The organism is Streptomyces sp. NRRL B-3229 (assembly GCF_000719505.1).
Lineage (GTDB): Bacteria > Actinomycetota > Actinomycetes > Streptomycetales > Streptomycetaceae > Streptomyces > Streptomyces griseorubiginosus.
In genome coordinates, this window is record NZ_JOGP01000012.1 from 109,750 (window position 1) to 165,516 (window position 55,767).

54 protein-coding genes and 1 tRNA gene (2 of these 55 cut by a window edge) are annotated in these 55,767 nt (G+C 71.7%); 15 read left to right on the plus strand and 40 right to left on the minus strand.

Annotated features, from left to right (window positions below; translation table 11 throughout):
* Nucleotides 1-124, plus strand: the 3' end of a protein-coding gene (locus IF54_RS0121380) for a hypothetical protein (protein WP_030321062.1). Its footprint begins 137 nt before the window's first position; 124 of the gene's 261 nt are visible here — the last part of the coding sequence; its start codon lies beyond the left edge, outside the window; the stop codon is at nucleotides 122-124.
* 145 nt (nucleotides 125-269) lie between these two features.
* Here IF54_RS0121380 and IF54_RS0121385 read toward each other — a convergent pair whose 3' ends face one another.
* The gene (locus IF54_RS0121385; protein WP_030321063.1) at nucleotides 270-956 is read right to left on the minus strand and encodes an RDD family protein; all 687 of its coding nucleotides are present in this window, start codon (nucleotides 954-956) and stop codon (nucleotides 270-272) included.
* 89 nt (nucleotides 957-1,045) lie between these two features.
* Nucleotides 1,046-2,707, minus strand: a complete 1,662-nt coding sequence (locus tag IF54_RS0121390; protein WP_078852066.1) for an RDD family protein — start codon at nucleotides 2,705-2,707, stop codon at nucleotides 1,046-1,048.
* Nucleotides 2,708-2,968: 261 nt separating this feature from the next.
* Here IF54_RS0121390 and IF54_RS0121395 point away from each other — a divergent pair, with 261 nt between their 5' ends.
* Complete coding sequence (locus IF54_RS0121395; RefSeq protein ID WP_030321066.1) at nucleotides 2,969-3,445, plus strand: SsgA family sporulation/cell division regulator; 477 nt, start codon at nucleotides 2,969-2,971, stop codon at nucleotides 3,443-3,445.
* 16 nt (nucleotides 3,446-3,461) lie between these two features.
* Here IF54_RS0121395 and IF54_RS0121400 read toward each other — a convergent pair whose 3' ends face one another.
* A complete protein-coding gene (locus IF54_RS0121400) occupies nucleotides 3,462-4,877 on the minus strand; it encodes an FAD-binding oxidoreductase (RefSeq protein ID WP_030321068.1) in 1,416 nt (471 codons plus the stop codon).
* Nucleotides 4,878-4,969: 92 nt separating this feature from the next.
* Here IF54_RS0121400 and IF54_RS0121405 point away from each other — a divergent pair, with 92 nt between their 5' ends.
* A complete protein-coding gene (locus IF54_RS0121405) occupies nucleotides 4,970-6,421 on the plus strand; it encodes a tetratricopeptide repeat protein (protein WP_030321070.1) in 1,452 nt (483 codons plus the stop codon).
* Nucleotides 6,422-6,428: 7 nt separating this feature from the next.
* Here IF54_RS0121405 and nthA read toward each other — a convergent pair whose 3' ends face one another.
* The 4 genes from nthA to hppD are packed head-to-tail and all read right to left on the minus strand — an operon-like array spanning nucleotide 6,429 to nucleotide 8,808.
* A complete protein-coding gene (gene nthA, locus IF54_RS0121410; RefSeq protein WP_030321071.1) occupies nucleotides 6,429-7,016 on the minus strand; it encodes a nitrile hydratase subunit alpha in 588 nt (195 codons plus the stop codon).
* On the minus strand, nucleotides 7,003-7,341 hold the full coding sequence (locus IF54_RS43925; RefSeq protein ID WP_030321073.1) for an SH3-like domain-containing protein: 339 nt from the start codon (nucleotides 7,339-7,341) through the stop codon (nucleotides 7,003-7,005). The genes nthA and IF54_RS43925 overlap by 14 nt, the downstream gene beginning before the upstream one ends.
* On the minus strand, nucleotides 7,334-7,615 hold the full coding sequence (locus IF54_RS43930) for an SH3-like domain-containing protein (protein ID WP_030321074.1): 282 nt from the start codon (nucleotides 7,613-7,615) through the stop codon (nucleotides 7,334-7,336). Before IF54_RS43930 ends, IF54_RS43925 begins: the two co-directional genes overlap by 8 nt.
* Nucleotides 7,616-7,662: 47 nt before the next feature.
* Nucleotides 7,663-8,808 (minus strand): 4-hydroxyphenylpyruvate dioxygenase, encoded by a 1,146-nt coding sequence (gene hppD, locus IF54_RS0121425; RefSeq protein WP_030321075.1) that lies wholly within the window; start codon nucleotides 8,806-8,808, stop codon nucleotides 7,663-7,665.
* 126 nt (nucleotides 8,809-8,934) lie between these two features.
* On the opposite strand from hppD, the gene IF54_RS0121430 reads away from it, so the two are divergent.
* Genes IF54_RS0121430 through IF54_RS0121450 form a run of 5 tightly spaced genes read left to right on the plus strand, consistent with a single transcriptional unit; the run spans nucleotide 8,935 to nucleotide 11,734 of the window.
* Nucleotides 8,935-9,414, plus strand: coding sequence for an Lrp/AsnC family transcriptional regulator (locus IF54_RS0121430; RefSeq protein WP_030321076.1), 480 nt, complete (start codon nucleotides 8,935-8,937; stop codon nucleotides 9,412-9,414).
* A 21-nt stretch (nucleotides 9,415-9,435) separates the two neighbouring features.
* The gene (locus tag IF54_RS0121435; RefSeq protein WP_037820347.1) at nucleotides 9,436-10,137 is read left to right on the plus strand and encodes an ABC transporter permease; all 702 of its coding nucleotides are present in this window, start codon (nucleotides 9,436-9,438) and stop codon (nucleotides 10,135-10,137) included.
* Nucleotides 10,134-10,949 (plus strand): permease, encoded by an 816-nt coding sequence (locus IF54_RS0121440; RefSeq protein ID WP_037820349.1) that lies wholly within the window; start codon nucleotides 10,134-10,136, stop codon nucleotides 10,947-10,949. Before IF54_RS0121435 ends, IF54_RS0121440 begins: the two co-directional genes overlap by 4 nt.
* A gap of 14 nt (nucleotides 10,950-10,963) precedes the next feature.
* Nucleotides 10,964-11,539 carry an ArsR/SmtB family transcription factor gene (locus IF54_RS0121445; protein WP_030321082.1) on the plus strand — a complete coding sequence of 192 codons (576 nt, stop codon included), beginning with the start codon at nucleotides 10,964-10,966 and terminating at the stop codon, nucleotides 11,537-11,539.
* A 12-nt stretch (nucleotides 11,540-11,551) separates the two neighbouring features.
* Entirely contained in the window at nucleotides 11,552-11,734 is a 183-nt protein-coding gene (locus IF54_RS0121450; RefSeq protein WP_030321083.1) for a hypothetical protein, read from the plus strand.
* A 12-nt stretch (nucleotides 11,735-11,746) separates the two neighbouring features.
* Here the strand turns inward: IF54_RS0121450 and IF54_RS0121455 are convergent, their stop codons facing one another.
* The 3 genes from IF54_RS0121455 to IF54_RS0121465 are packed head-to-tail and all read right to left on the minus strand — an operon-like array spanning nucleotide 11,747 to nucleotide 14,538.
* Nucleotides 11,747-12,538, minus strand: coding sequence for a S16 family serine protease (locus IF54_RS0121455; protein ID WP_030321084.1), 792 nt, complete (start codon nucleotides 12,536-12,538; stop codon nucleotides 11,747-11,749).
* A gap of 42 nt (nucleotides 12,539-12,580) precedes the next feature.
* On the minus strand, nucleotides 12,581-13,690 hold the full coding sequence (gene menC / locus IF54_RS0121460) for an o-succinylbenzoate synthase (RefSeq protein WP_030321089.1): 1,110 nt from the start codon (nucleotides 13,688-13,690) through the stop codon (nucleotides 12,581-12,583).
* Nucleotides 13,687-14,538, minus strand: coding sequence for a chorismate synthase (locus tag IF54_RS0121465; RefSeq protein ID WP_030321091.1), 852 nt, complete (start codon nucleotides 14,536-14,538; stop codon nucleotides 13,687-13,689). The genes menC and IF54_RS0121465 overlap by 4 nt, the downstream gene beginning before the upstream one ends.
* A 156-nt stretch (nucleotides 14,539-14,694) precedes the next feature.
* On the opposite strand from IF54_RS0121465, the gene IF54_RS43935 reads away from it, so the two are divergent.
* Nucleotides 14,695-16,269, plus strand: a complete 1,575-nt coding sequence (locus IF54_RS43935; protein ID WP_030321093.1) for a PucR family transcriptional regulator — start codon at nucleotides 14,695-14,697, stop codon at nucleotides 16,267-16,269.
* 108 nt (nucleotides 16,270-16,377) lie between these two features.
* Here IF54_RS43935 and IF54_RS0121475 read toward each other — a convergent pair whose 3' ends face one another.
* The 5 genes from IF54_RS0121475 to IF54_RS0121495 all read right to left on the minus strand — a co-directional run bounded on the left by IF54_RS0121475 (nucleotide 16,378) and on the right by IF54_RS0121495 (nucleotide 21,491).
* Nucleotides 16,378-17,019, minus strand: coding sequence for an IclR family transcriptional regulator (locus tag IF54_RS0121475; RefSeq protein WP_020139008.1), 642 nt, complete (start codon nucleotides 17,017-17,019; stop codon nucleotides 16,378-16,380).
* Nucleotides 17,020-17,400: 381 nt separating this feature from the next.
* Nucleotides 17,401-19,191, minus strand: a complete 1,791-nt coding sequence (locus IF54_RS0121480; protein ID WP_030321095.1) for a DEAD/DEAH box helicase — start codon at nucleotides 19,189-19,191, stop codon at nucleotides 17,401-17,403.
* 152 nt (nucleotides 19,192-19,343) lie between these two features.
* Nucleotides 19,344-19,724 carry a type II toxin-antitoxin system death-on-curing family toxin gene (locus IF54_RS0121485; protein ID WP_030321097.1) on the minus strand — a complete coding sequence of 127 codons (381 nt, stop codon included), beginning with the start codon at nucleotides 19,722-19,724 and terminating at the stop codon, nucleotides 19,344-19,346.
* Nucleotides 19,721-19,921 (minus strand): hypothetical protein, encoded by a 201-nt coding sequence (locus IF54_RS41330; RefSeq protein ID WP_078852068.1) that lies wholly within the window; start codon nucleotides 19,919-19,921, stop codon nucleotides 19,721-19,723. Before IF54_RS41330 ends, IF54_RS0121485 begins: the two co-directional genes overlap by 4 nt.
* Before the next feature lie 118 nt (nucleotides 19,922-20,039).
* Entirely contained in the window at nucleotides 20,040-21,491 is a 1,452-nt protein-coding gene (locus IF54_RS0121495; protein WP_030321100.1) for an MFS transporter, read from the minus strand.
* 219 nt (nucleotides 21,492-21,710) lie between these two features.
* Between IF54_RS0121495 and IF54_RS0121500 the strand changes: the two genes are divergently transcribed.
* A tRNA-Cys gene (locus IF54_RS0121500) sits at nucleotides 21,711-21,782 on the plus strand.
* A 113-nt stretch (nucleotides 21,783-21,895) separates the two neighbouring features.
* Here IF54_RS0121500 and IF54_RS0121505 read toward each other — a convergent pair.
* From IF54_RS0121505 to IF54_RS0121515, 3 genes are all read right to left on the minus strand, one after another.
* On the minus strand, nucleotides 21,896-22,435 hold the full coding sequence (locus tag IF54_RS0121505; protein ID WP_051735495.1) for a DUF4760 domain-containing protein: 540 nt from the start codon (nucleotides 22,433-22,435) through the stop codon (nucleotides 21,896-21,898).
* Between the two features lie 113 nt (nucleotides 22,436-22,548).
* On the minus strand, nucleotides 22,549-23,235 hold the full coding sequence (locus IF54_RS0121510) for a hypothetical protein (protein WP_030321104.1): 687 nt from the start codon (nucleotides 23,233-23,235) through the stop codon (nucleotides 22,549-22,551).
* Between the two features lie 89 nt (nucleotides 23,236-23,324).
* Nucleotides 23,325-23,834: a SigE family RNA polymerase sigma factor gene (locus IF54_RS0121515; RefSeq protein ID WP_020139014.1), complete on the minus strand. Its 510-nt coding sequence runs from the start codon at nucleotides 23,832-23,834 to the stop codon at nucleotides 23,325-23,327.
* 110 nt (nucleotides 23,835-23,944) lie between these two features.
* Between IF54_RS0121515 and IF54_RS0121520 the strand changes: the two genes are divergently transcribed.
* On the plus strand, nucleotides 23,945-24,574 hold the full coding sequence (locus IF54_RS0121520) for an FABP family protein (RefSeq protein ID WP_030321107.1): 630 nt from the start codon (nucleotides 23,945-23,947) through the stop codon (nucleotides 24,572-24,574).
* On the opposite strand, the gene IF54_RS0121525 is transcribed toward IF54_RS0121520, so the two are convergent.
* The 8 genes from IF54_RS0121525 to IF54_RS0121560 form a co-directional block, all read right to left on the minus strand.
* Nucleotides 24,529-25,686, minus strand: coding sequence for an SUKH-4 family immunity protein (locus IF54_RS0121525; RefSeq protein WP_030321110.1), 1,158 nt, complete (start codon nucleotides 25,684-25,686; stop codon nucleotides 24,529-24,531). The genes IF54_RS0121520 and IF54_RS0121525 overlap by 46 nt on opposite strands.
* Nucleotides 25,687-25,819: 133 nt before the next feature.
* A complete protein-coding gene (locus tag IF54_RS0121530) occupies nucleotides 25,820-26,353 on the minus strand; it encodes an AAA family ATPase (RefSeq protein WP_030321112.1) in 534 nt (177 codons plus the stop codon).
* Between the two features lie 136 nt (nucleotides 26,354-26,489).
* Nucleotides 26,490-28,799 (minus strand): xanthine dehydrogenase family protein molybdopterin-binding subunit, encoded by a 2,310-nt coding sequence (locus tag IF54_RS0121535; RefSeq protein WP_030321115.1) that lies wholly within the window; start codon nucleotides 28,797-28,799, stop codon nucleotides 26,490-26,492.
* Nucleotides 28,796-30,547: a 2Fe-2S iron-sulfur cluster-binding protein gene (locus IF54_RS0121540; RefSeq protein WP_030321117.1), complete on the minus strand. Its 1,752-nt coding sequence runs from the start codon at nucleotides 30,545-30,547 to the stop codon at nucleotides 28,796-28,798. The genes IF54_RS0121535 and IF54_RS0121540 overlap by 4 nt, the downstream gene beginning before the upstream one ends.
* Complete coding sequence (locus IF54_RS0121545; protein WP_020139020.1) at nucleotides 30,544-31,437, minus strand: FAD binding domain-containing protein; 894 nt, start codon at nucleotides 31,435-31,437, stop codon at nucleotides 30,544-30,546. Before IF54_RS0121545 ends, IF54_RS0121540 begins: the two co-directional genes overlap by 4 nt.
* A gap of 236 nt (nucleotides 31,438-31,673) precedes the next feature.
* The gene (locus IF54_RS0121550; RefSeq protein WP_030321119.1) at nucleotides 31,674-33,305 is read right to left on the minus strand and encodes a beta-N-acetylhexosaminidase; all 1,632 of its coding nucleotides are present in this window, start codon (nucleotides 33,303-33,305) and stop codon (nucleotides 31,674-31,676) included.
* Nucleotides 33,306-33,753: 448 nt separating this feature from the next.
* Nucleotides 33,754-34,029 carry a DUF3039 domain-containing protein gene (locus IF54_RS0121555; RefSeq protein ID WP_028809870.1) on the minus strand — a complete coding sequence of 92 codons (276 nt, stop codon included), beginning with the start codon at nucleotides 34,027-34,029 and terminating at the stop codon, nucleotides 33,754-33,756.
* A gap of 29 nt (nucleotides 34,030-34,058) precedes the next feature.
* Nucleotides 34,059-34,631: a YqgE/AlgH family protein gene (locus IF54_RS0121560; protein WP_020139023.1), complete on the minus strand. Its 573-nt coding sequence runs from the start codon at nucleotides 34,629-34,631 to the stop codon at nucleotides 34,059-34,061.
* A 253-nt stretch (nucleotides 34,632-34,884) separates the two neighbouring features.
* Here IF54_RS0121560 and murA point away from each other — a divergent pair, with 253 nt between their 5' ends.
* A complete protein-coding gene (gene murA / locus IF54_RS0121565) occupies nucleotides 34,885-36,231 on the plus strand; it encodes a UDP-N-acetylglucosamine 1-carboxyvinyltransferase (protein ID WP_020139024.1) in 1,347 nt (448 codons plus the stop codon).
* A 169-nt stretch (nucleotides 36,232-36,400) separates the two neighbouring features.
* Here murA and IF54_RS0121570 read toward each other — a convergent pair whose 3' ends face one another.
* From IF54_RS0121570 to IF54_RS0121595, 6 genes are all read right to left on the minus strand, one after another.
* Complete coding sequence (locus IF54_RS0121570; protein WP_007382399.1) at nucleotides 36,401-36,682, minus strand: HU family DNA-binding protein; 282 nt, start codon at nucleotides 36,680-36,682, stop codon at nucleotides 36,401-36,403.
* Between the two features lie 349 nt (nucleotides 36,683-37,031).
* On the minus strand, nucleotides 37,032-38,447 hold the full coding sequence (locus IF54_RS0121575; RefSeq protein WP_030321122.1) for an NAD-dependent malic enzyme: 1,416 nt from the start codon (nucleotides 38,445-38,447) through the stop codon (nucleotides 37,032-37,034).
* 302 nt (nucleotides 38,448-38,749) lie between these two features.
* Nucleotides 38,750-41,173 carry a HelD family protein gene (locus IF54_RS0121580; protein ID WP_030321131.1) on the minus strand — a complete coding sequence of 808 codons (2,424 nt, stop codon included), beginning with the start codon at nucleotides 41,171-41,173 and terminating at the stop codon, nucleotides 38,750-38,752.
* 63 nt (nucleotides 41,174-41,236) lie between these two features.
* The gene (locus tag IF54_RS0121585; protein ID WP_279389315.1) at nucleotides 41,237-42,019 is read right to left on the minus strand and encodes an anti-sigma factor family protein; all 783 of its coding nucleotides are present in this window, start codon (nucleotides 42,017-42,019) and stop codon (nucleotides 41,237-41,239) included.
* 47 nt (nucleotides 42,020-42,066) lie between these two features.
* Nucleotides 42,067-42,588 carry a sigma-70 family RNA polymerase sigma factor gene (locus IF54_RS0121590; protein WP_010039908.1) on the minus strand — a complete coding sequence of 174 codons (522 nt, stop codon included), beginning with the start codon at nucleotides 42,586-42,588 and terminating at the stop codon, nucleotides 42,067-42,069.
* Between the two features lie 319 nt (nucleotides 42,589-42,907).
* Nucleotides 42,908-43,492 carry a CGNR zinc finger domain-containing protein gene (locus tag IF54_RS0121595; RefSeq protein ID WP_030321137.1) on the minus strand — a complete coding sequence of 195 codons (585 nt, stop codon included), beginning with the start codon at nucleotides 43,490-43,492 and terminating at the stop codon, nucleotides 42,908-42,910.
* Between the two features lie 212 nt (nucleotides 43,493-43,704).
* On the opposite strand from IF54_RS0121595, the gene IF54_RS0121600 reads away from it, so the two are divergent.
* Nucleotides 43,705-44,211 (plus strand): DUF1772 domain-containing protein, encoded by a 507-nt coding sequence (locus tag IF54_RS0121600; protein WP_037820354.1) that lies wholly within the window; start codon nucleotides 43,705-43,707, stop codon nucleotides 44,209-44,211.
* On the opposite strand, the gene IF54_RS0121605 is transcribed toward IF54_RS0121600, so the two are convergent.
* From IF54_RS0121605 to IF54_RS0121640, 8 genes are all read right to left on the minus strand, one after another.
* On the minus strand, nucleotides 44,208-45,362 hold the full coding sequence (locus tag IF54_RS0121605; RefSeq protein WP_030321140.1) for a uroporphyrinogen-III synthase: 1,155 nt from the start codon (nucleotides 45,360-45,362) through the stop codon (nucleotides 44,208-44,210). The two genes, IF54_RS0121600 and IF54_RS0121605, sit on opposite strands and share 4 nt — an antisense overlap.
* Before the next feature lie 118 nt (nucleotides 45,363-45,480).
* On the minus strand, nucleotides 45,481-46,863 hold the full coding sequence (locus IF54_RS0121610; RefSeq protein WP_030321142.1) for a nitrate/nitrite transporter: 1,383 nt from the start codon (nucleotides 46,861-46,863) through the stop codon (nucleotides 45,481-45,483).
* A 173-nt stretch (nucleotides 46,864-47,036) separates the two neighbouring features.
* On the minus strand, nucleotides 47,037-47,396 hold the full coding sequence (locus IF54_RS0121615) for a hypothetical protein (RefSeq protein WP_051735496.1): 360 nt from the start codon (nucleotides 47,394-47,396) through the stop codon (nucleotides 47,037-47,039).
* A complete protein-coding gene (locus tag IF54_RS0121620; RefSeq protein ID WP_030321144.1) occupies nucleotides 47,386-47,844 on the minus strand; it encodes a hypothetical protein in 459 nt (152 codons plus the stop codon). The genes IF54_RS0121615 and IF54_RS0121620 overlap by 11 nt, the downstream gene beginning before the upstream one ends.
* Before the next feature lie 31 nt (nucleotides 47,845-47,875).
* Nucleotides 47,876-49,093 (minus strand): acyltransferase family protein, encoded by a 1,218-nt coding sequence (locus IF54_RS0121625; protein WP_030321145.1) that lies wholly within the window; start codon nucleotides 49,091-49,093, stop codon nucleotides 47,876-47,878.
* Nucleotides 49,090-51,291 (minus strand): glycosyltransferase, encoded by a 2,202-nt coding sequence (locus tag IF54_RS0121630; protein ID WP_030321146.1) that lies wholly within the window; start codon nucleotides 51,289-51,291, stop codon nucleotides 49,090-49,092. Before IF54_RS0121630 ends, IF54_RS0121625 begins: the two co-directional genes overlap by 4 nt.
* Nucleotides 51,291-52,409: a hypothetical protein gene (locus tag IF54_RS0121635; RefSeq protein WP_234439026.1), complete on the minus strand. Its 1,119-nt coding sequence runs from the start codon at nucleotides 52,407-52,409 to the stop codon at nucleotides 51,291-51,293. The genes IF54_RS0121630 and IF54_RS0121635 overlap by 1 nt, the downstream gene beginning before the upstream one ends.
* Nucleotides 52,410-52,638: 229 nt before the next feature.
* Nucleotides 52,639-53,628: a LysR family transcriptional regulator gene (locus IF54_RS0121640; protein WP_030321153.1), complete on the minus strand. Its 990-nt coding sequence runs from the start codon at nucleotides 53,626-53,628 to the stop codon at nucleotides 52,639-52,641.
* 84 nt (nucleotides 53,629-53,712) lie between these two features.
* On the opposite strand from IF54_RS0121640, the gene IF54_RS0121645 reads away from it, so the two are divergent.
* Nucleotides 53,713-55,086, plus strand: a complete 1,374-nt coding sequence (locus IF54_RS0121645) for an MFS transporter (protein ID WP_030321154.1) — start codon at nucleotides 53,713-53,715, stop codon at nucleotides 55,084-55,086.
* Nucleotides 55,087-55,233: 147 nt separating this feature from the next.
* A protein-coding gene (locus IF54_RS0121650) for an ABC transporter substrate-binding protein (RefSeq protein ID WP_030321155.1) crosses the window boundary here: on the plus strand, nucleotides 55,234-55,767 show its 5' portion. Its footprint extends 759 nt past the window's final position; 534 of the gene's 1,293 nt are visible here — the first part of the coding sequence; the start codon lies at nucleotides 55,234-55,236; its stop codon lies off the right edge, out of view.

The window sequence follows — 55,767 nt, forward strand, 5'->3', positions numbered from 1 at the left end:
CCTGCTGGTGGCCCTGACGGTGCCCCGGCCCAAGTCCCGCGTGGTCGCGCTCCGCAAGCCCGCCGAGCAGCGGGCCGAGGAGCCCGTACCGGCCGGGGCCACGAGCTCCAAGACCGCGGCCTGAACACCCCTTCGACCGGGGCCTGAACGCCCTGTCACCGCACCGCGCGCTCCGGTCCGACCCCCGGGTAGGTGGGGTCGGACCGGAGCGCGCGGTCGGGTGAGCACCGGGTGCCGCCGGCCCGGCAGGACGACCGGCACCCGCCGGGTCAGGTCGTGACCACCACCGTCTTGGCCGCCTTGTCGTGCAGGCCCTGCTTGTAGGGCTTGTCGAAGTAGCTCCAGCCACCCGAGATCGCGGTCCAGACGCAGGCGCAGCAGAACGCGAACGGGATCCACAGCACCGCCGAGCGGGTCAGCGTGCTCTGCACGGAGGGCGTGGAGCCGTTGTCGAGGTTCGCCACCCGCATCCCGAGCCACTTCTTGCCGAGCGTCTGCCCGGACCGGGTGATCAGGACGGTGTCGTAGGCGATGTAGAGCACCGCCGCGAGCGCCGACTGGGCGAGCGACTTGCCGACCTGCATGTTGTCGCTGCTGACGTCGTACTCGCTCACCCCGAAGCCCCACGTGATCAGCCAGACGACGATGCCCACCAGGATCATGTCGATGATGCGGGCGAGCGTGCGCCGGCCGCTGGGGGCCAGCGGGGGCATGCCGGCCAGCGGGTCGGCCGGACCGCCGCCGTACGGGTCACCGGCGCCGTACGGGCCACCGCCCCCGGAGGGGCTTCCGCCGCCGTACGGGCCACCGCCGGAGGGGTTTCCGCTTCCGCCGTACGACGGTGGCGGCGGGGCGTTGTACGGCGATCCCGAGCCCTCGGCAGGCGGGGGCTGCTTCCTGAACGGGTCGTCGTCCGGCGGCTGCTGGCCGGAGCCGGGAGGCGGTTCACTGCTCATGGCCCGAGTGGACCGCGAACCCCCCGGCTCCGCATCCGGCGAGCGGCCGTCCGGAGTACCGAATCCGGTACGCCGTTCGCGGTACCCCCTCAGCCCGCCACGAACGTATGCGCCGCCTTGTCGTGCCAGCACTGGTGCCACGGCCGGTCGAACAGGCACCACAGGACACCCACGAGACCGACGCCGAGCAGGCCCGGCACGCTGTACACGAGCCAGCGGCGCAGCGACGTGCCGAAGGACGGCGGCTCGTGGGCCTCGATGTCCCGCACCTCCAGGCCGAACAGCTTCTTGCCGAGCGTGCGGCCCCACTTGGCGGTGGGCAGTGCTTCGTAGAGGGTGCCGGCGACCAGGAGGACGGCGACCACGATCGCGAGGTAGACCGACGTGGTGCCGTCCAGCAGCCAGACCGTCACGGTCTCGCCGGAGAGCTTGGCCGCGTCCACCTTGTCGCTGATGTGGTCGGCGGCCCTGGTGCCGAGCGGGACGGCGGCCACGGCGGTCACCGCGCCGACCACCAGGGTGTCGAGGAGACGGGCGGCCAGGCGCTTGCCCAGGGCCGCGGGGCGCGCGGCGGCCTGACGCCGGGCGGCCGCCTGGAAGATGTCCTCCACCGGCGGCTTCCAGGGCGCCGGCTGCTCCTCGTCGGGTCCGGCGAGCCGGTGCACCTGCTGGGCCCAGGAGGGCTGACCGCCACCGGGTCCTGCGCTCATGGGCGTGGCGCTCACGGGACCGGCGGCCTGCGGCGGGAGTCCCTGCGGTGCCGCACCCTGCTGCACGGCCCCCGGCTGCACGGCCCCCTGCTGCACGGCCCCCGGCTGGACGGCTCCCTGCTGGACGGCCCCCTGCGGCTGTCCTCCTTGCAGGGGCACGCCCGGAGGCGCCGTCCGGGGGCCGGCGGCGGGGGCGGACTGCTGGGGGCCGGAGAGGGCCGTGGCCGCGGCGGAGGCGGCCCGCTCGGCGGCGGCCTTGCCGGCCCCGAAACCGGGGGCGTCGGGGTCGGGGGCCGGGGTGCCGTGGGCGCCGCCCTGGGCCGTGGGGCCGGAATACGCGGGTCCGGGCGTGCTTCCGCTCTGCGCCCCGGGACCCCCGCCCTGCTGCGGTGTGCGCGGGGAGAGCGCGCGGAACGTCATGGTGCCGTCGTCGGCGTCGGGCGCAGGCGCGGTGGGCCTGCGGAAGACCCGGGTGCCGCCGTCCTCGTCCGGCTCGGCGGGCGGGATCGTCGCGGTGCCGTCGGTACGGGTGGCGTGACCGTCGGGCTGGGCGGGCGTGGACCCGTCACCGGGCCGACCGGGACCGGCCACCACCCTCGGGTCGACCCCCTGCGGGCCGCCCTGCGGACCACCCTGCTGGGGTACGCCCTGCCGGCCGCCTTGCTGAGCCGGTGCGGCCGCCTGCGGGGACCCCCACGACACCCGGCGGTCCTGGTCGCCGCCGAAGCCCGCCTGGTGGGCCCGGTCGGCGGTCCACGCGGACGCGGGTTCGGGCCGGTCGGCGCGCTGGGCGCCGGCGTGGCCGGTGTCCTCCGCCGGGTCCTCGTCGAAGAAGTGCGGGCCGGTCTCCTCGACCGGAGCGGGGGCCGGGCCGGAACCCTGCGGGGGTGCGAGCGGTTCGCCTGCCGCCGGGGCGGGACGGCTGGTGCCCGGCACCCAGGAAGCGCCGTTCCAGTAACGGACATATCCAGGAATGGACGGGTCCGGGTAGTAGCCCTCACGGGGCCTGTCGTCACCGGGTGCCGGGGTTGGGGCGCTCATGTCCGTCGTCCCGTATCTGCTCGGAGGTCAATGGAGGGGGGTCCACATCTATCAGACCGGCGCAGGACCCACCGCCAGTCCCACCGGACCCACCCCTTTTGCGCACGACCGGAGACCGCACGTGCTACCGGTCGCGGCACCGGGCCGCGGCTGCCGGAAAAAAGTTCGCCGAACCCGCGTAATGATCCCCGCCCCTGCCCCCTCTCCCTCGTACGGGCCCACCGCAGGACCCGCGTCAGAGCCGAGAGAGGAACGAACGACATGCACCACACCGTGGTGGAGCGCGAACTGGAGCTCAACCTGATCCTGTCGCCCGAGCGCAGCATCCCGGTCCCGGCCCGGCTGAGCTACCGCAGCGACGACCCCTTCGCCGTCCACGTCACCTTCCACATCGGCTCGGACCATCCCGTGCACTGGACCTTCGCCCGCGAACTCCTCGTGGAGGGGGTCTTCCGCCCGTGCGGGCACGGGGACGTACGGGTGTGGCCGACGAAGAGCGCCGGCCGCGGCCTGGTGCTGATGGCGCTGAGCTCCCCCGACGGCGACGCCCTCCTGGAGGCCCCGGCCGCGCAGGTCTCGGCCTGGCTGGAGCGCACGCTGAGGGCGGTCCCGCCGGGCACCGAGGGGGAGCAGCTCGGGCTCGACGACGCCCTGGCCGAGCTGCTGACCCCCACCCCGGCCGACGACCTCTGGCTCTGCGACCCCTGGCCGGGCGACGAGTCCAAGGACGGGGAGTGAGCCGGGGCGCGCGGCCTCAGAACAGCTTGCCGGGGTTCAGGATGCCCAGCGGGTCGAAGACACCCTTCACCGCCCGCTGCATCTCCACCCCCACCGGGCCGATCTCGCGCGCGAGCCACTCCTTCTTCAGGACGCCCACCCCGTGCTCCCCGGTGATCGTGCCGCCGAGTTCCAGGCCGAGGGCCATGATCTCGTCGAAGGACTCCCGGGCCCGCCGGGACTCGTCCGCGTCGGCGGCGTCGAAGCAGACCGTGGGGTGGGTGTTGCCGTCCCCCGCGTGGGCGACGACACCGATGGTGAGCCGGTACTTCTCGGCGATCCGCTCGGTCCCTTCGAGCATCTCGGCGAGCCGGGAGCGCGGCACGCACACGTCGTCGATCATCGTGGTGCCCTTGACGGCCTCGAGCGCGGTGAGGGACAGCCTGCGGGCCTGGAGCAGCAGTTCGGACTCGGCGGAGTCCTCGGCCGGGACGACCTGGGTGGCGCCCGCCGCCTCGCACAGCGCGCCGAGGGCGGCGAGGTCGGCCGCCGGGTCCGTGGTGTCGAAGGCGGCCAGCAGCAGGGCTTCGGTGGACTCCGGGAGTCCCATGTGCGCGAGGTCGTTGACGGCCCTGACCGTCGTCCGGTCCATCAGTTCGAGGAGGGACGGCACGTGCCCGCCCTCCATGATCCGGCACACCGCGTCGCAGGCGGCGGCCCCCGAGGCGAACTCCGCGGCCAGCACCAGCTGCTCGGGCGGCTGCGGCTTCAGTGCCAGGGTCGCCTTGACGACGATCCCGAGCGAGCCCTCGGAGCCGACGAAGAGGCGGGTCAGGTCGTATCCGGCGACCCCCTTCGCGGTACGGCGGCCCGTGGACATGAGCCGTCCGTCGGCGAGGACGACGTCCAGGCCGAGGACGTACTCCGCCGTCACCCCGTACTTCACGCAGCACAGTCCGCCGGAGGCGGTGCCGATGTTGCCGCCGATCGTGCACATCTCCCAGCTGGAGGGGTCCGGCGGGTAGTGGAGGCCGAGTTCGTCGACCGCGCGGGAGAGGGCCGCGTTGACGACTCCCGGTTCGACGACGGCGATCCGGTCGACCGGGTTGATCTCCAGGATCCGGTCCATCTTCGTCAGGGACAGCACGATGCAGCCGTCGGAGGCGTTGGCCCCGCCCGACAGGCCCGTGCGGGCGCCCTGCGGGACGACCGGGACGCGCAGCTCGGTGGCGACGCGCATGACGTGCTGAACCTGCTCGACGGTGCGCGGCAGTACGACCACGGCCGGGGTGCCGGCCGGGCAGAAGCTCGCCATGTCGTGGGCGTAGGAGGCCGTGACGTCCGTGTCGACCAGAACGGTCTCGGCGGGCAGACCACTCAGCAGACGGTCGACGAGGTTGCCGGTGACCGCTGTGTCTTCATCGCGACGCGCTTCGATACGGCTCATGATCACAGCGTCGCACCGGGGGCCATCGGTGTGAACCCCGTCCGGGGCAGCTGCCGCGTGCCGGGGCGGGATCGTCGTACTGACGCACAGTGAGCGCCATGGAGAACAGCGCCACGGAGAAAACGGTGACCGAGGACCGCCCGGGTGAGTCGCGGCAGGCGCGGCGGGTCCGGCTGCACGGACGTCTTCTGATCGCCGCGGTCGCCGGGTGCGCGGTGCTCGGTACGGCCCTGATGCTGCTGCCGCCCTCGGGGCACCCGGCACCGCGCGCTGCCGCTCCGGCCCCCGGCGCCCAGGCGCTGACGGCGGTCACCGGCGGGGCGCCGGCCGCGCTGCCCGATCTGGCGGTCCTGATCCGTGAGCGGGAGAGCCAGGTGCGCCGGCATCCGCGGGACGCGGCGTCATGGGCGGTGCTCGGGACCGCGTACGCCGAACAGGGGAGGCGGACGGCCGACACGGCGTTCTATCCGAAGGCCGAGGACGCGCTGCGGACGTCCCTGAAGGTACGGCGGAACGCGGAGGCGCTCGCCGGTCTGGCCGCCCTCGCCGACGCCCGCCGGGACTTCCGTACGGCGAAGTCCTGGGGCGAGGAGGCCCGGCAGCTGGAGCCGGGGCGGTGGACGGCGTATCCGGCGCTGCTGGACGCGTACGAGGGGCTCGGTGACTACAAGGCGGTCGGCAGGACGCTGGAGCGGCTGACGGAGCTGCGGTCGGGGCCGGCGGTGCTGGCCCGGGCGGCGGCCGTGTACCGGGACCGGGGCCGGCGTGAGGACGCTGCGGCTGCCCTCTCCGATGCGGCGGCCGGCGCCCGGGCACCGGCCGAGCAGGCCGCGTATCTGGAGCGGGCCGGGCAGCTGGCCTTCGAGCGCGGCGACCGCGAGGAGGCGCTGCGGTACTTCCGGAAGGCGGTCCGTGCCGACCCCGACCAGCGGGCCGCCCAGGCCGGCCGGGGCCGTGCGCTGGCGGCGCTGGGCCGCCCGCAGCAGGCCGTGCACGCCTACCGGACCGCCCTCGCGAAGCAACCGCTGCCGCAGTACGCCCTGGAACTGGGCGAGTTGTACGAATCCCTGGGGCAGGCGCAGGCGGCCCGGGCGCAGTACGGCCTGCTGCGGGCGGCGGTGGCCAGGGCGGCGGTCGGCGGTGTCGACGGGGAGCTGGTGCTGGGGCGGTTCGAGGCGGACCACGGTGACCCGGCCTCAGCGGTGACGCGGTTGCGGACCGAGTGGCACCGGCAGCCGGGGATCGAGGTGGCGGACGCGCTGGGCTGGGCGCTGCACCGGGCGGGCCAGGACGAGGAGGCCCTGCGGTACGCCCGGATCGCGACGGACCGGGTGCACGGCGGCGGGGTGCGCAGCGCGCCGTACATGTATCACCTGGGCATGATCGAGCGGGACTCGGGACGGAGCGCGTCCGCCCGCCGGCACCTTCAGGAGGCCCTGCGGACCAACCCCTGGTTCTCGCCCCTGTGGGCCCCGGCGGCGGGGCAGGCGCTGGCGGACCTGGGCGAGGTGCCGGAGGAGGGTCTGCCGGAGCAGGAGCGGCGGATGTGAAGGGGGGTCACACCGCGGCCGTACCGATGAGGGCGTTCCTCGTCACCAGAGCCGCGAGTTCCTCCTCGCCCAGTCCTTCGGTGCCCTCGGGTCTGCGGGGCAGGACCAGGTAGCGGGTCTCGGCGCTGGAGTCCCACACCGTGATGTCCGTGCCGGGCGGCAGTTCCAGGCCGAACTCCCGCAGCACCTCGCGGGGTTCGCGCACCACCCGGGAGCGGTAGGCCTCGGACTTGTACCAGCTGGGTGACGGCCCGAGCAGGCGCAGCGGGTAGCAGGAGCACAGGGTGCAGACGACGACGTTGTGGCGGGAGGCGGTGTTCTCGACCACCCTCAGACGCTGGAACGAGCCCTCCATGTACCCGAGTTCACGGACGGCGGCCGTGCCGTCCGCGAGCAGCCGGGCCCGGTAGGCGTCGTCGGTCCAGGCCCGGGCCACGACCCGGGCGCCGTTGGCCGGGGAGGACTCCGCGAGGAACGCGTCGATCGCCTCGTCCAGCCGCTCCCCGGTGATCAGCCCCTTCTCCTCCAGGAGGGTCTCCAGGCGCCTGACCCGCCGGGCGATCGTGGCGTCGGTGTGGTGCTCACCGCTCGTCATCGGGGTCCTCCTCCAGGTAGCTCTCCCACAGGTCCAGGACGACGTGGTGGTCGCCCTCGCCCCACAGGTCGCGGGCCTCGAAGCGGACCGCGTAGATCTGCTCGACCGGCGCGTCCCCGCGTCCCCGCGCGCTGATGTCGGCCAGTTCCTCCGGGCCCTCCGGCTCCACGACCACGCCCCGCTTGCCGCGGGCGTACCGCGGCAGGCGGGTGTGGTGCGGCGGGTCGTGGCGGTAGGTGCGGACCCTGGTGCCGGGCGGGAAACGGTCCGGGGCGGCCGGGTCCGGGGCCGTGAGGTCCGGGGCCGCCGGGTGCGCGTCAGTCATCGAGCGCCCCCGGTTCGAGCACGCCCTTGCGCTCCAGCAGCGCGCAGATCGCCGTGAACCAGCGCTCGTAGTACGAGGCCGCCAGGTACTCGCCCGGCGGCATCGACTCGATGGCGTCCCGGAACTCGTTGGTGTTGAAGACCCCTTGCGCGCGCAGGGTGTTGTAGAGCCCGACGACCCGGGCCTCCCAGTCCGCGTGGAAGGGCTCGGTGTCGTCGGTGGTGTCGATCGCGCCGAACCCCTGCGTGCCGCCCACGTCGTTGATCCTGGCCATGGGGCCAGCGTACGAGCAGGCGGCCGCGACGGGACCGGATGTGGGCCTCAGAGGTTGCCGCGCTTCTCCTGCTCCCGCTCGATGGCCTCGAACAGTGCCTTGAAGTTGCCCTTGCCGAAGCCCATCGAGCCGTGCCGCTCGATGATCTCGAAGAAGACGGTCGGCCTGTCCTGGACCGGCTTGGTGAAGATCTGGAGCAGATAGCCGTCCTCGTCGCGGTCGGCGAGGATCTTCAGCTCGCGGAGCGTGTCGACGGGGACGCGGGTGTCGCCGACCCACTCGCCGAGGGTGTCGTAGTAGGAGTCGGGGGTGTCGAGGAACTGGACCCCGGCCGCGCGCATGGTCCGTACGGTCTGCACGATGTCGTTGGTGTTCAGCGCGATGTGCTGGACGCCGGCGCCGCCGTAGAACTCCAGGTACTCGTCGATCTGGGACTTCTTCTTGGCGATGGCGGGCTCGTTGATCGGGAACTTCACCTTGAGGGTGCCGTCGGCCACGACCTTCGACATCAGGGCGCTGTACTCGGTCGCGATGTCGTCGCCCACGAACTCCTTCATGTTCGTGAAGCCCATGACCTTGTTGTAGAAGCCGACCCACTCGTTCATCCGGCCGAGCTCGACGTTGCCGACGCAGTGGTCGATCGCCTGGAAGGTGCGGTGGGCGGGCGGCTCGACGATCGGGGCGGCCGCGGTGAAGCCCGGGAGGTAGGGGCCGTCGTAGCCGGTGCGCTCGACCAGGGTGTGGCGGGTCTCGCCGTAGGTGGCGATCGCGGCGAGGACGACGGTGCCGTGCTCGTCCTTCAGCTCGTACGGCTCGGCCACCGAGCGGGCGCCGTGCGCGAGGGCGTAGTCGTAGGCGCGGCGGGCGTCCGGGACCTCGATGGCGAGGTCGACGACGCCGTCGCCGTGCTCGGCAACGTGCTGGGCCAGGAAGTGGCCCCACGGGGTTGCTGCCTTGATGACCGACGTGAACACGAAACGGGCCGAGCCGTTCTCGAGCACGTACGACGCGGTCTCACGGCTGCCGTTCTCCGGTCCGGAGTACGCGACGAGCCGCATGCCGAAGGCGGTCGAGTAGTAGTGCGCCGCCTGCTTGGCGTTGCCGACGGCGAAGACGACCGCGTCCATTCCCTTGACCGGGAAGGGATCGGCCTGCCGGGCGGTGTCGGGAGCGTGGTGTGTGGTCTGCGTCATGCGGGAAGACTGGACCCGCCCTGCAAGGTGCGCAATAGTTCGCGTCTTCGCTGAACAATGTGTTCAGTCGTACGGCCGCTTCGGCGGCCTTTCTGTACAGGATGACCATCGGATCGGGAGGCTCCCGTGGGGATCGACGAGCTGGACGGGCGGATCATCGTGCTGCTCGCGCGCGAGCCGCGGATCGGGGTCCTGGAGATGTCCCGGCGGCTGGGAGTGGCCCGCGGGACCGCGCAGGCCCGGCTCGACCGGCTTCAGTCGAACGGAGTCATCCGCGGATTCGGGCCGCAGGTCGATCCGGCGGCGCTCGGCTACCCGGTGACCGCGTTCGCCACGCTCCAGATCCGGCAGGGGCAAGGACCGGACGTACGGGCCCACTTGGCGACCGTGCCGGAGGTGCTGGAGCTGCACACCACCACCGGCGGCGGGGACATGCTGTGCCGGCTCGTGGCCCGTTCCAACGCCGATCTCCAGCGGGTGATCGACCGGGTTGTCGGTTTCGATGGGATCGTCCGGGCCTCCACCGCGATCGTCATGGAGAACCCCGTTCCGCTGCGGATCATCCCGCTGGTGGAGCAGGCGGCGGAGGACTCGGTGCGCTCCTGACCGCGACCCGAGGTGAGCCGTGTGAACTTCTGGGAGTACCTCGGCAGCCACCACCGGCAGCTGCTCACGGACGCCTGCCAGCACGCGAGCGCCGTCTTCGGGTGCATGGTCCTTTCGACCGTGATCGGGGTGCTGACCGGGCTCGCGACCTGTCGCAGCGCACGGGTGGCCGGCCTCGCCACGACGGCCGGACCTTCGATCCTTGCGGTCCCGCCGCTCGCCGTGCTCGGTCTGCTGATTCCCGTGGTGGGCCTGGGTGTCGCGGCCACGATGACCGCCCTGACGCTGTACGGGCTGCTGCCGGTGGTGCGCCACACGATCGCGGGCCTGCGCGCGGTCGACCCCTCGACGGCGGACGCGGCCCAATGCGTCGGGAGGTCCCGGGTGGCACGGCTGGTCCGTGTCGGACTGCCGCTCGCCTGGCCGTCGATCCTGACCGGGATCCGGGGCTCCACGCGGATGCTGATGGGCATCACGGCGATCGCCGCCTGCGCCTCCGGACCGGGGCTCGGCAAGGAGATCTTCCGGGGGCTCGCCTCGCCGGACAGCGAGAACGCGCTCAACGAGGTGCTCGCGGGCACGCTCGGGATCGTCGTCCTGACGCTGCTGTTCGACGCGGCGTACGTACTGCTCGGACGGCTGACGTCCGTCGAGCGAGCGGGACTCCGGGGCGCCCGGGCGCCTGCGGAGCGGGAGGGCGGCGGAGAGGGGGTACGGGTGTGAGCGTCCGTGGGCTGGAGGAGCGGGAGAATTTCGAGGGTCGGGACGAGGACTCCGGGGCCGGGGCGGCTGAGAGTTCGCCGGTGCCGAGTCGGCCGGGGCCGCGGGTCACCTGGCGGAAGCTGACCTTTCTGCCCGCGTTCCTGGTGGCGGTGCTGCTCGCGACCTGGCTGTGGTTCGCGCGGGCCGACCCGGACCCGGTCTCCGCGAAGGCGCTGTCGAACGGGCGGGTGTCCGAGGCCTTGTGGCAGCACGTACGGCTGACGGTGATCTCGACGTTCCTCGTGCTGGTCATCGCGATCCCACTGGGGATCCTGCTCGCCCGGCGGGCCTTCCGCGGGGGCCCGATGGCGACGGCCGTGGTCCTGGCAGCTCGGGCGGTTCCGGCGATCGGTCTGCCGGCGCTGCTGGTCATCCGGCTGGGCACCGGCACGACGGCGGCCCTGGTCGGCATCACCGCCTACGCCGTCCTGCCGGTCCTGTCGCACACGGTCGCGGGCCTGAAGGCGCACAGCCCTCCGGTCGCCCCGGGGATCCTCGCGGGCGTCCGTGCGGCCCTGGTCCTCAACGTCGGTACGGCCACCCTGGCGGCCTTCGGCGGAGGCGGCGGCCTGGGTGTCCTGATCGCCTCCGGCATCACCACCCGGAGCCTGCCGGTCCTGGTCCTGGGCTCGGTCCTCACGGTGACCCTGGCCCTCCTGGTCGACTGGCTGGCCTGTCTGGCGCTGCTGCTGCTCTCACCACCCCTTGTGTTCCCACCACCCCTTGCAAAGAAGTCAATGCAAAAAAGGTGTTGCAAAGGACCCTTTGCATAGCTACCTTTGTACTCATGCCGGAAGAGCCCAACACACGGAAACTCGACGCCCGTTCACTGCGCGGACTGGCCCATCCCCTGCGGATGGAACTGCTCAACGCACTGCGCCGCCGAGGCCCCGCCACCGCGTCCATGCTCGCCGAGCGGCTGGGCGAGTCCAGCGGCGCGACCAGCTACCACCTGCGCCAGCTCGCCGAACACGGCTTCATCGTGGACGCCCCCGAGCACGGCAAGGGCCGCGAGCGGTGGTGGAAGGCCGTCGATCAGGGACTGACCTTCGACACCACCGAGTTCGAGGGCGCGGGACCTGAAGTGCGCGGGATGGCCGAGATCTATCTGCACGAGGTCGCGGCCGGCCATGCACGCGAGCTGTCCGGCTGGCTCAGCACCCGGCACAACTGGTCGCCCGAGTGGGCCCAGAGCTCGGACATGAGCGACATGACCCTCCAGCTCACCCCCGAGCTGGCCGCCGAACTCGTCGGCAGGATGCACACCCTGATCAACGACTACCGCGGCCGGGTCACCGACGAGGACCCCGGCACGGAGCAAGTCCGCGTCCACACGCACCTGTTCCCCACCGAGACGAACTGAAGGAGCCCCGCCATGCACTACGACACGTACCTCGCCCAGCACCGCACCCGCGCCGCCGACCTGCGTGCCGAGGCCGACGCGTACCGCCTGGCGACCGCGGCCAAGCAGCCGTACGCCATGCGGACCCGGCTCGGCTGGACCCTCGTGGAGGTCGGGCTCCGGCTCGCCGCTCCGAAGCCGGTCCTCGCGCACTAGAACATCGGCGCCCTAGCAGGCGGGAACCGACCCCTTACCGCTCTCCAGTGCCGTCAGCGCACTCACCGCCCCCGTCAGCGACGTCACCGGGATCAGCCGCAGTCCCTTCGGCAGCTCCCCCTTCGCGTCGGCGCACTCCGCCTTCGGGACCAGGAAGACCGTCGCCCCGTCCCGCTTCGCGGCCTGCGTCTTCAGCGCCACGCCACCCACCGCGCCGACCGCCCCGTCCGCGTCGATCGTGCCCGTACCGGCGATGGTGCGGCCCCCGGTCAGATCGCCCCCGGCCCCGTTGCCGTCGAGCTTGTCGATGATCCCCAGGGTGAACAGCAGCCCCGCGCTCGGCCCGCCGACGTCCGCGAGCCGCAAGGTCACCTTGACCTTCTCGTCGCTCAGCTTCAGGTAGTTCAGCGCCGCCTCGGTCGCCGCGTCCTGGGACTGACGCATCTGGTCGGTGTTGTGCTGCTCGATCTCCTTGACGCTCTGCCCGCTCGGGTAGACGGCGTCGTGGGGCATGACGGCACGGTCCTTGCGGAACCAGCTGTCGAAGACGTCCCCGAGGGTGACGTGGGTGTCCGGGCCGGTCGCCTCGATGGTCGTCATCCGCAACTGCCCGCTCGTCGCCCGCGCCGGTGCGCCGGAGATCGTGATCACCGGCGTGCCCTGGTTGTCGCCGAGGACGTTCGCCGTCATGCCGGGCTGCGCCAGCGAGAACGGCAGCGGCGCGAACAGGGCCGTGGCGATCAGCGCCACGACGGGCAGGGCACAGACGGCGACGGCCTGGGGGCGCGTGAGGCGAGAGAGCACGGGGTCAATCTAACGCGACGGTCACTTCCGGCCACGATCCGGTCAGCCCCCGTACAGATCCCGTCGCGCGCGCGTGAAGCGCCGTAGGACCTCGGGCAGGGGTGCCACCCCGATCCCCGGGGTGCTCGGGACCGGCAGGTGGCCGTTGTCCAGGACGAACGGCTCAGTGATGTCCTCGGCGAAGTAGCGGGAGGAGGCGGAGGTGTCGCCGGGGAGAGTGAAGCCGGGCAGGGCGGCCAGGGCGAGGTTGGGGGCGCGGCCGATCCCCGTCTCCAGCATGCCGCCGCACCACACCGGCACGCCGTGCGCGCGGGCCACGTCGTGGACGCGGCGGGCCTCCAGATAGCCCCCTACGCGCGCGGGCTTCACGTTGACCACCCGGCAGGCGTCCAGCGCGATCGCCGAGGCGGTGTCGCGGGCGTTGTGCAGGGACTCGTCGAGGCAGACCGGGGTCGACAGCCGCGCCTGCAACCGTGCGTGCCCGTGCAGGTTGTTCTCGTCCAGCGGCTCCTCGATCAGCAGCAGCCCGAACTCGTCCAGCCGCCGCAGGTGTTCCGCGTCGGCGAGCGTGTACGCCGTGTTGGCGTCGACCTGGAGCGGCAACTCGGCGCCGAAACGCTCCCGCACGGCCCGTACCGGTTCGACGTCCCAGCCGGGCTCGATCTTCAGCTTGATCCGGACGTACCCCTCGTCGAGGTACCCCGCCACGGCGTCCAACAGCTCCGGCACGGACTCCTTGATCCCCACCGACACCCCCGCCGGCACCCGGTCGCGGACCGCGCCCAGATACAGCGCCAGCGGCATGCCGTACGACCGCAGTTCCGCGTCCAGGACCGCCGTCTCCAGGGCCGCCTTCGCCAGCTCGTGGCCCTTGATTCCCGCGAGGGCCGGCCCGACCGCGGCCGCGGTGAGCGCGGGCAGCGCCGCCACCCGCGGCACCAGGAAGTCCCGCAGCACCAGTTCCGCCCCCGCCACGAACTCCGCGCAGTACAACGGCCGCGGATCGCCGGCGAACTCCGACCAGCCCTCGGCGGTGTCCGTCACGACCCGCAGCAGGAAGGTGTCCTTGGTCGTCATCGTGCCGAAGGAGGTCCGGAACGGGCTGACCAGCGGGATCTCCACATGGACGACCTCCACGCGTTCGAGCTTCATGCCGTGCCCTCCCCTGCGTCCGTCGTGTTCCCCGTGTTCCTCGTGAGCGTGTACCAACCGTCGCGGGACATCCCGGTCGCCCTGAACCCCTGCGCGAAGGCCTCCGTGAACACCTCGCGCACGGCCCGCCGCCAGCGCAGCGCGAGCTCCGGGTCGGCGGCCCGCAGCTTGACCACGTCGTCCGGGACCCGGCACCAGATCCGCAGGTCGGCGAGGTCGCGACGGGCGAGGCTCGCACCGTCGGGACCACGGTGCGTGGCGGGCGCGGCATCACGCTCTCCGCTGTCGAAGTCCCGATCACTGCTGTCGCGGTCCCGATCCCCGCCGCCGTACGGCCGCGCACCGCCGTCGTACGGCGTCCCCCGCGCCGTCAGATCCCACGTCACCGTCAGCCGGTCGCTCTCGTCGCCGCCGTTCACGCCGTCCGTCATGGGGCCGTAGAAGTCGACGACATACTCGGTGCCCGTCGCCCCCAGCTTGACCAGGTTGAAGCGGGCGTTGCGGGCGACCAGCGGGTCGAAGGTCCAGCGCATGGTGCGGGCGCCGAGGCCCAGCGCCCACGCCCGCTGGGCCTGCTTGACCAGCTGCCCGCGCCCCGGCTCGGCGGCGGCGATCAGCGAGTACGCCTCCTTGGCTGCGGGTGCCCCGAACACGGCGACGGCGGCCCCGGTCAGCCGGTCCCCCTCGTGGGCGGCATGCACCGCGCCGCCCGTGTGGACCAGGCTGCGCAGCACCTCGGCCGGGTAGGGCGGGGCTGTCGGCGGGGTCCGCCACACCTCGCCGAAGTACGCGCTGACGGCGTCGAGGCCGGCGACCTCCTGGACGGTACGGATGCTCACTGCGGTCATGTGCCGAGTCTCGGAGCCGGCCGCGCGCCCGGGGTTGTGCGGTCGGACAACAGATGCGTACGTTCGTTTGGAGATCGGCCAAATGATCGTTGGAGACCGGCCGAACGACCATGCGTCCGGCGTCCGGCCGGGCCGGAACACCTGCTGGGGGCACCCATGGACGCCTGCACCCTCGGCGACCTCCTCGACATGGTCGGCGGCACCTCGGTGCGCCTGCACACGGCCCCCGCCGGCCTCGGCGCCCCGGTCACCGAGGTCCTGCTGTACGACGCCGAGGGACCCCTCCCCCGGGCCCCGGGCGCGCTGCTGCTGGCGGTCGGCACGCGGGCGGCGGCGGCCGGGCCGCTGGCGCGGGCGGTCGCGGAGGCCGGGATGACCGGTCTGGTGGTGCGCGGGCCGGACGGCCCGGTGACCGCCGCGGACGCGCACGGGGTGGCCCTGCTGTCCGTCCCCGAGGACACCGCCTGGCACGAGGCCCATCTGCTGCTTGCCTCGGCGATCGGCGCCCGCCCGGTGTCCTCTGCGAGTGGCCACGGCGACCTGTTCGCGCTCGCCGACGCCATCGCGGTGGCGACCGGTGGGGCCACCGCGGTGGAGGACCCGCGCCGGCGCATCCTCGCCTACTCGACGGTCCCCGGCCAGCCGGTCGACGAGGACCGCCGCCAGGGCATCCTGGGCCTCCAGGTGCCGACCGGCGCGGGCGACAGCGCGCAGTACCGGACGCTGTTCGCGGCCCCCGCCCCACTCCGGCTGCCCGCGCTGCGGGAGGGCGCCCTGCCCCGCCTCGCGATGGCCGTCCGGGCCGGCGGGGAGACCCTCGGCTCGGTGTGGGTCGTGGACGGCGGCACGCTCGCGGCGGACGCGGCCGAGACGCTCGTACAGGGGGCATCGACGGCCGCGCTGTTGCTGCTGCGGGCGCGCGCGGCCCAGGAACTGGCCCGGCACCGGACCGGCGATCTGCTGCGGCGGGTGCTGGACGGGACGGCGGACCCGGCCGGGGCGGCCGTGCGGCTGGGCATGGAGGGGCCGCTCCGGGTGGCCGCGTTCGCCCTGGACCCGTCCGGCCGACCGGACGCCGTGGCCGGTCCGCAGGACGCCGAACAGACCGGGCTGCGGCTGCTGGACGTCGTACGGCTGCAATGCGAGGCCCGCTACGGGCGGCACGCCTGTGTGCTGGTCGACGGGGTGGTGTACGCGGTGCTGCCCGCGGTCGGGGAGCACGGCGGGGACCGGCACCGACGGCTCGCGGAGCACATCGTGGCGCGGGCCGGACAGGCGCTCAGGGTCCCGGTGCGGGCGGGGCTCGGGGAGGTCGTGGCGGGGCTCGGGGAGGTGACGGGGTCGCGGGCCGACGCCGACCTGGTGCTGCGGCTGCCGGGCCCCTCGCTGCCGGTCGCCACGATCGACGAGGTCCGGGCCCGGGTCACGCTGGCACGTCTCGCCGAAGTGTTCGGTGAGCGGCGGGAGTTGAGCGCGGGTTCGTGGCAGCGGGTGCTGGCCCACGACGAACGGCACGGGAGCGACCTCGCGCGCACGCTGGTGTGCTGGTTCGACGCGGGGTGCGACATGGCGGGGGCGGCGCAGCTGCTCGCCGTGCATCCCAACACGTGCCGTTACCGGTTGAGACAGGTGCGGCGACTCGTCGGAATCGACCTGGACGATCCCGACGAACGGCTGGTGCTGTGGTTGCAGTTGCGGGTGCTGGCGGGGTTGGGGCCGGTGCGGATGTGATCCAGGGGGGTGGGGGCCGGCCCGGTGAGGGCGTGATCAGGCGGGGCTGGCGCGGGCCGGTGCGGAGGTGATCCGGCGGGGCAGCGCAAGGGCGTGATCAGGCGGGGGTCAGCGCAGCGCCTCCGCGACCTCCCGGGCCGCGTCCACCACCCGCGGGCCCACCCGTTCCGGCACCGCGTCGGCCAGCATCACCACGCCGACGCTGCCCTCGACGCCGGTGACGCCGAGCAGGGGGGCCGCCGCGCCGCTCGCGCCCGCCTCCAGCTCACCGTGGGTCAGTGTGTACCCGGGGTCCCCGAAGCCCTGCTGCCGGGCGGCGAGGATCGCCCGGCCCGCGGCACCGCGGTCCAGGGGATGCCGGAACCCGGCGCGGTAGGCCACGTGGTAGTCCGTCCACGTGGGCTCCACCACGGCCACGGCGAGCGCCTCCGCACCGTCCACCAGCGTGAGATGGGCCGTCGCCCCGATGTCCTCGGCCAGCGACCGCAGCGCCGGCAGGGCGGCCTCCCGTACCAGCGGATGCACCTGGCGCCCGAGCCGCAGCACCCCGAGCCCGACCCGGGCACGGCCGCCCAGGTCCCGTCGTACAAGGGCGTGCTGCTCCAGCGTGGCCAGCAACCGGTAGACCACGGTGCGGTTCACGCCCAGCTTGTTGGACAGTTCGGTGACGGTGAGCCCGTGGTCCGTGTCGGCCAGGAGCTTGAGGACACGCAGTCCCCGGTCCAGCGTCTGAGAGGTCTCCGCGGTCACGACGCCCACTCCTCCAAGTGGTGAGGTCGACGGCCCCTCGCGGCGGATGCGTCACCGAGTCCCGTCGGCGACGCGCTTCAGAGGCCGCCGATCGGTCGGCGGCCCGGTCTGTTCCGGACCGCGTCGCTTCACGGCTGCGCTCCGCGGCGGCGCTGCCACGGGGCGTGTGCGTAGCGGGACAGTAGCGAAGGGGGTTCGCTCAGCGGAAGCCTCCGTCCAGAATCCGGGCAGCGGCCGACGCGGACGACTCCTTTTGCCCAGGTACGTGCGGTGCCTGCGGTGCGGTGCGGTGCGTGCGGTACGTGGTGCGTGCGGTGCGACAGACGGCGGGCGGGCGACGGGCCGGGGGCGGCGGGCCGGGGGCGGCGGGCGGACGCCGCGTCACCGCATCCGGGTGGCCCACTCCTGCACCTTGGCGATCCGCTGCCGCAGTTGCCCCGCCGTCGCCTCCGCGCTCGGCGGTCCTCCGCACACGCGGCGCAGTTCGGTGTGGATCACGCCGTGCGGCTTGCCGCTCTGGTGGACGTAGGCGCTGACCATGGTGTTGAGCTGCTTGCGCAGCTCCATCATCTCCTTGTGCGAGACGACGGGCCGCCGCTCGGCGGGCAGCTCCAGGAGGTCGGCCTCGGCGTCCGGCTTCTTGCGGCTGTGCGCGATCTGCCGGGCCTGCCGCTTCTGGAGCAGGAGCTGCACCTGGTCGGGTTCGAGGAGGCCCGGGATGCCGAGGTAGTCCTGCTCCTCCTCGCTCCCCGGGTGCGCCTGCATGCCGAACTCGGCGCCGTCGTAGAGGACGCGGTCGAAGACGGCCTCGGACTCCAGCGCCTCGAACGAGAACTGCTCCTGCTCGCCGGTGTCCTCGTCCTGCTCCTTGTTCGCCTCGTCCATCTCCTTCTCGGACTCGGCGTACGGGTCCTCCTCGCCCTCCTTCTTCGGCTTGTCGAGGGCGTGGTCCCGCTCCACCTCCATCTCATTGGCGAAGGTGAGGAGGTCGGGGACGGTCGGCAGGAACACGGAGGCGGTCTCCCCGCGCCGCCGGGACCGCACGAAACGCCCGACGGCCTGGGCGAAGAAGAGGGGCGTGGAGATGGTGGTGGCGTACACCCCCACCGCGAGCCGCGGCACGTCGACGCCCTCGGACACCATCCGCACGGCGACCATCCACCGGTCGTTGCTCTCGCTGAAGTCGTCGATCCTCTTCGAGGCCCCGGCGTCGTCGGACAGCACGAGGGTCGCCTTGGAGCCGGTGATCTCGCGGATCAGCTTGGCGTACGCCCGGGCCGAATCCTGATCGGAGGCGATGACGAGGGCGCCGGCGTCCGGGATGGCCTTCCTGACCTCGGTGAGCCGCTGGTCGGCGGCGCGCAGCACGCTCGGCATCCACTCACCGCGCGGGTCGAGCGCGGTACGCCAGGCCTGGCTGATCGCGTCCTTGGTCATGGGCTCGCCGAGCCGGGCGGCGATCTCGTCACCGGCCTTGGTCCGCCACCGCATCTGCCCGCTGTAGGACAGGAAGATGACCGGCCGCACGACGTGGTCGGCGAGCGCGTTGCCGTAGCCGTAGGTGTAGTCGGCGGCCGACCTGCGGATCCCGTCGTTGCCCTCCTCGTACGTCACGAAGGGGATCGGGTTGGTGTCGGACCGGAAGGGCGTACCGGTGAGCGCGAGCCGCCGCGTGGCCGGCTCGAAGGCTTCGAGGCAGGCCTCGCCCCAGGACTTGGAGTCGCCGGCGTGGTGGATCTCGTCGAGGATGACGAGGGTCTTGCGCTGCTCGACGCGGTTGCGGTGCAGCATGGGCCGTACGCCGACACCCGCGTAGGTGACGGCGACCCCGTGGTAGTCCTTGCCGAGCGGCCCCGCGCTGTACTCCGGGTCCAGCTTGATCCCTATCCGCGCCGCCGCCTCGGCCCACTGCTTCTTCAGATGCTCGGTCGGCGCGACGACGGTCACCTGCTGCACGACATGGTGGTGCAGCAGCCAGGAGGCGAGGGTGAGGGCGAAGGTCGTCTTGCCGGCGCCGGGGGTCGCGACGGCCAGGAAGTCACGCGGCTGCTCCTGGACGTACTTCTCCATCGCCCCTTGCTGCCAGGCACGCAGCTTGTTGGCGGTCCCCCAGGGAGCGCGGCCCGGGAAGGCCGGGGAAAGGTGATGGGAGGAGGCGGCGGTGGTAGTCACGGTCTCCGTCGGGGTCGAGCGGCTGGGCGGTGTCTTGTTCGGCGGTGTCTGCTACGCCTGTGTATGACGACCGGGTCACCTTACCGGCGGCCCGTCGCCGTCAACGCTCGGACGGGGCCGGGTCGCCGGTGGGTGGGACCGAGGTCACATCTCTACTCGGCCAGCGTCCTCAGCCGCCCCGCGATCGTCCGTACGTCGCCCTCGGCGCCCGACGCGACGTCGATGACCAGCGCGTACGCCACGTCCTGGGCACAGCCGCCGAGGTCCACGCCGTTGACGCCGAGGAAGGTCGCGGCGGCGAGCCAGGCGGTGCGCTTGTTCCCGTCGACGAGGGGGTGGTTGGCGGCGAGGCCGTGGAGCAGGGCCGCCGCCTGCTCGTACAGGTCGCCGTAGGCCTCCGTGCCGAACATCCGGGCCCTCGGCCGCCGTACGGCGGAAGCGAACAGCCCGGCGTCCCGCGCCTCGGGTGCCTGGCCGCCGAAGGCGGTCCGAGCGATGTCCTCGACCTCCGCGACCGTGAGATGTCTGGTCATTCGCCGAGCCTTCGCAACAGGTCGGCATGGCGCCGGGCGAGTTCCTCGGCGACGGCACGCACCGGTACCTCCTCTTCGCGCAGATACCGGCGTACGGCCTCCCTGGCGAGGTCCTCCGGTCGGCGGCCGCAGGCATCGGCGAGATCGGCGAGGGCCTGTCCGGTGTCCGGGTCGAGGTGAAGCGTGCTGTCCTGCATGTCGCGAGAGGCTAGTCGCTGTCGTCACAAGCCGCCGAGCGGTTTACGGCTCCCGCACGGCTTTCGACTCCCGCACGGTTACGGCTCCCGAACCGTGCACGCGGCACCCGAACACGGTTTACGGCTCCCGCTCCCGCAACCGCGTGGTCACCCACGCCCCCACCAACGCCACCCCCGCCATCGGCAGGAACACCACGGCGAACGCGGCCGGATGCGCACCCGCCGCCCCCGTCGCCGTATGACTCACCGCTCCCCCGCCCAGCGCAGCGAACGCCGCCCCGCCCGCCGCGAGCAGCAGCGCGTTCGAGAGGCCGTCGGAGATCTGGAGGGCGGCGGAGTTGGAGCCGGCCTCCTCGGGGGCGGAGAGGTGGAGCAGCAGGACGCTGGTGGAGGAGATCACCAGCCCCATCCCGAAGCAGCCGAACCCCCACGCGACGGCGACCGTCCAGACCGGCACGGAGTGGATCAGCACACTCGGCGCGGTGGCGATCGCGGCGGCCGTCAGCACCATCCCCACCGTCATCAGCCGTTCCCGGTACGGCTCCACGCGCGCCCGCGACTGCACCCACGACCCCAGCGCCCACGTCCCCCCGCCGGCCGCCAGCGAGAACCCGGCGAGCGTAGGCGACAGTCCCCGCTGGGTGACCAGCATCAGCGGCACGAAGGATTCGGCGGCGATGAAGGACCCCGCGGCGAGCCCGCGCAGCAGGACGACGGAGGGCAGCCCGCGCGCCGCCCGGCAGGTGCCGCGGGGCAGCAGTCCGAGCACGGCCGGCACGAGCAGCGCGGCACCGGCGAGGCCGGGGAGCAGGGAGAGGGGGCGCAGGTCCTGGGCTGCGTACTGGAGGAGCCCGGCGCCGAGGGAGATCCCGAGGGCGAGCCGGATGCGCCGCCGGTCGACGCCGCCGGGGGCCCTGCCGTCCACGGGTCCCGCGGCCCGCCGCCTTATCTGGGGCAGGGCAAGGGCCAGCGGGAAGACGACGAGGACCGGGATCCCGACGAACACCCACCGCCAGCCGAGCTGTTCGGTCACGGCGCCGGCCGCGAGCGGTCCCACGACGGACGGCACGACCCACCCCGCCGCGAACGCGGCCATGATCGCGGGCCGCAACCGCTCGGGGTAGGCCCGCCCGACGACGACGTACAGCGCGACGATGACCAGCCCGCCCCCGAACCCCTGCACGGCCCGCCCGAGGATGAACAGCCACATCGCCCCGGCCGTCCCGGACACCAGCAGCCCGGCCCCGAACGCGGCGATCCCGGCGGTCAACGCCCCGACCGGCCCGCGCCGATCGGCCCACTGCCCGCTGACGACCATCCCGAAGAGGCTGGTGGTGAAGTACCCGGAGAAGGCGAAGGCGTACAGCCCGACCCCGTCCAACTCCCGTGCCGCGACGGGCATGGCGGTCCCCACGGCGGTCGCCTCGAAGGCGACCAGCACGACGACGGACACGATCCCGACACTGAGCGCCCGGTAGGAACGCCCCAGCACCCCGTCCGCCCTCTCCCGACCAGAGGGAGCTCCAACTTCATCGTCGACGCCGACGCCACGCGGTTCCAGGGTTGCCATGCGGGTCAGCGTAAGGCGCACGCTCCGGTTTGACCCCTGTCAAAAGCCCACCCACGCCTGCGCCTTTGGTCGTACGACCACCCACCCCCCGCCCCCCGTTCATGAACGGCGTATGGCAGTCCCGTTGCAGCCCCCAGGCCACCCTTGAACCCGCCCGCACCCCCGCCATACGGTCATCCCACCGAGCTCGACAGGAAGCCTCACCGCTCCCTTCGACCCGGCCGTGTGCCCGAGTGGTTCAGGGACTCGCCTGCAAAGCGAGTTACGCGGGTTCGATTCCCGCCACGGCCTCAAGTGCCTTACCAGGCAGAGGGAAAGGGCGGCACCCTGTGAGGGGTGGCGCCCTTCCGGTCGTCCAGCCGGCTTGCGGACCGGTTGCCGACGCAGCCGCATCCGGTCCGCATCTAGCCCGGCAGCCCGTTCCCCCTCCAGCGACCCCGACGCGCTCTGAGCAAATCGGCGCTGGGCGGACCCACGAAGTGTTCGGCGTCGGCCGCAAAGCTCTCGAGGATCGAGAGGAGATGGTCATCCACTACGGGCGACTCCCGCTCCTTCACTACGAACGGCTCGACTGCGCGCCATACCGTATTCACTCGGCCTCGGACCATGACCATCGCCACGTCTTCCCCGATTATTCCCAGCGCATACATTCCAGCGAGAGTCTGAAAGAAATAAGCAACGCTGTACACACTCTCTTTGACCGCAGGCGGCAGCCCGCTCAGACCCAGCTCAGGGGAATACTCCTCGCGCAGCCGCGAGCAGACAAAATTGTACTGCTCGTGAAACTCGACTTTCCTGAACTCAGCGAGCAGGTCGAGCAGAGCAGGTATGTAGTTGGCATGCCGCGCAATGGCCAACTGCCGCATCCCGAAGATCAACGACGCGGCAACCGCGCAGATGGAGATCAGAAGAGCCAAGAGATTGAGCAGAAGGCTTCCATCCATGGAGGGATGTTAGGGGAACCCTCAGTGGCCGAAAAGGCTTCCTCCGATTTAAAAGGAAGCGAATATCGATCAACTCTCACTCCGGCCCCACCACTTCTCAACTTCCGCGGGGCTCACTGCCACTTCGGGCTGGTCGCCATCGTGCGCAGTTGGGTCAGGGGCAGGATCGGTGCGGTGCGGGTCGAGGGGCCGTTCTGGGCGGGGGACTGCCAGGTCATGAGGGTGACGTAGAGGCCGTCGGGGCGCAGTACGTTCACCGTCTGGTGGCCCTCGGGTGACTGCCGGGACTGGATCAGGGTGCCCTGCGGTGACGGCTTCACGTCGGCGAAGACGTGCTTGCGGAGTTCGGTCGTCGAGGTCTGCCTGGAGACGTGCACCTCGATCAGCGACTTGCCGTGGCCGTCGTCCACCCACAGCTGGCCCGACTGGCCGCTGCCCGGTGGAGTCGACGAGGTCAGGCCGGTCGGCAGCAGTGCGGTCAGTCGGGCGAGGGCCTGGTCGGCGGGGAGTGCGCCGGTGAAGGTCGGCCTGGGGGTGGCGGCTGGGCTTGTCGGGGCTGAGGCGCCGGGGGTCGCGCGGTCCGCCCCTCGGACGTCCGACAGCAGGCCGGTGAGGGCATTCGCGCCCAGGCCGACCAGCGCGAGCACGGCCGCTCCGCTCACGCCGAGCGCCACGGCACGGCGGCGGCGCCTGCGCCGGCCGTCGCGGATTCCCGCGCGCAGAAGTGACGGTGTGTCGGGCGGGGAGATGGTCAGGAGGCTGCTGCGCAAGGCTTCGGTGAAGTCTTCTTCTTGAGGCATGGCGGGTCACCGCGTTTCGGGTGTCGTCGGTGCGGAGGGCGAAGGCGGAGAGGGAAGGCGGGAGCGAAGTGGTGCCTGCGCAGCGGAGTTCAGGGGCTCACGAGCTCGGACAGGTCGTGGCCCAGAAGGTCCCGGATCCGGGCGAGCGCGCGCATGCTCTGGTTGCGCACCGCGCCCGGCCTGACCTGGAGGATCGCCGCGGTCTGCTCGACACTGCGGTCCTCCCAGTAGCGCAGGAGCAGCACGGCCCGGTCCCGGGCGGAGAGCCGGCCGAGCGCGTCGAGCAAGGTGACCCGCAGCGTGGCGTCGTGCTCGGGGGCGGCGCCGGAGTCCGGCAGGGTGTCGGTGGGCTGTTCGGAGTTGCTGCGCCGACGGCGGTAGGACAGGTAGGTCCGTACGAGGACGGTGTGGGTGTACGCCGCCGGGTCGTCCACCTGCGCGATCTTTCGCCAGTTGGCGTACATCCGGCCCAGCGTGTCCTGGACCAAGTCCTCCGCGAGGTGAGCGTCACCGCTGGTGAGCACACACGCGGAGCGGAACAGAGGGGCGGTTCGCGCAGCGGCGAACGCCATGAATTCCTCTTCGTGCCGGCGCTTCATCGGAGATCCTGTTCGTCGTCCACACTCTGAAGACGCGGTGGCGGCGGCGTTACGTCCCACCCTGAGAAGCAGCGATCGAGAGTGGGGAGACGAGAGTGAGGAGAGTCGACGTGTCAGAGGGCGTGGCAGGGCAGCCGTTCCCGGATGGCTTCGGGGAGGGTGGGACGCCTGCTCCGCACCCGCTCCTCGGGCCGGTGCTTGGCTTTCTCGGGCGGTGGCGGGGGCTTGGACAAGGCGGGTATCCGACGCTCGACGGCGACTTCTCCTACGCGCAGGAGGTCAGCTTCGGTCACGACGGGCGGCCCTTTCTCCGGTACGAGGCCCGCGCCTGGCTGCTCGACGCGGACGGGGCGCCGCTGCGTCCGGCGGCCCGGGAGAGCGGCTGGTGGCGGCTCCAGGACGACGGGCGGGTGGAGGCGGTGATCACCCAGCCGACCGGGATCACGGAGATCCTGACCGGGCGGGCGGAGGACGGCTTCGTGGACCTCGCCACGCACACCGTGGCCCTCACCCCCACCGCCAAGGAAGTGACCGCGACCCGCCGCCGGTACACCCTGGCCGACGCCGACGCCGACGCGGACTCAGCCGTCGACCAGGGCCCGCACGGCGACACCTTCACCTTCGTCCACGACCTCGCCGCGGTCGGGCAGCCCTTGCAGCACCACCTCTCCGCGACCCTGCGGCGTGCGGCCGGTCAGAGCACCCGGCCCGCCTCGTCCTGGAACAGCTCCGTCCAGTAGTGCCAGTCCTCATCCGTCGTGGTGCCCGTCGGGTCGATGGTGGACAGGGCTCTGATCATCGTCTTGGCGACCTGGGCGTAGAGGGTGTTGGTGAGTTCGTGGGCCAGGGACTCGTCTATCCGGCGCTCGCGGTGCAGCAGCCAGAGCGTGAAGGCGAGGGTGGAGATGTCGGTGTTCAGCGGGTGCAGGGTCGCTTCGCGCTCGCTCCAGTTCAGGACCGCGCCCGTCTCCCCGTCGACCACCAGGGTGTTGTCCTCGATCAGGTGGCCGAGGACGATCAGGCGGTCGGCCCTGGGCGGGAGGGCGGACAGCCGGTCGGCGTGGTGCTCCGCGAGCGTCGGCAGCGGGGCGTCCGGGTCGGTGTGGAAGAGGACGCCGTCCTCGGGCAGGCCGGTCACCGCCAGGAAGCGGCGGGTCGGGGCGTGCGTGAGCGTGGACGGGAAGTCGATGTCCTCGAAGCGGACGACCTGGCCGCGGCCGAACTCCTGGTCCAGGAGGCGCGGCGGCAGGTCCAGCGCCAGGCCGGACTCCGTGCCCGGGCCCGCCACCAGCGCCAGGGGGCGGATCAGGGCCGCGATCTTCCAGAACGTCGGCACATCGCCCGCCGTGCCCTCCTCGAACACCGTCAGCAGCTGGCGCGTCGCGTCCTCCACCGCCGTAGGGCCGAAGCGGCCGGCGTAGGAGGCGAACTGGCCGCGCACCTCGGTGAGTTCGTCCGTCGCCGTCGCGAAGCGGACCAGGGTGGGCAGGGAGGGGGCCAGCGGGGTGCGGTCCATCAGGTCGGGGCGGGCGTGGAAGAACGCCGTCGTCGAGACCTCACCGGTCGCGCCGTCGAGCAGGACCGACTCCCGCTCCTTGCCGTGCAGGTCCGTGAGTCCGCCGATCACCAGCTGGTCGCGCAGCTCCTCGCTGAGCCGATCACCCGGGTCGGACGTGGCGTCCGCCACCGTCCGCAGGCCCTCCCGGCGCAGCTCCTCGAAGGTGAACAGGTCGCTGTCAGCCGGCAGTCCGGGCCCGCTGAGCCAACTGCGGGTCGTGGCATGGGTGATGTACGGGCTCAGCTCGTCCTCGGTCAGTCTGATCGCCGCTACGGCGGTGTCGGTCGTGCTCATGGTTCCCCCGTGTGCTTCGTACGCAGTCCCCCGGCTGGGCACAGCACGGCGACCCGGTCGGGCCCGGCGCGCGTCCCCCACTGACCAGAACACTACGCGCCACCACTGACAACGCCCCCGTATCAAGGAGACGTCACAGCACCCTCGCGCGTTCCCGCCCCGCGAGAATCGCGTCCACCGTCTCGGCGGGGGTCTGTCCAGAGGTGTCCAGCCACAGGCCGATCGGCGGGGTCGACACCCGCAGCGCCGCGTCCAGCGCGGGGACCGTCCAGGCCGCGTCGCCGTAGCCCGTCTTCGCCCGGGCCGCCTCCCGGGCGGCCACCGTCCCCGCGTCCGGCGCCAGGACGACGACGTACAGCGGGCGGGTCCTGACCAGTCGGACGTACGCCGTCAGCTCCTCGCCGAGCACCACGTCCTGCACGACGGCGGTGAACCCGGCCTCGGCGTAGGCGTCCGCCGTGGTGGCCGACAGCCGGTACCGCAGGCGGAGTTGAGCGAGTGCCTCGTCCGAGGCACCGGGCAGGTACTCCTGGCGGCCGGACACGATCATCCGCCGGAACACGTCCCCGCGCACATGCGCGGCCCGCGGCAACCGCTCCGCGAGCAACTGCGCGACCGTCGACTTCCCGGCCGCCATCACACCGGTGACGAGGACGACGCCCTGCACGCGAACTCCTCTACGACAGAGGGCACTTGGCTCACCATAGGCCCAGCGTCGAGCTCACCTCAGGCATACGAGCACCGGAGTCGTACGAGCACCTGGCTCACCGTAGGCGTACGAGGACCCGCAGGCGCAGACCGACTCAGCGGTCCGTCACCACCGCCGCCTGCGGCCGGATCGGCAACCGGTTCACCGGGCGCCCCGTAGCGGCCCGTACGGCCGAGGCGATCGCCGCAGGAGAGGTGACCACCGGCACCGCGCTCGCCGCCTTCGCGCCGAACGGGGCGACCACGTCCCGCTCCTCCACGAGCTTGACGATCCGGATGTCCGGCGCGTCCAGGGCCGTCGGCAGCGCGTACCCGGTGAGGTCCGGGTGCCGGATCAGCCCGCGCGCGGTGCGCAGGTTCTCCGTCAGCGCTATCCCGACGCCCTGCGTGACGCCCGCCTCGATACGGGCCTCCAGCTGGGCGGGGTTGAGGATCCGGCCGACGTCCTGGGCGAGCGCCAGCTCGACCACGCGGACCGAACCGAGCTCGATGTCGACGTCGACGACCGCGCGGATCGCGCAGAACGCCATGCCCACGAAGGCGTCCCCCTGACCGGCCTCGTCCAGCGGCTCCGTGGGGTGCGGACGGCACTGCGCCGTCGCCCACAGCTCCTTGCCGTCCATGGCCTCGGTGACGGTCGTCGACAGGACGCCGTCGTAGGAGGTGATCTTGCCGTCGACGATCTGGAGCAGCTCGGTGGACATGCCGAACTTGTGCGCCAGGGGCTGGAGCAGCTGGGTGCGGACCATCTTGGCGGCCCGTTCGACCGCGCCCCCGGAGACCCAGGTGTGGCGGCCACGCGCGCCCGCGCCCGCGGGAGGCTGGTCGGTGTCGACGGGGGCCACGTGGACCTCGTCGATGCCGAGGGTCTCCTGGACGATCTGGCGGGCCAGCGTCGTGAAGCCCTGGCCGGTCTCGACGGCCGCGCAGAGCACCGTCGCGACGCCGTCCTGGACGCGCACGGTCGCCGTGGAGACCTCGTCCGCGCCCTCCGCGCCGAGCATGTGCACCATGCCGAGGCCGTAGCCGACACCCCGGCGGATCGCACCGGGTTCGCCCGCGCCCTCGGGGCCGCCGGGCAGCAGCCACTCGTCCTCGGGGGTGTCCTTGGGCAGCGCCGGCAGCGGGAAGTCCCGTACGGCTTGCAGCAGTTCGGCGACCGGCGCCGGGCAGGTCACCGTCTGGCCGGTCGGGAGCACGTCCCCGGTCGCCAGCACGTTGCGCAGGCGCAGTTCCGCCGGGTCGATCCCGAGCTTCTTGGCCAGCTTGTCCATCTGGGCCTCGTAGGCCGCGCAGACCTGCATGGCGCCCTCGCCGCGGACATGGCCGGAGGGCGGGTTGTTGGTGCGTACGGCCCAGCCCTCGATGAAGGCGTTCGGGACGACGTACGGCCCGCACGCGAAGCCCACGGCGGCGGCCAGGGCCTCCGAGGAGGTGTCGGCGTAGGCGCCGCCGTCGAGCAGGATCTGCGCCTCGACCTTCACCAACTTGCCCTCGGCGTCGGCGTGGTGGCGGTATCTCAGCAGGGTGGGGTGCCGGTGCACGTGGCCGAGGAAGGACTCCTCGCGCGTGGCCGTCAGCTTCACCGGGCAGCCGGTCTTGAGCGCGAGCAGGCCGAGCGGGAGCTGGAAGCCCTGGTCCTCGCGGTCGGCGGTGGCGCCGGGGACGCCGGTGACGACGACCTTGACGCGCTCGGGCTCCAGGCCGTAGCAGGCGGCGGCGGTGTCACGGTCGGCGTGCGGGTCGGTGGAGGCGAGGTACAGCTCCACGCCGCCGTCGGGACGGGGCACGGCGAGGCCGGCCTCGGCGCCGATGGGCGCGGGGTCCTGGCGGCCGATGCGGTACTGGCCCTCGACGACGATCTCGCCGGTCACGGAGGGGTCGCCGTGCTGGAGCGGGATGTGGCGGACCAGGTTGCCGTCGGGATGCAGGGGCTCGGCCTCGAACGCCAGCTCGGGATCGGTGACCGGGTCGAGGACCTCGTACTCGACGATGACGGCGGCCGCGGCCATGCGCGCGGTGTCGGGATGGTCGGCGGCGACGGCCGCGATGGGCTCGCCGTGGTGGCGTACGACCTCGGAGGCGAACACCGGACGGTCGGCCCTGCCCCGGCCGTGCACCGGGCTGCCGGGGACGTCCTCGTGGGTGACGACCGCGCGGACTCCGGGCATGTCACGCGCGTGTGAGGTGTCGATGGACACGATGCGCGCGTGCGCGTGCGGTGAGCGCAGGACGGCGGCCCACAGCAGGCCCTCGGCCCACAGGTCGGCCGCGTACGGGAAGGTGCCCTCGGTCTTCGCGCGCGCGTCGGCGGGCGGCAGGGAGACGCCGAGGCCGTGCGGAATCGGCTCGGGGGCGGGTGCAGCCTCCGCGGCGGTGGTCGCGGTGGCGGCTTCGTTGCTCACGTCTGGCCTCCGTCCTGTCCCTGTCCGTACGCCTGCTCATGCGGTCCGGAGGAGCTCGGGAACCCCGGCGAGTCGAACGCCGACGGGTTGACGCCTCCGGCGCCCGGACCCGCCTGGTGCGGAATACGTGGCTCGTCGCCGTCCGTCTCAGCCTCGGCCGCCGCGTGGGCCTCGCGCTCGGCGACGACCTCCTTGACGGCGTCGACGACACCCCGGTAGCCGGAGCAGCGGCAGAGGTTGCCGCACAGCGCCTGGCGGGTCTCCAGCTCGGTGGGCGCGGGGTTGCCCTCCAGCAGGTCGTGCACGGTCATCGCCATGCCCGGCACGCAGAATCCGCACTGCACCGCGCCGCACCGGGCGAGCGCCCGCTGCACGTCCGAGGGCCGGCCGTCCTCGGCGAGGCCCTCGACGGTACGGACCTCGCTGCCGGCGGCGGTCACGGAGGGCACCAGGCAGGACGCCACGAGCCGTCCGTCGACCTGGACGTTGCACGCCCCGCACTCGCCCTGCGAGCAGCCGTCCTTGGCACCCGCGAGGCCGAGCCGCTCGCGCAGCACGTAGAGCAGCGACTCGCCGATCCAGGCGTCGGTGACGGGCCGGTCGACGCCGTTGACGCGCAGCACGTAGGAGGCGAGCGGGTGCTCCTCGCCGGGGGCGGCGGCCCGGTCGTCGGGGTCGCCCGCGTGTTCCTCCGCGGGCGGCGGGGCCTGCTCGTCGTCCGGGGCGGACGGGGTACGGGCCGGGGTGTGCTCCGCATCGGCGTCGGCGGGCCCGTCAGCGGCTTCCACGGCCCCGCGGGCGCCCTCGGGCGACTCGGGGGCAGCAGGGTGCCCCTCGGCGTCCGGAGCGGGCTCTGAGGCGGCTGTGGAGGCGCTGTCCGGGTACGCCCCGGCGGAGCCGTGGGCTTCCGACGGACCGTGGGTGTCCGCGAGGCCGCTGCCCTCTCCGTCGGTCCGCGCGTCGGCCGAAGCGCCACCGTCGTCGGCCGACACCGCGTGCTCGTCACCGGGCACGTACATGTGCTCGTGTTCGGCGGCCACGCGCGTGTGGTCGTCACCGGCAGGCACGTGCGCGTGCTCGCCGCCGACCGTCCCACCGGAGCCGTCACCGACCGTCCCACCGGAACCGCCGTCGAACGCCCCGGTGCCGCCGTCGTCGAACCCATGGGACCCGTCGTCCGCCCACGGCTGGACCGGCGGGGCCGGCTGGGTCGCCCAGGGCGCGGCCGCGCCGCCCGGCAGGGTCGCCGGAGGGGTGCCGCCCCACTGCTCGACCAGGGACGACGTGGTGAACTCGCCCGATTCGTCCGGAAGATCGCCGCCCGCAACAGGAATCGACCACTGCCCGGTGACATCGTGGCCAGGGGCCGGAGTCGGGGCGGGGGCCGCCGCCGTGTCCTCGACGTGCCACTGCTGCGTGGTCGCCGGGTTGTACGAGAACTGCCCGGTCTGCCCCGGCGGCACGGCGTTGGCGTCCGGCCAGCCGGAGCCCTCGGCCGGCGTGCCCCACGCTCCCGTGGCGCCCGGGTCGGTGCCGTCGCCCTCGCCCGGCGCCGCCGTTATCCGCGGCGGCACATAGCCGTGCCCGGGCGCGGCGAGCGGACTGTCGGCGGAGGCCAGGAGGGCGTCGATGCCCCCTTCGGGGAGTTTCACGAAGGCGGTCGCGCCGTCGTCGTAGTCCCCCTGAGGGAGCGGGTCCCAGCGGCCGGCGGCCCGGGGCGTGCCCTCTCCGTGCTGGTCGTCGGTCACGACAGTGCCCTCCCCAGTGCTCGTCGGGCCAGCGCGGCGACGGTGCGCCGCAGGTGCAGAACGGCCGGCGGATGCTGCGGTACGGAACCGTCCGGGGCCGGTGCCGGGTCGGGGATGCAGGCCGCGGCCACGTACTCACCGAAGGCCTCCAGAGCCTCCGGGACGAGCGCGCGGTTGTTGTCCCAGTCGATGAGCCGGGCCACCCACTGCTCGGCGTCCAGGGGCCGCAGCGGCATCGGCGCTATGGCACCGACGGCGCATCTGACCCCGCGCCGGGCCGGGTCCAGGACGAGGGCGACGGAGGCCATCGCGCGTCCCGGGCCGGTCCGCCCGGTGACCTTGAGGAAGACCTGCGGGGCGTGCAGCAGGGGCACGCGCACGAAGCCGATGAGCTCGCCCGCGCGCAGCATCTCCATGCCGGCCAGCAGGTGCGAAACCGGCATCTCCCGGCGGGCGCCGTCCGGGCCCGCGATGATCAGGGTGGCCTCCAGGGCGGCGAGCACGGGCAGTGCGTCGCCCGTGGGGGCCGCCGAGGCGATGTTGCCGCCCAGGGTGCCCGCGTTGCGGATCTGCGGCGGGCCCGCGGCGCGCGCGGCGGCCGCGAGGGCCGGGATGAGGGCGGCGAAGTCGGGGCGGCCCATGCGCGCGTGCGTGAGCCCGGCACCGAGCAGGGCGTGCCCGTCCTGGTACTGCCAGCCGCGGATCTCGCTGATCCGGCCGAGACCGACCAGGGCGGCGGGCCTGAGCTGTCCCGAGTTGACGGCGGCCATCAGGTCGGTGCCGCCCGCGACGGGCACGGCGGCGGGCATGGCCGTGAGGGCCGCCACCGCCTCGTCCAGCGTCGTGGGCAGCGTGACGGCCTGCGCCGCCTGCGGTGCGTGCGTGGTCAAACCGGCTGCCCCTTCCCGCTGCCCCACCTGGTCCTGCCCCGTTGCTGCCGTACGGTACGTGCTGACAGGGCGGACGTGGCAACTCTGGCACATCTTCGCAACACCCGAAGACAGGGGTCCGCCAGGAGGCGTTCGGCGGCATTCGCCCACCCCATCAGGCAGATGGTCCGTTTTCGCACGGCATCACCGGCACGCACCGATTGACACTCTTCGGTGACACTTGAGGTCTTTTTCCCCTACCTGTTCGGGGGTGCCCCTTCGATGGGCCTGCCGAGCACTCCCGGCCGCTTCTGCCACGGCAGCGGACCCGTGGGCGGCCGGTAGCCGACGCCCAGGGCGTCAAGTCGCTCGTAGTGGACGGCCATCCGCCGCTCGAAGCCGGCGAAGTCCCGTTCCGCCGGGGCGGGCAGGGCGCTCCAGGCCACCTCGGCGAAGGCCGCGAGCCGCGGGAACGCCTGGTAGTCCACGCGCGCGTGGTCCTCCATCACCTCGGTCCACAGATTGGCCTGCGTACCGAGGACACGGTCGGCCTCGGCCGGCGTCAGCTGCGGTGGAACGGGCTCGAAGCGGTACACGTCCTCCAGGGTGCGGACGTAACCGATCGGCACCGGCTCGTCCTCGCCGGCGTCCTGGCGGTGGTCCAAGTAGACGTGCTGCTCGGGGCACATGACGACGTCGTGGCCCGAGCGGGCGGCGGCGATCCCGCCCGCGTAGCCACGCCAGGAGGAGACGGCCGCGCCCGCGGCGAGCCCGCCCTCCAGGATCTCGTCCCAGCCGATGAGCCTGCGCCCGCGCGCGGTGAGCCACTGGTCGAAGTGTCCGATGAACCAGGACTGCAACGCGTCCTCGTCCGCGAGGCCGAGTTCCTCGATCCGGGCCTGAACCGAAGGCGACTCCCGCCACTGCTCCTTGGCACATTCGTCGCCGCCGATGTGAATGAACTCGGAGGGGAACAGCTCCAGCAGTTCCTCGAAAACGCCCTCGTAGAAGCGAAGGGTCTTGTCAGTGGGGGCGAGTACGTTCAGGGAAATGCCCCAGTTGTCCCAGACCGACAGGGAGGACGTGTCGATGACATCGGTGTTGCCGAGTTCCGGGTACGCGCTGATCGCGGCCTGCGAGTGTCCGGGTACGTCGATTTCGGGGACGACGGTGATATGCCGTTCGGCGGCGTAGGCGACGATCTCGCGGATGTCGTCCTGGGTGTAGAAACCCCCGTGCGGCTTCTCCTCCCACAGCGGTGAGGCCCCGTGGCCGATTCTGGTACGCGTCCGCCAGGAGCCCACTTCGGTGAGCCGGGGGTACCTCTTGATCTCGACGCGCCAGCCCTGGTCGTCCGTCAAGTGGAAGTGGAAGACGTTGAGTTTGTGCGCGGCCATCAGATCGAGGTAGCGCAGCACGCCGTCCTTGGGCATGAAGTGCCGTGCCACGTCGAGCATGAGACCGCGCCAGCGGAATCGCGGGGCGTCCTCGACGGTCTGGTGCTGGACGCCGTACTGGAGGCCGGGGGCGACGGGCGCGCGCCGGAAGGCATCGGGGCCGAGCAGCTGGCGGAGCGACTGGGCACCCCAGAACACGCCGGCCGGGCCGCCGCCGGTGATGTCGACGCCCCGGTCGGCGGAGACCGTCAGGCGGTAGCCCTCCGGGTCGAGGGTGTCGTCCAGGCGCAGCGTGAGCGTGTTCTCGGCATCCTCTCGTCCGGGCGCCAGGGGCAGCGCCAGGGCGGTGCCGAGCGTGGCGCGCAGCCACCGCTGTGTGTTCTCGGTGCCGGGCGCACCCCACAGGGTGGTTTCCGGCCCGAACACGAAGCCGCACCGGGCGGGTCCCTCGACGGCGCGCGGCGCGGGAATCAGTTCTGCCAGCGAAGTCACGTCAGTCCTTAACCGCTCCGCCCGGCCCGGGGACCAGGCGTCGCTGTACGAGTACGAAGAACACCAGCAGGGCATCGGCGGCCTCGACTGCGAAGTGCCGCCGACATGGGATGACTTGACGGAGAGGAAATCCCATCAGCCCGAGCGGGAGGAGCGCGAAAGCAATCCGCCGCGACCGGAAACAAGAACGACGAGGCGGTTCGGAAGCGGAACCGGAATCACGTCATGGCGGTCGCCGAAATACGACCGAAATCCGGCTGCCCGTCCTCATGCAGCACCCCTCCGCACGCGTTGCCCCGCACGCAACCAGAATTCCGCGCAACGCAATAGAGGCTAGGTCTCACGCGGCCTCGCCACAAGAGGTCTAGGCCAATCCTTGACACAGGAAAGCCCCGGGGGCGCACCGTACGCACCCCAGGGGCCCTGTGAAGCTCAGCCGGGCGGTGGACTACTTGTCGCCGCCCTCGTCGTCCCCGGAACCCATGGACTCGTAGATCTCCTTGCACATGGGACACACCGGGTACTTCTTGGGATCGCGGCCGGGTACCCACACCTTGCCGCAGAGCGCCACGACGGGAGTCCCGTCCAGGGCGCTCGCCATGATCTTGTCCTTCTGGACGTAGTGGGCGAAGCGCTCGTGGTCGCCGTCGCCGTGGGAAGTCTGCGGCGTGGGCTCGACGAGGGTCCCCGTACCAGTCCCGCGCTCGGGCTCGAGAGTGCTCATATCGCCAAGAGTACTGAAGGTCACATGGATCAGTTCAGCGAAGGGTCGTCCGGGTAGGTGGCCACCATCGCGAGCTCGTTGCGCTGGCGGCGCAGCACCTCGCGCCAGAGTCTTTCCGGGGCGGGTGAGGAGACGTCGCCGGGTTCCGACTCGACGACGTACCAGGCGCCCTCCACCAGCTCGTCCTCCAGCTGGCCCGGCCCCCAGCCGGCGTACCCGGCGAAGATGCGCAGGCTGCCGAGGGCCGAGGCGAGCAGCTCGGGCGGGGCCTCCAGGTCGACCAGCCCGATCGCGCCGTGGACTCTGCGCCAGCCCAGCGGGGCTCCGTCGACCGCGCCGCCGCCGGGTATGACGGCGACCCCCAGGGCGGAGTCCAGGGAGACCGGGCCGCCCTGGAAGACGACCCCGGGCTCGCCCGCGAGGTCGGCCCAGCCCTCCAGGATGTCGCCCACGTCCACCGGGGTGGGACGGTTGAGGACGACGCCGAGCGAGCCCTCCTCGTCGTGGTCGAGGAGAAGCACCACCGCGCGGTCGAAGTTCGGGTCCGCCAGGGCGGGCGTTGCCACGAGCAACCGCCCTGTGAGCGAGGACACCTCGGTCATGCCAGACATGATCCCGCATCTTCCCTTCGCGTGGGGAGGCAATGCGTCTCGGGGAGTGGATGCAGCTCAGAGCGCAACGATGCGCCCTGAGCGCACGCCAGGCGCTCGTGACCCCATGTGCCCGGCAGCTAGCGGTTCGTGTTGTGACAGAGCTATGACGTGGCTGGGCGGCACTTGGGCTTACAGAAGGGGGGTGGGCGGCGATTACCCTTTCCCTTCTGGCCCCTGCCCGACTCATCGGAACGCGAGATACATGACCGTCAACGGCTCTGACGACGTACTGCTTGTCCACGGCGGAACCCCGCTGGAGGGCGAGATCCGTGTCCGCGGTGCGAAGAACCTCGTACCGAAGGCCATGGTCGCCGCCCTGCTGGGCAGCGAGCCGAGTCGACTGCGCAACGTTCCGGACATCCGTGACGTGCGGGTCGTACGCGGACTGCTGCAACTGCATGGTGTGACGGTCCGTCCGGGTGAGGAACCGGGCGAGCTGGTGATGGACCCGACGCATGTCGAGAGCGCCAACGTCGCTGACATCGATGCCCACGCGGGTTCCAGCCGGATTCCGATCCTGCTGTGCGGCCCGCTGCTGCACCGGCTCGGGCACGCCTTCATCCCCGGCCTCGGCGGCTGTGACATCGGCGGCCGGCCCATCGACTTCCACTTCGAGGTGCTGCGGCAGTTCGGCGCGACGATCGAGAAGCGCGCGGACGGGCAGTTCCTGGAGGCGCCGCGGCGGTTGCGCGGTACGAAGATCAAGCTGCCGTACCCGTCGGTGGGCGCGACCGAGCAGGTGCTGCTGACGGCCGTGCTCGCCGAGGGTGTCACCGAGCTCTCGAACGCGGCGGTGGAGCCGGAGATCGAGGATCTCATCTGCGTGCTCCAGAAGATGGGCGCCATCATCGCGATGGACACCGACCGGACGATCCGCATCACGGGTGTGGACCGGCTCGGCGGCTACAACCACCGCGCGCTGCCGGACCGTCTGGAGGCCGCCTCCTGGGCGTCCGCCGCACTGGCGACCGAGGGCAACATCTACGTCCGCGGCGCCCAGCAGCGCTCGATGATGACGTTCCTGAACACCTACCGGAAGGTGGGCGGTGCCTTCGAGATCGACGACGAGGGCATCCGCTTCTGGCACCCCGGTGGCCAGTTGAAGTCCATCGCGCTCGAGACGGACGTGCACCCGGGCTTCCAGACGGACTGGCAGCAGCCGCTGGTGGTCGCCCTCACGCAGGCCACGGGCCTGTCGATCATCCACGAGACGGTGTACGAGTCCCGCCTCGGTTTCACCTCCGCGCTCAACCAGATGGGTGCGCACATCCAGCTGTACCGCGAGTGCCTGGGCGGCTCGAACTGCCGCTTCGGCCAGCGCAACTTCCTGCACTCGGCGGTCGTCTCGGGCCCCACCAAGCTCCAGGGCGCCGACCTGGTCATCCCCGACCTCCGAGGCGGCTTCTCCTACCTGATCGCCGCCCTGGCGGCCCAGGGCACGTCCCGCGTCCACGGCATCGACCTCATCAACCGCGGCTACGAGAACTTCATGGAGAAGCTCGTGGAACTCGGCGCAAAGGTCGAGCTGCCGGGCAAGGCACTCGGCTAGCCGCAGCAGTCGCACGAACGCCGATGGGGCGGTCACCCGAGTCCGGGTGACCGCCCCATCGGCGTAATCAGGGGCGCCCCTCAGGGGCGCGGGGAACTGCGCGACCAGCCACGGCGGTCCCGTCAGCCGAAGGACGGCCGGCAGTCACCCGGCGCTCGAAGCGGAGCGCTTACTTACCCTTGGCGGCTTCCTTGAGCTTGGAGCCCGCCGAAACCTTGACGCTGTAGCCGGCCGGGATCTGGATCGGGTCACCGGTCTGCGGGTTGCGCGCGGTGCGAGCGGCACGGTGGGTGCGCTCGAAGGTCAGGAAGCCGGGGATGGTGACCTTCTCGTCACCCTTGGCGACGATCTCGCCGACGGTCTCGGCGAACGCGGCCAGAACGGCGTCGGCGTCCTTGCGGGTCACCTCGGCGCGGTCGGCCAGCGCGGCCACCAGCTCACTGCGGTTCATGTTGTTACTCCCGTGTTCTTCTTGCCGTTGGGGTGTGCCTCGCGGCGGTGCCGCACACGAGGCACAGCGAAGCCGATGCGCTCGCGCCCAGGGACGCATCCTGCCCCTACCTGCTGCGGGAAAGCCAATCCGGCACCCGTAGGACTCGCATGAACACCCTAGGGGGTCACACGAACAGAGGCCTGGGCGTGGCGCCACCCTAGAGGGTGGCGCGAAGCGCCTGGTTCCGCGACGCGCCGGGCCGGAGGGCCACCGTGGCGATCCTCACAGCCGAACAAACATACGACGTCCACTGTAGACGCGGCGGCCCGGCACCGGGACGTGGGCCCTGGACCATCGCCCCCGCGGCCTAGGCCGTCGCCCCTGCGGCCTTCGCCGCGTCCCGCACCGCACCCGCCACCGCGCCCGCGACCTTGTCGTTGAATACGCTCGGGATGATGTAGTTCGGGTTCAGCTCGTCCTGGGTGACGACGTCGGCGAGCGCCTTCGCGGCCGCGAGCATCATCTCGGTGTTGACCGTCCGGGACTGCGCGTCCAGCAGACCGCGGAAGACACCCGGGAAGACCAGCACGTTGTTGATCTGGTTCGGGAAGTCGGAGCGGCCGGTGGCCACGACGGCGGCCGTCTGTCGGGCGATCGCCGGGTCGACCTCGGGGTCGGGATTCGCGAGCGCGAACACGATGGCACCCTCGGCCATGGCGGCCACGTCGTCGCCGTCCAGGACGTTCGGGGCGGAGACACCGATGAAGACGTCGGCGCCGCGCACGGCCTCCTTCAGCGTTCCCGTCAGGTTCTCGGGGTTGGTGTTGTCCGCGATCCAGCGCAGCGCCGAACCGGGAGCGGCGTCCACGAGGTCCTCACGGCCCGCGTGCACGACCCCGTGGATGTCGGCGACGACGGCGTTCTTGACGCCGGCCGCGATCAGCAGCTTGAGGATGGCGGTGCCGGCCGCGCCGGCGCCGGACATGACGACCCGGATGTTCTCAATTGCCTTGCCGGTGACGCGCAGTGCGTTCGTCAGGGCGGCGAGGACGACGATCGCGGTGCCGTGCTGGTCGTCGTGGAAGACGGGGATGTCGAGGGCCTCACGGAGCCGGGCCTCGATCTCGAAGCAGCGCGGGGCGGAGATGTCCTCGAGGTTGATGCCGGCGAACCCGGGCGCGATGGCCTTGACGATCTCGACGATCTGGTCGGTGTCCTGGGTGTCCAGGCACAGCGGCCAGGCGTCGATGCCGGCGAAGCGCTTGAAGAGGGCGGCCTTGCCCTCCATGACCGGCAGAGCGGCCTTGGGGCCGATGTTGCCGAGGCCCAGCACGGCCGAGCCGTCCGTCACGACCGCAACGGAGTTCCGCTTGATGGTGAGGCGGCGGGCGTCCTCGGGGTTCTCGGCGATCGCCATGCACACGCGGGCCACGCCCGGGGTGTAGATCATGGAGAGGTCGTCGCGGTTGCGGATGGGGTGCTTGGACGCCATCTCGATCTTGCCGCCGAGGTGCATGAGGAACGTACGGTCGGAGACCTTGCCGAGGGTGACGCCCTCGATCCGGCGCAGCTCCTCGACGATCTCGTCCGCGTGCTTGGTGGAGCTGGCCGCGATCGTGACGTCGATCCGGAGCTTCTCGTGACCGGAAGCGGTGACGTCGAGGCCGGTCACCGAGCCTCCGGAGGACTCCACGGCGGTGGTGAGCTGCGATACGGCGGTTCCGCTCGCGGGCACCTCCAGCCGGACCGTCATCGAGTAGGAGACGCTGGGCGCCGTTGCCATGGCCGACTTCCTCTGCTTTCACCTGCGGAGCTGGATTGCCGTCCGATGGTCGCACCTACTGCCGGGTAGGCGTTAGCCGCCCTGGATTGCGATCGTTTTGTTCATGCGGCGGGCCATGAGAAAGAGGCCCACGTCACATGGACGTGGGCCTCTCATCAAGTCAGTGACACCGACCCGCCATGCTCGCCTCGCGGCAAGTGGTCCCTCTGAGGGACGAAGGTTGGGCCCGGGGGCTTGGATCGGGCCGGTGTCACATCCAGGCTAACAAACGGATCCCGAAAGACCATTCCCGCAGCGCGAGTTCAATCTCTCAGCAGATCGGGGACCCCTTCGGGGTTTGGCTGGTCCCGGTCCGCGGAGACGACCGTCAGCTGCTGGGTCGCGCGGGTGAGGGCGACGTAGAGCACGCGCAGTCCGGCCGGCGACTCGTCGGCGATCTCGGCCGGGGAGACGACGACCGTCGCGTCGTACTCCAGACCCTTGGCCTCCAGGCTCCCGAGTGCGACGACCCGGTCGCCGAGTCCGGTGAGCCAGCGGGCGGCCTCCTCGCGCCGGTTCATGGCGACGACGACACCCACGGTGCCGTCGACGAGCCCGAGGAGACGGGCGGCCTCCTCCCGCACGGTCTCGCCCAGCGACTTCCGTACGACCGTGAAGCGCGGCTCGACGCCGGTGGACCGGACGGCCCTCGGCGACTCGTTACCCGGCATGGCGAGGGCCAGCACCTTGGCCGCGAGGTCCGCGATCTCGGAGGGGTTGCGGTAGTTCACCGTCAGCTGGAAGCGGCGGCGGGGACGGGTGCCGAGGGCTTCGTCGCGGGCCTCGGCGGCCTCGTCGGGGTCGGACCAGGAGGACTGCGCCGGGTCCCCGACGACCGTCCAGGTGGCGTGCCGGCCACGGCGGCCGACCATGCGCCACTGCATGGGCGTCAGGTCCTGCGCCTCGTCGACGATGACATGGGCGTACTCGACGCGCTCCTGGGCGAGCCGCTCGGCCCGCTCGCGCTGCGACTCCTCCCGTACCGGCATCAGCTCCTCCAGGCCGGTGAGCTGGTCGAGCGGGTCCAGCTCACGCCGCTTGCGCGGGCGGGCGGGGGCACCGAGAACCGCCTGGAGCTCGTCGAGCATGGCGATGTCGTGCACGGTCAGGCCGTCGCGGCGCAGCGAGCGGGCGACCCTGCGGACCTCGCCGGGGTTGAGAATGCGGCGGGCCCAGCGGCCGAGGCGCCGCTCGTCGGCCATCGCGGCGAGGACGGCCTTCGGGGTGAGCTCAGGCCACCAGGCGTCGAGGAACTCGATGAAGCTGTCCTCGCTGGCGACGTCCTCGTCGAACGACGACCGCAGCTCGGCGGCCAGCTCGGGATCGGTGTGCCGGCTGCCGGCCCCGGACCGCGCCCACAGCGCGTCCAGGAGCAGCTTGCGGGCCCGGGGCCGCAGCAGGTTGACGGGCGCGGTACCGCCGAGGGCGTTGCGCCGGATCCGCTCAAGCTCGTCCGCCTCCAGCTCCAGCCTCCGCCCGAACGCGACCACGCGCAGGCGGGTGGTCGGCCCGGGCTTCGGGGATACGGCGGCACCGGCGCCGTTTCCGTCCCCGCCACCGTCGTCGACATCACCGGCGTCCCCGAAGGCGAGTTGCCCGGAGTCGGAGGACCGGCCGGCGGTCCTGCCGGAACCCTCCGTGCCCAGCTCCAGCGCTCCCCGCGCCGCCTTCCGCAGCACCTTCAGCATCCGGTAGGAGCCCTTGGCGCGGGCCACCGCCGGAGAGTCGTACAGGGTGGCCTCGACACCGTCGACCAGGGAGCCGATCGCGCGGATGGCGACCTGGCCCTCCTCGCCGAGGGAGGGCAGCACGCCCTCGGTATAGGCGACCAGCAGGGGGGTGGGCGAGACGATGAGGATGCCGCCGGAGTAGCGGCGCCGGTCCTGGTAGAGGAGGTAGGCGGCTCGGTGCAGGGCGACGGCGGTCTTGCCGGTGCCGGGTCCGCCCTCGACGTAGGTCACGGACGCTGCGGGGGCCCGGATGACCAGGTCCTGCTCGGCCTGGATGGAGGCGACGATGTCCCGCATGGTGTGGCTGCGGGCCTGGCCGAGCGCGGCCATGAGGGCGCCGTCGCCGATGACGGGCAGCTGGTGGCCGTCGAGGAAGGCCTTCAGCTCGGGGCGCATCAGGTCGTCCTCGACACCGAGGACCTTGCGGCCCTTGGAGCGGATCACCCGGCGTCGTACGACACGCCCGGGATCCACCGGAGTGGACCTGTAGAAGGGGGCCGCGGCGGGGGCCCGCCAGTCGATGACGAGGGGCGCGTACTCGGAGTCGAGGACCCCGATCCGGCCGATGTGCAGGGTCTCCGCGATGTCCGCGGTGCCGTCCTCGCGGACCGCGCCCTCGGCGGGTTCGACGGCCGTGTAGGCGCCGTCGGGGCCCTTTTTGCCGTCCTTGCCGAGGAGCAGGTCGATGCGGCCGAAGAGGAAGTCCTCGAACTCGCTGTTCAGCCTGTTCAGGTGCACTCCGGCCCGGAAGACCTGGGCGTCCCGCTCGGCGAGCGCGCCGGGCGTGCCGACCTGGCCGCGCTTGGCCGCGTCGTTCATCAGGAACTCCGCCTCGTGGATCTTCTCCTCGAGGCGCCGGTAGACCCGGTCCAGATGTTCCTGTTCGACGCCGATCTCGCGGTCCCGAATCGAGTCCTGAACCGAGCCGACCGCGGATGATTGAGCCTGAGCGGCCACCGGGCCCCCTTCTGACGTGCTGGGCAGCCGTCAACCGTACGCGAAGGGGGGCCCGGCGGGAAGTTACGCGTCGACCTGGACGAGCTTGTTGCCGTCGGAGTCGACGACCTCGAAGTGGTCGATCTCGTTCTGGGCCGGGGCGACCGCACCGCCGATGTAGAGCGGCTTCTTGGACTCCTCGGTCTTGCCGTTGGGGATGCCGTAGCCCCACTTGCCGACGGACCAGGTCGAGGCCGTCCAGCGCTCGCCGTTGGTCCCGACGGCGATCAGAGAGCACTTGAGCGGTCCCTTGACGCCCTTGAGCTCCAGGCCGAGGGAGGTGCCCCAGTTCTTCTGCGCCATGGCGACGGTCGCGCTGACGCCGGTCTTGGAGTCGGTCGCCGACACCTTGTCGGGCATGGAGTTGAAGAGTTCCTGCGGGGTGGCCGCGAGGACCTGGCCCGACTTCGACCCGCCGCCCGAGTCACCGCCGCCGCTCACCGCGGTCGCGACGATCGGACCGCCGATGATCAGCGCGGCCGCTGCCGCGACCATGTACATGCTGCGGCGGCGCTTCTGGGCCCGGCGCTCCGCGACCTCGTCCACGAGCTTGTTGACGATGCGCGGGCTGGGCTTGGCGGAGAGCGACTCGCCGATCGCGGGGGTGCCGGAGCCCGGCAGGTCCGCGAGGGCGGCGAGCATCGGTTCCATACCGGCCAGCTCGTCGAGCTGCTGGGCGCACCATTCGCAGGTCGCGAGATGCGCCTCGAAGGCGGTGGCCTCGGCGTCGTCGAGGATCCCGAGAGCGTAGGCGCCGACGGTCTCGTGCTCGTTCGGCACCGGAGATCCCATCATGGAACCAGACATACCCGAACCACCTGTGCCGAATCCCTGGTTACCCCCGTACACACTCATCACGCCGTCACCCCCCGCTCCTCCAGTGCGAGCTTCATCGACCGCAGGGCATAGAAGACCCGCGAGCGGACGGTGCCACTGGGAATGCCCAGCGTCTCGGCCGCCTCGTTGACGGTACGCCCCTTGAAGTACGTCTCGACGAGCACCTCCCGGTGGGCCGGGGTCAGGTCGTCGAGCGCGTCCGACAGCGTCATCAGCCACAGCGCCTTGTCGATCTCGTCCTCCGCGGGGATGACCTCCAGCGGTGACGGATCGACCTCCTGCGGCCGGGCCTGCCGGCTGCGGTGTCCGTCGATGACGATGCGCCGGGCGACCGTCACCAGCCAGGGGCGTACCGATCCGGTCGCTCGATTGAGCTGTCCGGCGTTCTTCCAGGCACGGATGAGCGTCTCCTGCACCACGTCCTCGGCTCTCTGGCGGTCTCCCGCAACCAACCGGAGGACATACGCAAGGAGAGGCCCGGCGTGCTCCCGGTACAGGGCACGCATCAGCTCCTCATCAGGTTCCGAGGGCTGGGACATGCGATGTCGGGCCCTCGATCCACGTTCATTGGCCACGACAGAATCCTTGCGCACGCCCACCTCCGATGTCCGGGGGTTCCCCCAGTCGGTCGCTCGACGAGGGGTACGGACGGGAGGGGTCGGGTGTTCAAAGCGCGACGACAGTTTTCTTCTGAGTGACGTGACGAGACGGGACATGCGTGCACATTCCCGCCGCTCGATCTTCACATTTCCACCACACGGGCAAGGTCGCCACTACGGCCCGTAAGGTTGAGCGAGTAAACAACATGTAATCGAAATCACTTCGACACCCCCTCCACAGAAGGGACATAACGACCAGTCAGCTGCGCGAGAGCGCCGCGCGCCGACGATGCCGGGCCACTCTTTCCCGGTTTCCGCACACCTCACTGGAGCACCAGCGCCTCCTGCGCCCCCGTGACGTATCGAGGTACACGATGGGGCAGTTGTCCCCTTCGCACTCTCTGATCGCGGCCCGCGCGACGGGGTCCGTGAGCAGTTCCACGGCGTCCCTGGCGACGGCCCCGAGCAGGGCCGCGCAGCCCGGCGGAGCGTCCAACTCCCGCACCAGCGTGCCGTCCTCGGCGCTGACCGCGCACGGGGCCGGGGGCGCGGCCCGGGCGGCCTCGTTGACGTGGGCGAGCGCGAGGTCGTAGCCCGGTCCGGGGGTGCCCCTGACCAACCGGTCCGTCCAGCCGCGCAGTTCACGGAAGCCGACCAGCCAGGAGGGGTCCGCGTGGACCAGCGAGGTTCCCCGCGGCACCAGACCCGAACCGACGATCCAGGCGCACAGCACCTCCGTCGAGTCGAGGCGTTCCTCGGGGTGGGTGGTCGCGAGGAGGTCGAGACAGATCCGACCGGCGTCGAACCGCAGCTCGTACGCGACCGTGGCCGTACCCAGTGCCATGTGCCTGTCACCGCCTAGAGGGGTGCCCCGGCCGGAAGGGGTCGGTGAGGTGCTTCAAGGCTGTGCCGTGCTGTTCCGGGGCTCCCTCCCACAGTGCCCTCCCGTTCTCCCCGCCGGTAGCCCTCGTGCCCGGACCGACCCTGGACGTTCACGCATGGGGCCGCGCGTCCCGGCGATGTCCGGCCACGTGCGGGCCGCCTTCACTGGGAGCCATGACACAGACCACCAGCAGGAGCGGCCGACTCGTCCTGGGCGCGGCCACGGTCACCACCGGCCTGATCGCCGGGGCCTTCTACGTCTTCGCGTGCGGCGTGATGCCCGCCCTGTCCCGCAGCGACGACCGCGTGTACGTCCAGGTGATGCGCGACATCAACGACGTCATCCAGAACCCGGTGTTCCTCCTGGGCTTCCTGGGCGCGCCGGCCCTCACGGCGGTGGCGGCGTGGCAGGCGCGGGGCAAGGAGCACCGCCGGTGGGTCCGGGCGGCCCTCGCGGCGTCCGCCCTGGCCTTCCTGGTCACCGTCGCCTTCAACATCCCCCTCAACGACGCCCTCAACGGCGACGGCTCCTACGCCACGCTCCGCGAGGAGTTCGAGGACCCGTGGGTGGTGTGGAACGGGGTGCGGGCGGTGTTGCTGACGGTGGCGCTGGGGCTGCTGGTGAAGGCCACGGGGAAGGCAGGTGCCTCCTCAGTGCCTCCTCCACGGCCGACTGACTAGGCGTCCGCGTACTTCGCGTCCGCCGCCGGGTCCAGGGCCAGCCGGTAGCCCCGCTTCACCACCGTCTGGATCAGCTTCGGCGCCCCCAGGGCCGTACGGAGACGGGCCATCGCCGTCTCCACGGCGTGCTCGTCGCGGCCCGCGCCCGGCAGCGCCCGCAGGAGGTCCGCGCGGGAGACCACCCAGCCCGGCCGCCGGGACAGCGCCCGCAGCAACGACATGCCCGCCGGCGGCACCGGCCGCAGCGTCCCGTCGACCAGCACCGCGTGCCCCCGGATCTCCACCCGGTGACCCGCGATGGGCAGCGAGCGGGCGCGCCCGGGCAGTTCCTGGCACAGCAGCTGCACCAGCGGTCCGAGCCGGAAGCGCTCGGGCGACACCGTGTCCACCCCCCGCGCCTGCAACGGCAGCGCGGTGACCGGGCCGACGCAGGCCGGCAGCACGTCGTGGTGGAGCGCGGCGAGCAGTTCGGGCAGCAGGCCGCGGGACTCGGCACGCGACAGCAGGGACGCGGCCGCGGGCGCGCTGGTGAAGGTCACCGCGTCCAGCCCGCGCGAGACGGCGGCGTCGAGGAGCCGGTCCACCGGCGCGAGGTCCTCCGGCGGCATCCACCGGTACACCGGCACCCCGACGACCTCCGCTCCCCCGGCCCGCAGCGCCTCCACGAACCCGGGCAGCGGCTCCCCGTGCAGCTGGATGGCGACGCGGCGGCCCTCGACGCCCTCTTCGAGCAGCCGGTCGAGCACCTCGGCCATGGACTCGGAGGACGGCGACCACTCCTCCGTCAGCCCGGCGGCCCGGATCGACCCCTTGACCTTGGGCCCGCGCGCGAGGAGTTCCACCCCCCGCAGCCGGTCGAGAAGCGCCTCCCCGAGTCCCCACCCCTCGGCGGCCTCGACCCACCCCCGGAACCCGATCGCGGTGGTGGCCACGACCACGTCCGGTGCCTGGTCGATCAGGTCCTTCGTCGCCGCCAGCAGTTCGCTGTCGTCGGCGAGGGGCACGATCCGCAGGGCCGGCGCATGTACGACGACGGCCCCGCGGCGCTGGAGCAGCGCACCGAGTTCGTCCGCCCGACGCGCGGCCGTGACGCCCACGGTGAAGCCCGCGAGGGGGCCGTGCTGCTCTGCTGGCTGCTGTTCCTCGTACATGGCTCTCGTCCCGCACTCGAGTCGTAGTACCTGGTGTACCCGGTCGTTCCTACATGGCGACCGAGCCTGTCAACGGCTCGTGACAGGCTCGGTTCCGGTTCATGTCGTCGGTGTTACGTCACACCTCGGCGTAGCTGAGCTGCGGCTTCGCCTCCGCGGCGGTCACGGCCTGGCCCTGGGGGGCGGTACGGCGAAGGTATACGGCCCAGGTGATGCCGAAGCAGAGGGCGTAGTAGGCGAGGAAGGCGACGAACGCGCCGGTGCCGGAGCCGTAGGAGAGGAAGGACTGCCGGAAGGCGAGGTTGATGCCCACGCCGCCGAGTGCGCCGACCGCGCCGATGAGGCCCATGGAGGCTCCGGAGAGCCGGCGTCCGTACTTGGCGGCCTCCTCACCCTCAAGTCCCTTGGCGAGGGCCTTGGTCTGGAAGATGCCCGGGATCATCTTGAACGTGGAGCCGTTGCCGATACCGGTCAGCGAGAACAGCACCACGAAGGCGACCACGAACAGCGGCAGGGACTTCTGCATGCTGGCGACGACCAGGACGGCGGTGGCGGCGGCCATGCCGACGTAGTTGTAGAGGGTGATCTTCGCGCCGCCGTACTTGTCGGCGAGCCAACCGCCCAGGGGCCGGATCAGCGAGCCGAGCAGCGGGCCCATGAACGTCAGGTAGGTGGCCTGGAGCGGCGTGCGGCCGAACTGGTTGGTCAGCACCTGCCCGAAGGCGAAGCTGTAGCCGATGAAGGAGCCGAACGTGCCGATGTAGAGGACGGACATGATCCAGGTGTGCGGGTCCCTGGCAGCGTCCTTGGCGGCGCCGGTGTCGTTCTTGACGTTCTCGATGTTGTCCATGAAGAGCGCGGCCAGCACCGCGGCGACGACGATCAGCGGAATGTAGATCCCGAGCAGCACCCGCGGCCCGCCGCTGGCACCGATGACCGCCAGGGCCACCAGCTGGATCGCAGCCACGCCGATGTTGCCGCCGCCGGCGTTGAGCCCGAGCGCCCACCCCTTCTTCCGCAGCGGGAAGAACGCGTTGATGTTGGTCATGGAGGAGGCGAAGTTGCCGCCGCCGATGCCGGCGAGCAGACCGACGACCAGGAAGGTGGAGAAGGACGTGCCGGGCTTCATCACGGCGAAGGCGGCGATCGACGGGATGAGCAGGAGACTGGCCGAGATGATGGTCCAGTTCCGTCCGCCGAACATGGCGACCGCGAAGGTGTAGGGCACGCGGACCACGGCACCGACGAGGGTCACCATCGACGTCAGCATGAACTTGTCGGCCGGGGTCAGCCCGTACTCCGGTCCCATGAAGAGCACCAGCACGGACCACAGGGTCCAGATCGAGAACCCGATGTGCTCGGAGAGGACGGAGAAGTAGAGGTTCCGCTTGGCGACCTTCTCGCCGGTCTCCTTCCAGAAGGTCTCGTCCTCCGGATCCCACTGCGTGATCCAGCGGCCGCCCCTGTTCTGGGGTGCGGGGGCTGTACTAGGGGCTGTCATGACGCCTCCACGGTGCGACGGGCTCAGGTCCTGCTCCCTGACTGACCCCGAAGGTAGGGAGGACGCGTTTCCTGCCTGTGTTTCACCGGGTGACCGGAAAGGAACGTTGCTCTCACCCCGGGGACGGGCGGGATGAGAGGTCGTGGGCACGTTGTGTTACGAAACCCTCCCCGTCAGTGGTCACCGCCCTGAGAGCCGTCGTGCGTCTCGTCGTACTGCTCGTCGTACTGCTCGTCGTACTGCTCAAGGATCCGCAGCCCGAGATCGGCCTCCCAGTCGAGGGCCCATTGCCGCAGGTCGGTGATGTCGCCGGTGCTGAGCCCGCACACCGCGAACTCCTCGTCACTGACCCACACGACACTTTCGAGGCGCTCGCGCAGCTCGACGGGGTCGAGCTCAGCCAGCTGTTCCAGCTCGATGACGGAGAAGTACCGACAGGCCGCGTGGACATCGATCACGTCCTGGGGCGCTCCTCGGTCGCCGAGACTCCGCACGCTCTCGACCGCCGCGTCCCGCAGCTCCTCAGCCCTCATAGAGGTGCACCACGCAGAACCCGTCCCGAGCCGCCGTCTCGAAGAGCCCGTGCAACTCGCCCACCAGCTCGATGAGATCGTCGGCGTAGCCGTACGGGACGTCCCCGCGGACGGTCACGGACAGCACGTCGGCGAGGTGGGCCGTCAGGCTGGTGCCCGTCGTCGTGAGGAAGGCGTGGAGCCGCGTCACCTCCTCGACCGACAGCAGCGTGCATGCCGTCCCGACACCGTCGTCGCCGAGGACGGCCCCGCCGAACGCGGCGAGGCCAGCGAGTTCGCCCGCGCCCGCCCGCAGCAGCAACTCCTCGACGACAGCTGCTTCCTCCCCCAAGTCGCAGAACGCGAAAGGGGATCGGTTGCCCGACTCCCGTGCGGAGAAGCAGGCGAGGACCTGGTCGAAGCCGGCGCGGGTTTCCGCCGGAGGCAGGGACAGCAGAGAGATGTTCATCGCCCCGCCCATCCTTCCAGCTCCGTTGCCCTCAGGCTCCGTGAGTCGGTGTCGCGGGCGCCGGCCGCTTCGTGCGCCTCTTCTTCGCTCCGTTCGGCCACAAGCGAGGCCGTCGCTTCGCCGCCAGGTCCTCGATCCAGCCGAACGCCACGATCGCCACCCCGATGAGCGGCCACACCAGGACGAACATCCACAGCATGTCCGTCGCGTCCAGCGCCGCCACCGCGCGGTCGCTCTGCATGAAGGGGAGGTTGTAGGCCTGGTCGATGATCGGGACCGTGGCCATGATCAGCAGGTTGTGCCAGAGGTAGATCGTGACGGCACGGTTGTTGGAGAGGGTGACCAGCTTGTCCCAGCGGGCCAGACGGCCCGGGAGTTCCTGCCAGGACGGGGAGTACTGGAGGAGGATCACCACGAAACCGAAGGACCAGGCCGCCTGGGCGAGCGGGATGTCGTTGAGGTCCCAGCCGTCGGGGCCCTGGTGGCCGGACGCCCACCACAGGCCGAACGCCATCACCAGCACCGAGCCGGACACCGCGAGATAGCGCGGGACCTTCGCCAGCACTCCCTCCTGGTGCGCGAAACCGAGCACCCAGCAGCTGCCGTAGACCGCGAAGTCGGTGACCGCGTTGCCGAGTTCGCCGGGGATGGTCACCACGCCCGTGCCCACCACCGCCGCCAGCGCCAGCGGAGCGAGCAGCGTCGCCCACGGCACCCTGCGGAACGCCCACAGCAGCAGCGGTGACAAGAGCACGAACCACAGATAGGCGCGCAGGTACCAGAGCGGGCCCACCGCCTGGTCCGCCCACGTGCTCTCCAGCAGGTCCTTCGGGAAGCCGATCTCCCAGGGGTACGGCGGCGCCCCGATCGGGATGACGTAGTTCACCAGTTCCAGCAGGCCCCAGGTGCCGCTGTGGTCCGGGTCCTCGGACAGCTTCCAGCCGCCCACGAACATCAACGGCAGCACCACCGCGCTGAACGCCCAGAGCGGAGGCAGGAGTCGGCGGAGCCTGCCCCTGATCACGCTCAGCGCCGGGCGGTTCAGCGACCGCGCCATCAGCGAGCCCGCCAGCGCGAACATCACGCCCATCGACGGGAACAGCACGGTCAGCCATGCCCAGCCGAAGAGGTGGTACAGGACCACCCGGACCAGGGCGAGGGAGCGGAGGAGGTCGAGATAGCGGTCCCGGCCGGGCGCCTTCGGGGGCGCGGCCGCCTCCCGCTGGCCGGCCGCGTAGTCCTGCGTCATCCCACCGGCCTCCGCTCGTCGCTCTCACTGCTCTTCCGCGGACTCGGCACCGGTCCGCCCGGCGCCTCCACGACCCCGGTGCGGCGCAGCTTCTGCCAGCGCAGGCGGCCGCCGGTCAGGGCCGTGATCCAGGACTGGAGCAGCACCACGTACATGAGCTGGCGGTACAGGATCTGCTGCAACGGCAGCGAGATCAGGTGGCTCATGCGTTCGCGGTCGAGGCGGAACGCGTAGGCGGCGCAGACCACTTGGATCGCGAGCACGCCCAGCCAGGCCACGATCGTCTTCTGGGTCGGGCCGAACACCACGCCGTAGAGGAGGAACACGTCGATCAGGGGGGCCAGCAGGGGCGCCACGACCATGAACAGCGAGACCAGCGGCAGGCCCACGCGGCCGAAACGGCCCGACGGGCCCCGCTCCACCAGCGCGCCCCGGTGCTTCCAGATCGCCTGCATGGTGCCGTACGACCACCGGTAGCGCTGCGACCAGAGCTGCTGGACCGACTCCGGTGCCTCGGTCCAGGCGCGCGCCTTCTCGGCGTAGACCACGCGCCAGCCGTCCCGGTGCATGGCCATGGTGATGTCGGTGTCCTCGGCGAGCGTGTCCTCGCTCATGCCGCCGACGCGTTCCAGGGCGGAGCGGCGGAAGGCTCCCACCGCGCCCGGGATGGTCGGCATGCAGCGCAGGATGTCGTACATCCGGCGGTCGAGGTTGAAGCCCATCACGTACTCGATGTGCTGCCAGGCGCCGATGAGCGAGTCCCGGTTGCCGACCTTGGCGTTGCCGGCGACGGCGCCGACGCGCGGGTCGCCGAAGGGCTGTACCAGCTCGCGGACCGTGGACGGTTCGAAGACGGTGTCGCCGTCCATCATCACGATGATGTCGTGACGGGCGTTCGCCAGGCCGCGGTTGAGGGCGGCCGGCTTGCCCGCGTTGAGCTGGCGGACCACCCGGACGTTGGGCAGGTCCATCGCCTCGACGATCCGGGCGGTGCCGTCGCTGGAGCCGTCGTCGATGACGAGCACCTCGATCGGGTGCTCGCTCGCCATCAGGGAACGGACGGTGTTCTCGATGCACTTGGCCTCGTTGTACGCCGGGACCAGCACCGAGACCGGCTGCACCACCGGCTCTCCCCAGCGGAAGCCCTTGCGGCGCACCCGGCGCGCGTGGATGCCCGACAGCAGGAGCATCAGCACGAAGCGGCCGATGACCAGGGAGCCGATGATCGCGAGCCCGACCACGAGCACGTCGGTGATCTGCTCGGAGGCCTGGACCAGGAAGATCCACGCCTTGCCCTTCCACAGCTCGGGCCCGGTGACCGTGGTGTGGGCGCTGGGCGCGTCGAGGGCCTCGGTGAGGTTGTCGAACCGGTAGCCCCTGGCCGCCATGTCCGGCAGGAACCGGTCCAGCGCCTGGACGGTCTGGTGGCGGTCGCCGCCGGAGTCGTGCATCAGGACGATCGCGCCCTTGCCGTTCTTCGGCGTGGCATTGCTGATGATCTTGCGGACGCCGGGCTTCTGCCAGTCCTCGCTGTCGGTGTTGTTGACGACGGTGATGTAGCCGCGGGTACCGATGTACTGGGTGACCGGCCAGGACCGGTCGTCCATGGCGTCGGCGAAGGAGGAGTACGGCGGGCGGAAGAGAGAGGTGCGGATCCCGGCCGCGCCGGCGAGCGCGAGCTGGTTCTGGGACAGCTCCCAGTCGATGCGTTTCTTCGACTGGAAGGACAGGTCGGGGTGGTTGAAGGTGTGCAGTCCGACCTCGTGCCCCTCGTCGACCATGCGCTTGACCAGGTCCGGATAGCGCGAGCTCATGGTGCCGGTGACGAAGAAGACGGCGTGCGCGTGGTGCTTCCTGAGGACGTCGAGGACCTTGGGGGTCCAGGTCGGGTCCGGCCCGTCGTCGAAGGTGAGCACGATCCGGTGGTCCGGGATCTTCAGGCTGGTCGCCCCGCCGCCGCGGGTGTCGATCACCGGCCCGCCGTCGATGATCTTCTCCGGCACCTTGTCGGAGGAGGCCTCGGGCTGGATGCGGTGGTCGGCGAGGATCTCGCTGTGGACGTACCCGCGCAGCATCAGCATCGCCATGAGGGCGAAGAGGACGAGCACGGGCAGCAGCAGGCGCATGGGCAGGCGGCGGCGCCGGGAGCCGGCGGGGGCGCCGTGTGCGGCCCCCGGACGGCGGGTGCGGGATGCCATCAGAGGATGTTCTCCGGGGACGGGGAGGAGAGCGGGGCGTCGGAGGGCCCGGCGGGAGTCGAGCCGGCGGGCGGCGCCGAGGCCGGCGGGGTGTCCGACGCGATGGGCGAGGGCGCGGCCGGGCCGTCGGCCACCGTGCCGGGTCCGGCGCTGTCGCCACCCGTGGTCTGGGTCGGGGCGACCGTCGGGTCGGGGCTGGTGGTCGCGGGCGGGGCGACCGTCGGGCTGGCCGGCGGGGTGACCGACGGCGTCGGCTGGGCCGACGGGTCGGCGCTGACCGACGGGTTGCCGCCCGGCTGCGTGGCCGGTGCCGACGGACCGGCGGACGCCCCCGGCCTGGCCGGGCTCACGACGACACCCGGCGCGGTGCCGCTCACGCCGGGCACCGGGGTGGCCCCGCCGCTCACCGTCGGGGTGGTCCCGGGAAGCACTCCCACTCCCACGGGTACGGCCGGATCCGCCGACTCGGCCGGGACCGGGCTGGTGTCGACCTTCCCGGCCGGGGCGTCGTCCTTCGGTCCGGTCACCGGCAGCCAGGGCGCGTTGGAGTTGCCGGACAGCAGGGTGACGACGATGACGACCGCGTAGACCGCGCAGGCGAGGCCCACGGCCATGCCGATCCGGCGGAAGCGACGGCTGCGGCGGCCCGACTCGTCGACGAAGACCGGCCCGTCGGAGCCCTCGGAGCCACTGTCGCCCCCGGCCCCGCCGCCCTCGATCCGGCCCTCCCCGTTCACGCTGACCGCGTCGAGCTGGACGGTCACCTCGTGCGGGTCATGGGCGTGCCCGGCATCGCTCCCGGACTCGTCCCACGGGTCGCGCACTACGGGCTTGGCACCGGGGGCCTGCGACTGCGCGGGCGGCGTGGTGCGAGAGGGGTTCGGGTGTGCGACCGGCTCCGGACGTACGACGGGCTCCGGGCCCGGCGGCTTGGACAGGCTTCCGATACGGTCCGCGGCTCTCGGCGCCCCCGGGAAGTCCGGCTTGTCACCGGTATCGAAGCCGACGTCGAAGCCGGCCTTGTCACCGTCGTCGAGGAGGCCGCTTCCCGCGGCTCCGGTTTCCTCGGTCGAGCGGACGTCACCGCTCTCCGGGAACGCCTGGGCGGCCCCCTTCACCAAAGCTATGTCCTGAGTCCCTGATGCGGCCTCGGGCCATTCCGGTTGGGCGTCTTCTCGCCACTTTTTCACGCGCACGCACATCCCCCCACGGGACCGTTCCGGGTGCGCGTACGCCTTGAGCACCAGTCGGCCGAACCGGGCCCCCACCCGGTCCGAGCGCCCCGTTTATCACAAAGTGCTCCGGCCGCGAATGTAGCGCAAGCGGGGATTGTGTGTTTGCCGCGTGTCAATCGCAGGGGTGCATATCGTGCTGATCGGTGGCTGGAATCCATCCATCGACGGGCCGTTGGAGCCAGCCCCGTTCGACGGACAATTCGACCGCGGCCCGCCGGAGGACATCGAACGCCGGGTGCGCCAACCCCCTGCGCCACACCAACGACAGCGGCGACAACGGCACCGGGTCGACCAGCGGACGCAGCACCGTGGCAGGCATGGCGGGGAAATCCACGACGGCGAGGATCGGGTTCCGGGTCTTCGCCATGATCCTCTGGAACTCCTCCTCGCCGACCGCGAGCGGCACCGGCGGCGCTATCGCGATGCCCCGTCCTTCGAACAGTTGACGAGCGAGATCGGTCCATTCCGGAGTGCGCGGATTTCCGGCCCCGGCGTACACGGTCTCGCCCTCCAGGGCGGCCAGCGGGACCCGCTCCAGGGCGGCCAGCCGGTGGCCCTCGGGCAGGACGACCGCCATGGGCTCGTAGCGGACGGGCTGGTGGTCCAGGCCCGCCCGCAGCGCCGGGTCCAGGCCGGCGAACCGGCCGAAGGAGGCGTCCAGGCGACCGGCCAGCAGCTCCCCCGCCGCACCGGTCAGCCCACTCTCGTAGCGGGCCATCAGCTCCAGGTCGGGAGCGAGTTCACGGGCCCTGAGCAGCACACTTCGGGCGGTGGCCTGGTCGGGGAAGTTCAGGTCCACCAGCAGGGGGCGGGCCTGCGCGAAGGCGGCGAGCAGTGCGTCCTGGGCGTCCAGCACGCGGCGGGCGTACGGCACCAGTCGCTCGCCGTCGCCGGTGAGCGTGACCTGCCGGGTGGTGCGCACGAACAGCTCCGCGCCGAGCTCCCGCTCCAGCCGCCGCACGTCCCGGCTGAGCGCCTGCTGGGCGACGTAGAGCCGGGCCGCGGCACGCGTGAAGTGCAGTTCGTCGGCGACGGCGAGGAAGGCGCGCAGGAGGCGGGGGTCGAGGTGGTGGAGGCCGGGGACGGGAGGGTGTGCGGGCATCCGGTGAACTTACAACGCGGGTGCGTGAATCGGTGCGGAGAAGGTGTTGGACCTCTTGATCGCCTCGGCGCGACGGTGGATGCCATGCCGCCGCGACCGCACCAACCACCCCGACCGATGCCCACCCTGACCGCCGACACGCTCGTGATCGCCGACTTCGGCCCGCGAGGTCCGCGAGGTCCACGTCGCCCGGGAGGCCCGGGAAGCCCCGGAAGCCCCGGAAGCCCGGGAAGCCCGCGGGATCGACGAGGTCCCCGCGCCTCCGGCCCCTACCGCCGCCTTCTCGCCACCCCCGGCGCCCGGGCGTTCACCATCGGGAATCTTCTCGCGCGGCTGCCCATGGGCATGTTCAGCGTCAGCGCGGTCGTCATGATCGCCGGGACGCGGGGGTCGTACGCCCTCGCCGGCGCCGTCACCGCGGCCGGTCTCGGCGCCACCGCGGTCGTCGCCCCGTGGATCGCACGGCTCGTCGACCGATACGGACAGGCCAGGATCGCCGTACCGGCCACGCTGCTCGCCGCGCTGGGTTCGCTCGCGCTGCTGCTCTGTGTGCGCCTCGGGGCGCCGGCCTGGACGCTCTTCGTGTCGTACGCCGCCACCGCCACGACCCCCAACCTGGGCGGTATGTCCCGGGCCCGCTGGGCGTACTTGCTCGACGGCGACGAGAAGGCCCTGCATGTCGCGAACTCCTTCGAGCAGGCCGCGGACGAGGCGTGCTTCATGCTGGGCCCGGTACTCGCGGCCTTCCTGTGCGGCACGTTCTTCCCGGAGGCGGGCACGCTGGCCGGGGTGACGCTGCTGGTGACGGGCGCGCTCCTGTTCGCGGCCCAACGCTCGACGGAACCACCTGTGCTGAAGCGCGTCCCCTCGAAGGCGCCTTTCCGCGCCCCCGGCATCCCGCCCCTCCTGGCCGTGTGCCTCGCCATGGGCGCCGTCTTCGGGTCCATGGAGGTCGTGACGATCGGCTTCGCCGACGGGCAGGGGCATCGCGCCTCGGCCGGGGTCGTGCTCGGGCTCCAGGCCGCCGGGTCGTGTGCGGCGGGGCTGGTCTACGGGTCCGTGCACCGGGACGGGTCCGTCGAGGACCGTTACGTGTGGTGCCTCACCGCCATGACCGCCCTGCTGACGCTCCCCCTGCTGGCCGCCGCCCTCACCGGCTCCCTGCTCGTGCTGGCCTGCGCGCTGCTGGTCGCGGGGATGGCGACCGCCCCGACGATGGTCACCGGGATGACCCTGGTCCAGCGGCACACCCCGCCCGGCCGCCTGAACGAGGGCATGACCCTCGCGGTGACCGGACTGCTCGGCGGGATCGCCTGCGGCAGCGCGGCCGGCGGCTGGACGGTGGAGCACGTGTCGCCGGTGGCGGGCTACGGCGTCCCGGTCACGGCGGCCGCGGCGGCGTTGATGATCGCCCTTGTCACCCACCGCCCCGGCCGGTCGTCGAATCGCTTCACCTGATCCTGCCCAACCCATTGACGACCTTCGACACCCGCACATACGTTCCTTCGTCGAAGCGCTTCGACAGGGGTCGTCGAATCGAGTCGAATCGACGGCCCCTGCGCGGCGCCCGGCCCGAAGCACCATCCGACTCCCCGGAGGTACGGGATGTTGACGGCACGAAGGCGTGCGACGGCGACCGCGGTGATCCTGGGCGGATCGCTGCTGCTGACGTCCTGCGGAGGCTCGGACAGCGGGTCCTCCGACGGGAAGACGCTGAGGCTCTGGCACTACGAGGGCCCCGACAGCGCGATGGGCATCGCGTGGAAGGAGGCGATCAGGGAGTTCGAGGCCACGCACCCCGGTGTGCAGGTGAAGTTCGAGGAGAAGAGCTTCGACCAGATCCAGAAGACCGCCCCGATGGTCCTCAACTCCTCGGACGCGCCCGACATCATGGAGTACAACAAGGGCAACGCGACGGCCGGTCTGCTCTCCAAGCAGGGCCTGCTCACCGACCTCACCCAGGAGGCGGCCAAGCGCGGCTGGGACAAGAAGCTCAGCCCGAGCGTCCGCACCACCAGCCTCTACGACACCAACGGCGTGATGGGCTCCGGCAAGTGGTTCGGCGTCCCGAACTACGCCGAGTACACGCTGGTCTACTACAACAAGGACCTCTTCAAGAAGTACGGCGTCACCGAGCCG

Coding starts and splice junctions, on each gene's coding strand:
- murA (WP_020139024.1), top strand. CDS start 34,885: ATGACCGTCAACGGCTCTGACGACGTACTGCTTGTCCACGGCGGAACC.
- IF54_RS0121450 (WP_030321083.1), top strand. CDS start 11,552: ATGCACTACGACACGTACCTCGCCCAGCACCGCACCCGCGCCGCCGAC.
- IF54_RS0121445 (WP_030321082.1), top strand. CDS start 10,964: ATGCCGGAAGAGCCCAACACACGGAAACTCGACGCCCGTTCACTGCGC.
- IF54_RS43935 (WP_030321093.1), top strand. CDS start 14,695: ATGGACGCCTGCACCCTCGGCGACCTCCTCGACATGGTCGGCGGCACC.
- IF54_RS0121575 (WP_030321122.1), bottom strand. CDS start 38,447: ATGGCAACGGCGCCCAGCGTCTCCTACTCGATGACGGTCCGGCTGGAG.
- IF54_RS0121525 (WP_030321110.1), bottom strand. CDS start 25,686: ATGAGCACGACCGACACCGCCGTAGCGGCGATCAGACTGACCGAGGAC.
- IF54_RS0121495 (WP_030321100.1), bottom strand. CDS start 21,491: ATGGCAACCCTGGAACCGCGTGGCGTCGGCGTCGACGATGAAGTTGGA.
- IF54_RS0121485 (WP_030321097.1), bottom strand. CDS start 19,724: ATGACCAGACATCTCACGGTCGCGGAGGTCGAGGACATCGCTCGGACC.
- IF54_RS0121590 (WP_010039908.1), bottom strand. CDS start 42,588: ATGTCCCAGCCCTCGGAACCTGATGAGGAGCTGATGCGTGCCCTGTAC.
- IF54_RS0121395 (WP_030321066.1), top strand. CDS start 2,969: ATGCACCACACCGTGGTGGAGCGCGAACTGGAGCTCAACCTGATCCTG.
- IF54_RS0121585 (WP_279389315.1), bottom strand. CDS start 42,019: ATGTCTGGTTCCATGATGGGATCTCCGGTGCCGAACGAGCACGAGACC.
- IF54_RS0121645 (WP_030321154.1), top strand. CDS start 53,713: ATGCCGCCGCGACCGCACCAACCACCCCGACCGATGCCCACCCTGACC.
- IF54_RS0121405 (WP_030321070.1), top strand. CDS start 4,970: ATGGAGAACAGCGCCACGGAGAAAACGGTGACCGAGGACCGCCCGGGT.
- IF54_RS41330 (WP_078852068.1), bottom strand. CDS start 19,921: ATGCAGGACAGCACGCTTCACCTCGACCCGGACACCGGACAGGCCCTC.
- IF54_RS0121595 (WP_030321137.1), bottom strand. CDS start 43,492: ATGGCACTGGGTACGGCCACGGTCGCGTACGAGCTGCGGTTCGACGCC.
- IF54_RS0121620 (WP_030321144.1), bottom strand. CDS start 47,844: ATGAACATCTCTCTGCTGTCCCTGCCTCCGGCGGAAACCCGCGCCGGC.
- IF54_RS0121615 (WP_051735496.1), bottom strand. CDS start 47,396: ATGAGGGCTGAGGAGCTGCGGGACGCGGCGGTCGAGAGCGTGCGGAGT.
- menC (WP_030321089.1), bottom strand. CDS start 13,690: ATGAAGCTCGAACGCGTGGAGGTCGTCCATGTGGAGATCCCGCTGGTC.
- IF54_RS0121610 (WP_030321142.1), bottom strand. CDS start 46,863: ATGACAGCCCCTAGTACAGCCCCCGCACCCCAGAACAGGGGCGGCCGC.
- IF54_RS0121385 (WP_030321063.1), bottom strand. CDS start 956: ATGAGCAGTGAACCGCCTCCCGGCTCCGGCCAGCAGCCGCCGGACGAC.
- IF54_RS0121390 (WP_078852066.1), bottom strand. CDS start 2,707: ATGAGCGCCCCAACCCCGGCACCCGGTGACGACAGGCCCCGTGAGGGC.
- IF54_RS0121600 (WP_037820354.1), top strand. CDS start 43,705: ATGACACAGACCACCAGCAGGAGCGGCCGACTCGTCCTGGGCGCGGCC.
- IF54_RS0121605 (WP_030321140.1), bottom strand. CDS start 45,362: ATGTACGAGGAACAGCAGCCAGCAGAGCAGCACGGCCCCCTCGCGGGC.
- IF54_RS0121630 (WP_030321146.1), bottom strand. CDS start 51,291: ATGGCATCCCGCACCCGCCGTCCGGGGGCCGCACACGGCGCCCCCGCC.
- IF54_RS0121555 (WP_028809870.1), bottom strand. CDS start 34,029: ATGAGCACTCTCGAGCCCGAGCGCGGGACTGGTACGGGGACCCTCGTC.
- IF54_RS0121510 (WP_030321104.1), bottom strand. CDS start 23,235: ATGCCTCAAGAAGAAGACTTCACCGAAGCCTTGCGCAGCAGCCTCCTG.
- IF54_RS0121560 (WP_020139023.1), bottom strand. CDS start 34,631: ATGACCGAGGTGTCCTCGCTCACAGGGCGGTTGCTCGTGGCAACGCCC.
- IF54_RS0121625 (WP_030321145.1), bottom strand. CDS start 49,093: ATGACGCAGGACTACGCGGCCGGCCAGCGGGAGGCGGCCGCGCCCCCG.
- nthA (WP_030321071.1), bottom strand. CDS start 7,016: ATGACGAGCGGTGAGCACCACACCGACGCCACGATCGCCCGGCGGGTC.
- IF54_RS0121505 (WP_051735495.1), bottom strand. CDS start 22,435: ATGGATGGAAGCCTTCTGCTCAATCTCTTGGCTCTTCTGATCTCCATC.
- IF54_RS43925 (WP_030321073.1), bottom strand. CDS start 7,341: ATGACTGACGCGCACCCGGCGGCCCCGGACCTCACGGCCCCGGACCCG.
- IF54_RS43930 (WP_030321074.1), bottom strand. CDS start 7,615: ATGGCCAGGATCAACGACGTGGGCGGCACGCAGGGGTTCGGCGCGATC.
- IF54_RS0121640 (WP_030321153.1), bottom strand. CDS start 53,628: ATGCCCGCACACCCTCCCGTCCCCGGCCTCCACCACCTCGACCCCCGC.
- IF54_RS0121465 (WP_030321091.1), bottom strand. CDS start 14,538: ATGACCGCAGTGAGCATCCGTACCGTCCAGGAGGTCGCCGGCCTCGAC.
- IF54_RS0121570 (WP_007382399.1), bottom strand. CDS start 36,682: ATGAACCGCAGTGAGCTGGTGGCCGCGCTGGCCGACCGCGCCGAGGTG.
- hppD (WP_030321075.1), bottom strand. CDS start 8,808: ATGACGCAGACCACACACCACGCTCCCGACACCGCCCGGCAGGCCGAT.
- IF54_RS0121515 (WP_020139014.1), bottom strand. CDS start 23,834: ATGAAGCGCCGGCACGAAGAGGAATTCATGGCGTTCGCCGCTGCGCGA.